Source organism: Halostella sp. PRR32, assembly GCF_034808085.1.
Classification (GTDB): Archaea; Halobacteriota; Halobacteria; order Halobacteriales; family Natronoarchaeaceae; genus Halostella; species Halostella pelagica.
The window spans coordinates 54,571-110,419 of the sequence record NZ_JAXHGL010000007.1; the positions used below are offsets into that span (position 1 = coordinate 54,571).

Below are 55,849 nucleotides of genomic sequence, written 5' to 3' on the forward strand. Positions count from 1 at the left end.
AGGAACGCACGGAGGTGGAATCCGATCAAGTCACTAAACAAGAGGAATGGGACGCAGCAGCGGTAATTGAACCCGTGGTGGATCAGGCCCACTCGCTCGGACTCAATGTGATACCAGCAGTGGATAGTGGGCACTCTCCAGGTGTTATTCGGGAATACGCTGAGGAGAATGATATCGATTTGCTTGTCCACCAGAAACCTACACAGACTAGATTAGCACGAATTCTCCGGAGAGACGTCTCCAGCCACATCATTCAAAATATCTCTCTTCCTGTCTTGACGATACCTGATATGGATCCCTCTGATCCGGTAGGAGAGTTATCTACTAGTCAGTTCACAGATATTCTCGTGCCTACGGATGGATACGACGAGGCATCTGTGGCCTTCAAACATGGGCTACAAATTGCTAAACGGTATGATGCAACCCTACATGGACTTTTTATCATTTCCGAACAGTCCTATTCGAGTCGGCCTGGATTCACGTGGGAAGAGGTCACTGACTCTTGGGAACAGCGGGGAACTCGGCTCTTGGAGGACATTACGGAGAAGGCAGCGACCTTGGACGTTCCTGTCCGAACTACGTTGAGCTTTGGTCAACCTCAGCAGGAGATTCTCAAATACACTGAGGTGACTGACATCGACCTTGTTACAATGGGGACACGAGGATTGACTGGCATTCGTCGGCTATTACAGGGAAGCGTCGCAGCTCAAGTGATCGAGGAAGCAGATTACCCCGTTCTAACGATTAACCGAAGGACAGCTGAATTGAAAAAACACCCGTACACCTTTCTTCGAAAGACAAACCAGAATCGGAAGTCAAGGCTATATTGAAATATTATTTGTAATATACTAATTTCAGTCTTAAATTCGGAAATTCTAATTGCGTATTAATCCCCGTTTCTTCTACCAAACCAAAGAGTGTTAAGTTCGTTCTGCTGAATAAAGCGCGCGTACTGACCAGAAGGAAAACCAAGAAACGACAGGGCTACTCCTAAAAATCGTGTTTGTCTTCACGTTTAGGTGCATCAGATGGACGTTAGTGCGAGCAACGCGAAAAGTTAACTGGCAAATGGCTCCACGGACTGAGTTGTTGAACTAGTCGTCCATGCCGGATGGGGTTTGGCCCGTAGTCGATCCCGACGGTGCCGACCCTGCGGCAAACTTGTAAACGGCGACGAGTCCCCAAATCACCAAGCCGAGCAGGATGATGCCCGCCCTAATGTCGATGGGGACCACTGCAGCGTGTTCGATTGCTCCCTCGCTATCGACTGGGTGCCCGGCTCCCAGTAGCATGTCGAGCAGGCCGATCACGACGACGCCCAAGACAACCAGGCCACCGCCGACGTACATGGCGATTTGGTCTGCCGTTGATAAGTCACTCATTGGTAGTCACCCGAGGAGTTTCCGTAATCGCGTGTTCTCGAACAGTTCCATCTCACGCAGGCGGTTATCGACTGCCAGGACGCCGCCCGCTCCAAGTGCCACAATGGTTCCGAAGACCATGATCCCAAGGAGTTCACCCGTGACCATACCGTTGGCCCAGCCGCCACCGTAGCCGTTGATGAAGTAGAAGAACAGCATCATGAAGGCACCAAAGAAGGCGGCGGTCCTCGTGAGGACACCGAGTATCAGCCCGAGACCGATGGCGGTTTGCCCAAGCGGTACCGCCACGTTGACGAACGCCAACAGGATGCCGTCGCTGAACGGCGTGACGAAGGGGGCGAGAATCGTGCCCTGAGCGGCTCCGCCGACGAACCAGCTGGCGTCGAAGGGCCACGCCCAGATTTTGTCAAGGCCAGCGTGGAGCATCCACCACCCGGCGGTCAGCCGGAGCAGCAGGATCCAATACGACACACAGTATCGGAAAGTAGAACGCTACCAATCGCTTGGTTTCCACCTCTATCGGCTCGAATCCATCCTCTCGTCTCTGTTCGGCACTTTTCATACTTGATCTGACGCCTGTATTCGGGACAATATGAGGGAGTCGCGTCTATGACAAAGATATGGGATTTTCAGCAAGCGAGTCACTGTCGACCACATTTCCAACACTACCCCTTTCCGACCCGGAAGAGAACGAACAGCCATGCCCAGCGATTCCGACTCGAACGGTGTCCGCGTCTGGCTCGTCGAGCGGACGTACTCCGACGACGAGCAGAATCTCATCATCCTCACCTATGCAACCCCAGACGGTGAACGATACTTCCGGAAAGAACGGGCGCTCACTTCCTTCACCGACGTCCGCGACACGACGGCCGCCGTCGACGCCGACCCGGACAATCTCGGCTCGGTCAATGACGCCGATCTGCAGGAGCAGTACGCCGCCGAGGCCCAGCGAATGCGGGAGGAACACGACCCCGACGACGTGATCTGACTCCAGTCGACACGATGGCAGCACCGAGCCCACGTGTTATATCCAGCCGCCCTCTACGCGTGGGTATGCGCGAACTCGTCTTCGCCCTCGAATACGAGCCGGGGTGTAACAGGGTGGCGGACGCCCTCGCTGACCACCCCGACGCCCGCGTCCGCTCGCTCTCGCTGCACGCCACTGCGGAGCAGCTCTGGCGAGTCGACCACGCGACCGGCATTCCGGACGCACTCGACGCCATCGAGGACGCCTTTCTCACCAGCGACTACTACGCCGACTGTCTGGCTACCGAGGACTGCGGCGCCACACAGACCACTCGCGTCCTCGACCGCACGGACGACACGCTCGTCCTGTACTCCGACTGGGAGCGCACCCCCTCCTGCGCGTCCGTCCCCCACATCGCCCGCGACCATCTCGGCAAGAGCGTGTTGTTCGAGACCCGTCACGAGGGCCGCCACTACACGTGGCGACTCATCCACTCCGGAGAGGGCGACGTGGCCGCGTTCTTCGACGCCCTCGAAGTCGCCGTCGGGGACTGCGCCCGGATGGAGATGCTCCGAACCGCGGACACGACTGCGTCGGTGGGGGGAAGCGACGAGACGCAAAGTGGTCTGTCGCCGGAGCAGGAGGCCGCACTCCGGGCAGCCGTCGAACACGGGTACTACGAGTCCCCACGCGAAGTCGACGTCGGCGAACTGGCCGAGCATCTCGACGTGCCGCGGTCGACGCTCACCTACCGACTCCGCCGGGCGGAGGAACACTTGGCGAAGCAGCACGTCGCCGACGAACGGTTGCCCGAAGATCCCCCGGCAACACGCTGAACCTCGATTTGGAATATTCCAACAAAGGCTTATCGAACTGACGCCCCTACTGTGAGGTGATGACAGAGAATCCGGACGCAGCGGGGGAGACGAGCGGGGGCGGGCAGCGACGGGAGCTGACCGCCCGCCTCGTCGTCCCCGAGATGGACTGTCCGTCCTGCGCCCAGAAAGTCGACAAGAGCCTCCAGCGCGTCGACGGCGTCGTTGACGCCACGCTCCAGCCGACCACCGGTACGGCCAACGTCACGTACGACTCAGACCGCATCAGCGAGGCCGATGTGGTCGACGCAATCGAAGGCGCCGGCTACGAGGTCGTCAGAGAGTCGGATTCCGACCACGATGAGTCAGAGGATGCGGCCGGTGGCGCCGACATCGCGCCACCGTCGGAGGTCTGGACGAGTCCTCGCGCGAAGAAGACGTGGCTCGGCGCGGCGTTCGTCACGCTCGGCCTCCTCTTCGAGTTCCTCCTCACCGGGCAGAACGTCACGGTGGCGAGCGTCCTCGAGTACCCGCTCCACATCGCCGACGTCCTGTTCCTCGGCGCTGTCGCCGCCAGCGGCATCCCCGTCGTCCGCAGCGGGTACTACTCCGCGAAGAACCGAAGCCTCGACATCGACCTCCTGATGGGGACGGCGATCATCGCGGCGACCGGTATCGGCTACTTCGTCGAGGCGGCGACGCTGGCCGTCCTGTTCAGCATCGCCGAGCTGCTCGAGGATTACGCGATGGACAGGGCGCGGGACTCCCTGCGCGAGCTGATGGAACTCTCGCCCGACGAGGCCACCGTCGTGCGCGACGGCGAGGAAGTCACGGTGCCCGCCGACGAAGTGGAGGTGGGTGAGACCGTGGTCGTTCGCCCCGGTGACAAGATTCCGTTGGACGGCACGGTCGTCGAGGGCGAGAGCGCGGTCGACCAGTCGCCGATTACCGGCGAGAGCGTCCCCGTCGACAAGACCGCCGGCGACGAGGTGTACGCGGGCGCGATCAACGAGGAGGGCTACCTCGAAGTCGAAGTCACGTCGACGGCGGGCGACTCGACGCTCTCGCGCATCATCGAGATGGTGCAGGGCGCACAGGCGAAGAAGACCGACACCGAGCAGTTCGTCGACCGCTTCTCGGGCTACTACACGCCGGTCGTGGTCGTGTTGGCAATCCTGACCGCCGCCATTCCACCGTTGGTCATCGCCGACCCCGTCTCGGTGGACGTGGCCGGGTACGGGTTCACCTTCGCCGGCGACTGGCAGACGTGGTTCATCCGCGGACTCACCCTGCTGGTGATTGCCTGCCCGTGCGCGTTCGTCATCTCGACGCCCGTCTCCGTGGTGTCGGGGATCACCAGCGCCGCGAAGAACGGCGTGCTGATCAAGGGCGGCAACTACCTCGAAGCGATGGGCGAAGTCGATGCCGTCGCGCTCGACAAGACGGGGACGCTCACGAAGGGCGAACTCGCCGTCACCGACGTCGTCCCGGTCGGCGACACCACTGAGGACGATCTGCTCCGTCGCGCCGCCGGGCTGGAGCGGCGCAGTGAGCATCCCATCGCCGCAGCGATTCTCGCCCGTGCCGACGAGGCGGGCGTGGGCAACCTGCCCGACCCGACTGGCTTCGAGAGCCTCACCGGGAAGGGCATCCGCGGGGAGATCGACGGCGAGACGTACTACGCGGGCAAGCCCGCACTCTTCGAGGAGTTGGGCTTCGACCTCGCTCGGGCACGCCGCGAGACGGACGGCGGCGTCGTGGCGGAAGAGGCGGCCGAGTCCGACGACGGGGCGTTCGCCGAGGACGCGCTCGCCGCGCTGGAGCGGGAGGGCAAGACGGTCGTTATCGTCGGAACGGAGTCGGAGTTGCTGGGTGCCATCGCCATCGCCGACGAGGTGCGCCCGGCCTCGAAGCGGGCCGTCCAGCGCCTGCAGGAGCTTGGTGTCGAGCGCGTCGTGATGCTGACGGGCGACAACGAGGGCACCGCCCGCGCCATCGCCGAGCAGGTCGGCGTCGACGAGTACCGCGCCGAACTCTTGCCGGAGGAGAAGGTCGACGCCGTCGAGGAGTTGCAGGCGGAGTACGGCGAGGTGGCGATGGTCGGCGATGGCATCAACGACGCGCCCGCGCTCGCCACCGCGGAGGTCGGTATTGCGATGGGAGCCGCCGGCACCGACACCGCGCTCGAGACCGCCGACATCGCGCTGATGGGCGACGACGTCGGGAAGCTGCCGTACCTCTACGAACTGTCGCACACGGCCAACGGCGTCATCCGGCAGAACATCTGGACGAGCCTCGGCGTGAAGGCGCTGCTTGCCGTCGGCGTGCCGATTGGGCTCGTCAGCGTCGCCGTCGCTGTCGTCGTCGGCGACATGGGGATGAGTCTCGGCGTCACCGGGAACGCGATGCGGCTGTCACGGATCGAGCCCGACCGGTTCTCCGACACCTGACGGCCTCCTTCACTCTCCAAGTCTGCTGTACTCCCGGAGCTGTTCCCGGAGGCCGTCTTCCTCGACTGGAGGATCGAACTCTCCCTCGTTCTCTCGTGCCCACTCCGTCAGCTCCCCGACGTCTTCGTCGAAGTGCCGGCGTAACGCTTTGATCGTGCGGTACCGCTCCGTGAGACCTGTGTGGTCGAGGTAGAGGCGGAGCTTTGCGCCCGCCTCGGTCAGGCGGTATGCGTGGGAGGTGCCGCGCCCCTCGATTTCTCGGCGCTCGTACAGTCCGAGTTCCTCGCCCTCCCGCAGGCGGGTCGAGACCGTCGACCGGCTGACCGTCGATTCCTCCACTAACCGTGTGAACTGGCTCCCGTTTGGTTCGATTTCACAGAGCAGTTCGACCGCGCCCTTGGCCTCGAGGTAGGCCGACAGGGGTGCGTCCGAGCCGTCTTCACCACTCATGGCACCAATAGTACAGTACATACTATACTAATACTTGGGGATTGTGCCGCCGCTGAACGGTGCAGAGCGGATAGAATACCGACACGCGTTTACGCGTCCCTCCACTTCACAGGCATCAGTCACCGACGGGGTCTGCTTCCCGGAAACACGGAAACGACACGCCCTCAGTTTAGTACAAATCATACCATTGATCGGCAAAATGATGCTCGCGAACGCGGCGGACGCGGCGACAGCCGACCCGAGGAGACACCGAGTCGTCACCGTCTCGAACCCTCCATAGATGCCGCTGGACGACTCCCTCCGAGACGCCGTGAACGACGTGCGGCTGCAGGCGGAGGAACTCTTCCCCGAACACGGCAATCTCACGTACGTCATCGGAAAGATCGTCCTCCCGACCCACCTCCTCGCGGACGGACACGACCACCAGACCAACACCCCCTTCGACTTCGAGGGGATGCTCAAACTGGCCATCTACAGGCGCGTGACCGGGATGAGTCAGGAGGCCATCTCCGACCAGCTCGAAAGCTGGCCCTACCTCCAGCAGCGGTTCGGCTTGGACGGTGCCCCGTCGCAGGAGACCATCTCCTACACGAAGCGACACCGGTTCGAGGATCTGGACACGCGCCATTTCCTGCGGGCGGTCGCCGACGAGTTTGCCGAGTTGACCGAGGAACACGACTCCACGTACAGCCCCGACCAGCCGCCAGACAGCGATCCGTCACCGGAGGAGGTCGCGGCGAGCGGCGAGCCGATTCACCACTACGTGGATCGGCACGCCAAGCACGTCATCACCGGGGCGCAAAACGAGGTCTGGCCGGTGCTTGACACCGGCCGCGCCGACAACACCAAGCACGCCGACAGGCGGGTGTGGGAACACCAGACCGCGATGAGCCTCTCGAAACGCGCGGGGACGCACAGCGTGTTCCGGACGTTCAACAAGTTCCGCCGGGACGCACTCCACCACGACACCCACCTGTACGCAGTCCAGATGCTCGGCCTCCCCGACGATCACGACTACGACCTCTCCGAGTACCCCGGAGCCCGCCTCCCCACGCCCGACTGGCGAGACGTCGCCTCCTCTGTCACGAACCAGTTCAACGCCGCCGTCGACAGGCAGATGGCCAACATCGCGCCGACCGCGCTGTTCACAGAGCCGGTGGTGGCCGCCCTCGACACGACCCACGACCCGTTCAACGTCTCCCCGTGGAAGGACGAAGAGGACATCGAGCCGGAGGACGACCGGATCGCGGTCGGCAGAGACACGGGAAGGACGAAGGTGCCAAAGGACGACTACCCCGAGATGGTGAACGGCGGCGAGGACAGCCACACCTACCAGTACGAGTACGCGACGCTCACGGTCGTCGGTCGGAACGCACCCATCGTGCTGGCGGTCGAACCCGTCCGTCACGACTCGACGTGGGAAGGGGAGGAGGGGGAGACCGTCAGCTGGGCCGAAGTGGTCGACCGCTTGCTCACACAGGCGCGGAAGCACGTCGACATCCAGCTCGTGATGGCCGACCGGGCGTTCGACGGACACGCCGTCGGCCACGTCATCGACCAGTACCACGGCGTGAACTACCTGATTCCCAAAAAGAAGAACGCGACCGTCGGGGGCGAGAACGTCGCCGACAAGTTGGGCGACGTGAAGGAAGACATGACGCTGCGGAGTCGCGTCGAACGGGACGCGTCCCTGTACCTGACCTCGGACACCCCGTACGTGGACGTGGCGGACGACCCGACCGTGGGCGAGGACGGCTACAGCCACGACGCGAGCTTTCTGTACGTGCCGGCGGAGGACGAGGACTGGGCCGTGGACGAGGACAACGAGTACGCCGTGTTCGTGACGAACGCGGACGACGTGTCGCCGATGGAGGCCATCGGGCTCTCTGACGAGTACTCCAAGCGGTGGGACATCGAAATCGAGTACAAGATGGTCAAGCCGCTGCTGCCGTCGATCCGGTCGACGGACTACCGGATGCGGTTCTTCACGTTCGCGTACAGCCTGCTGCTGTACAATCTGTGGCGGATGGTGGATCACTCGCTGAAGACGTTGGTGTCGGAGGTGTACGACGAGTACGGCCGAGGGCCGCACGAGGAGCGGTTGGATCCGTTGCTGACGCTGGCCGACCTCCACATGACCGTGGTGGCGTTGATGCTGTTGCCGGACGGGGTCGACCCGCCGTTCTGACGGGGGCAACTTTCTAGTAATTATTCTGACCGATTAGCGACTCGTAGCTCTGCCACACTCCGTTTTCGCCGGTATTTATCGGAAAGAGTATGTTTTCGTCGGTGGTGGCCGGAGCAAGTCCCGACTGACCTCCCAAATACCGATTCACCCCCGATAATCGGTTGATTCGGTTGGTAGCTACCCCTACTTTCCGAAACTATGGACAACCAGGCTCCCGAGACCGAGAACGACGTCTCGGTTCCGAGAAAATTCGTACGGATGGATTGAGTTGACATGGCATACTTCACCTCACGGCTGATTTTGTCAGATGTAGTAAAAAAGATTGATGGTGTTCGTGATTTCTAAGAGTCGGGGCTCATTTCAGGAACGCGGATATCCGAGGTGAGTTGGATGATTCTCAAGAAGGAATTCGGTCACCCTCTACGGACTGATTGTGTGCTGGGGCGTGTAAGCGGGAACACTGATGAAGCCGAGCCCACCGAATTCTGGATCTCGGAAAATTCGCTTGAGGGACTCCATTTGCTGATTTAATCCTCTGTACTTACCGATCCTCCCAGTAGCTAACAGATTCTGAGAATTTAACTCGAGCGGATGTCAATTAATCAACTCCCATTGGTTAGTCATTCCTCCATAGACACGGTTTAAAACTCGTCGTCTCGAGAAAATACGGGCAAACAAAACAGGGTGGCGGAGGAGACGCAGTAGAACTGTACTCGGAGACCGGTCAACGTCTTCAATATCGATCCCGGCAGCGGCACGAATTGCTGCTCCCAGAACCTTGGGATTACGAGTTTCAAGAAAGTATCTCACAACTGTGGCGAAAATGTACTCCGTTTTCATCCTCTGATATAAACTGTCAGGAAAATTGTGTAATTGGCCGCTGTTAGCCAACTCTGCGGCCAAGAATCCCGATTCAACGGCCTGTGAGATCCCCTTTCCGGTGAGTCGGTTTGCGATACCTGCAGCATCACCCACCCGTACGACGGAATGCTCCGGTAGATAGGTTCTGTCGGGATCAAGGCTTGGTCCCTCGGGAATGATTGCGACGTTCGTCCGTTCCTGCGACGGGACTGGCCACCCATTCCGCTTACAGGCTTCCCTCAATGCCTTCATATAATCACTAGGCCGGTCACTGACCGTCCAGCCGATACCAACGTTGGCTCGTTGCGATGTCTTCGGGAATGCCCACGAGTACCCTGTATAGTTCTCCAGAATTATCCGGCTGTTCGGGTACAACTCGGTGAAGTCCCCTTCGACATCACTGTTAAGCGCTACCATATATCCTGAATACTCGTTGGTTGTTCCGAGCGCTTTACTAGAGAGTGATGGCTGACCGGTTGCATCAACGACGAGATCATACTCATCGGTGAACTCGTGGAAATCTGTCCGTGTGATAGACTGGTTTTCGTGGATGTCAACACCCTTCTCTGAGAGTTGTTCTGCCCAGGACTGCTCAACGACATTTCGGTCCGTTATATATGTATCCGCAGCAGGAAAGGTGCCGGCTCCAGTGCGGTGGCGATCGGCGTCGATTCCGTCATACACCTCCACTTCCATCGCTGGCAGCGGATTGAGAAAGCCGTTCTCTACAGTCGGCTCGAGTGGGATCTTCGATACCGCTGTCATCGCTTCTCCGCAATTAACGCGTTTGCTATCGTAGGACTGCCGCTCATATAGTTCGACGACGAATCCAGCGTCGTCGAATCCAGCAGCTGCTGCAAGCCCGGCCATCCCTCCACCTATTACCGCAATTTTGGACGTTCGTGTCATCGGTTTTTGCCAATCTTTGAGGCCATCGTTAAGCTCCCAACAGCATCCGAAGTGACCCACGAACGCCCATCGGGAGTCCGATCGCTCCGATGAAGAACGTCATAAGCCACCACCACGTGTGATTCATCTCCTCTTTCGCATCGGCGAGATACCACACGATGCCGACAGTCACGACGAGTTTCAGCACGAACGTCGATCCGGAGAATCCAGTCGCCTGGTACACGAGATTCGTCACGACCAGCTTTGGGGAGTAGCCGAGGAACGTCACACCGATGAGATTCTGCGCAGCGTCCCACAACTGGCCGAAAACGGCCAGCAGAATTAGCGGGTGTCGAAGGTGTGTGATATTGACGAAACTCGCGCCCCAGTAGTAGAGTGCGGTTACGCCGAGCGCTATCCCCGTCGTCGCGACAGGAACCCATAGGCGGAGTGGGGTCGATGTCGAGAGGCCGTGCCAAACAGCCCACCAGACGGCCCCGACAGCCCACACCGACCCGACGAGCCCGACTGTTAGCGGGATAGATCCGATATTTTGGTCACGCAAGAGTGCACCGACACCGAGCGCGAGGATGGTGACAGCGGTGACGACGATGTAAATCGATGGCGTGATGAACCACACCGCGTAGTCCCCGAGCAGCCCGAGATCCTCGAGGGCGCGCATCGCCCCACCTGCGATGATGATCGGAGCGAACCCGTAGGCCAGTCGTGCGTCGAACGTGACGTCGAGTTGGTCGAGATACGCACGTAGTCCGGGGAGGCTGTATACGACTGCCGCGAGGTAGATTACCGTGTTCACCGCGTTGTAGCCCTGGACAGCACGAACCCCCTCGTGCGTGACTGGCTGACCGGCCGCATCGGCGACGACTGGTCCCCAGAGATACTGCCAGATGAACCGGTCGTAGACCAACGTCGGAAACACGAGGATGCCCCCACCGAGAAGGACGAGCGGGGCCAGCAGGTACAGCGCCCACCACTCGCGTGAGCCGGTCTCCGGAAGGACAGTCTCGACGCGGCGGGTGACAGTACTCACGACCCGTTCACCTCCAATCGCCACGTCGTGCTTTTCGAGCGCCCCCACTGTTCGAGTGAAACGATTGTGAGTTCGTCCTGGAGCTGGCTGAGATACTGCGCGACTGCCTTGGGAGATCCGTCGAGGTCGCTGGCAATCTCGCGAGCCCGGAGGTATGTCGGTTCGCTACTGGCTGTCTCGACGAGGTACCTTCGAACCGTGTGCCGGGAAATATTCGACATTGATCTAGAGGTGACGGTTAGCGAAGAAATCCGAAGAGCTTGTAGTCGTGATCGGGGGTGTACCGCCGGAACAGGAGACTGTTCGTCAGCACCGACACCGACGAGAACGCCATTGCTGCTGCAGCGAGCACGGGCTGGAGGAGGCCGAGCGACGCTAACGGAATCATCGCCGTGTTGTAACCGAGCGCCCACACGAGGTTCTGTTTGATCTTCTGGAGTGTCGCGTCTGAGATTCGGATCGCCTTTACCACGTCGAGCGGGTCGTCTCGCATCAGCGTGACGTCTGCAGCTTCGATGGCGACGTCGGTGCCGGAGCCGATTGCTGTCCCGACGTGTGCGACCGCGAGTGCCGGAGCGTCGTTGACGCCGTCACCGACCATCATCGCCTGCCGGCCCTCGTCTTGAATACTGTCGACCGCGTTGGACTTGTCCTCAGGAAGGACTCCTGCGCGGACGTTCTTCGGGTCGATACCCACCTGTTTAGCGACCGCACGGGCAGTTCGCTCGTTGTCGCCCGTAATCATCATCACGTCAACTCCCCGCTCTTGGAGTGCTGTGACAGCCTGCTTGGAGCTTTCCTTCACTGTGTCGGCGTCGGCGACCACACCCACGAGCTCCCCCTCGTAGGCGACCAGCATCGCCGTCTTCCCCTCGTTCTCGAGGCGTTCCATCGTCTCCTCAGCGGGAGAGGGGTCGATCCCGTTGTCCCGCAGCAGCTTGCGGTTGCCGACCAGCACCTCGCTGTCACCAATGACTGCTTTGATCCCGTGGCCCGGAACGTTCTCGAAGTCGTCAGGCTCAGTCACGTCCAGGCCGCGTTCTTCGGCCCCTTCGACGATTGCACGGGCGAGCGGGTGTTCGCTGCCGCTTTCAGCTATCGCCGCCAGTCGAAGCACATCATCCTCTGAGAGGCGCTCACGGGTGCTGAGCTGTCCACCATCTGGGGTCGGCTCGCCACCGTCAGTCACCACATTTCCATCGCTATCAAAGACGACCACGTCGGTGAGTTCCATTTCACCCTCCGTGAGGGTGCCCGTCTTGTCGAAGACGACCGTGTCGACGTCTTTTGCGCGTTCGAGGATGTCACCGCCCTTGAACAGGACGCCGTTCTGGGCACCAATCGTCGTCCCGACCATCGTCGCTGCGGGCGTCGCCAGCCCCAGCGCACAGGGACAGGCGATGAGGATCGAGGACGCGAAGACAATTATCGCGAACTCGAAGACTGAAACGGTCCCACCGACCGGGGCCGGGCCGCCAGCAACCTGACCCCACAGCGGGAGCCAGTCGACGAAGCCAGCGAGAGCCTCGGGGAACAGGAACCAGACGACACCCCAGAGAAGGGCGTTCGCGATGACCGCAGGCACGAAGTACGCGGAGATGCGGTCGGCGAGATTCTGGATGTCGGGCTGGCGCGACTGGGCCTCCTTGACTGTCTGGACGATCTGTTGGAGGGCCGTGTCTTCTCCAACCTTCGTCGCCTCCACGACAAGGACGCCGTTCTCGTTAATCGTCGAGCCGACGACCTCATCGCCCTCCTCTTTCTCGACAGGCACAGATTCGCCAGTGACCATTGACTCGTCGACGGCAGACTGACCGTCGACAACGACACCGTCTGTGGGAATCTTCTCACCTGGACGAATTTTCATCCGGTCACCAGTTGTGACCTCTTCAAGCGGAACTTCTTCTTCACTGCCGTCCTCGCGGACAATGGTCGCCGTTTCGGCTTCCATTTCGAGGAGCTTTCGGAGGGCCTCACCCGCTTGGCCCTTCGACCGAGCTTCGAGATAGTTACCCAACGTGATGAACACGAGGATGAGGGCTGCCGTGTCGAAATAAAGTCCACCTGCAATGAGTTCAGCAAGGACTGCCACAGAGTATAGATAGGCCGTTGTTGAACCGATCGCAATCAGCACGTCCATATTGGCGCGGCCGTTCTTCACGATCGCCTTGTACGAGTTCTTATAGAACGGCCAGCCGAGGATCGCCTGTACCGGCGTGGCGAGGAGGAACTCAACCCAGCCAAGTTCCACACCGAAGACGGCTTCAGGGACGATCGCGCCACCGAGCAGATAATTGTCGATGAGGAAGAAGAGCAACGGTGCCGATAACACTGCCCCAAAGAGGGTCAACCTGAGTTGCTTCCGAGTTTCGGCTTGACGGGCGGCATCTCGTGCGTCCTGGCCCGACTCTTCGTCGGCACCATCTTCGCGGACGGGCGAGTAGCCAGCCTCCTCGATAGCATCGTACAGCGCACCAATAGATACTTCCGCAGGATTGTAGGTGACCTGTGCTTCGTCGGTTGCGTAATTGACCTCCGCATTAACGACGCCCGGAATATTTTCAAGAGCGGTTTGGTTGGTCTCGGCGCAGTTGGCACAGGTCATATCGGAGATGGCAATCGTTACCGTCTCAGAGACTGCGCCGTACCCGGCCTCGTCGATCGCGTCGTAGATTTCTTTGAGCGATACCTCTTCAGGGTCGTAGGTGACGGAACCCTCGTCGGTGGCGAAGTTCGCATCCGCCTCCGATACCCCGTCGAGCGATTCGAGAGTGTCCTGGATCGTCGCCGAACAGTTGGCGCAGGACATTCCCGTGATATCAAGATGGATTGTTTGGCTTGTCATGCTTGTTCTACTATACGGGGTCTAGGTTTAGGCGATTTACTGCTTCGAGAGGCGGGGTTTCGACTGCAGGAAAATTTGGATTCCAAAGACGGCGTTACGCTCCCTCTTCGAGTCGCTGATACCGATCGTCGAACCGTGTGAGACAGGACGGACAACAGAAGTGATAGATCTCTCCGTCGATTCTCGTCGTTTCACCTTGATTATCAACGGTATTGTTACATTCAGCACAGGTGAGTGCAAATTCGACGCCATCAACGGACGGCGTCCATTCAAGCTCGTCAATTAGTGTGACGGTGTAATCTGCTACATCGATCTCGTTAAAGAGTCCATCTACCCACTGACGTACGTTCTGGGCTTCAACACGGGCATAGAACCAAAGATCTCCTTCGGAGGTCGTGAAGACGTGTTCAACGCCATCTGACTCTCGAGCCCGCTCGCGGGCGGCCTCCAACGACGCTGAGCCGATTTCGGCCTGAATAAATACCGGTACACCAGCTCGGAGATGAGCCCGGTTGACGTCAATCGTGAAGTTGTTAATGATGCCAGCTTCCTGTAATCGCTTTACCCGGTCAGAAACGGCTGGCCCCGACAAGTCGACCTCCTCGCCAATATCGCTGAACGGGCGGCGGGCGTCATCAGCGAGTAACGAGAGGATTTCTAAGTCGGTTTCATCCAAATTGCGCATACGACCGCTTCGTCTCGCAGGATACATTATTGTTGCCCACAACACACCTTCGAAATCGGTGATCTAGGGCTGCGACAACATTGGATTCTAAGCAGAAAACCACATAGAATACTCGCCCCTATCTACGAATGGATATGACTCAGACAATCACCGTCGAAGGAATGACCTGTGAACATTGCGAGCAGACCGTCGAAGAGGCACTCGAAGAAGTTGAGGGGGTTACGTCCGCTACTGCGGATCGTGACTCAGAATCCGCGACGGTCGAGGGGTCCGCTGAACGGGATGAGCTTGTGACTGTGGTCGAAGACGCTGGATACGATGCCTCTGCGTAACAAATCCCGATTCTCGTCGAATCGGATTCGGAGAGGGATTGATACGACTGCCAATCCCAGGTGTAGATACTATGACTGATACACTTCCGTTCGATGCCGTCCGCGAGCTCGACGTCGACGGGACGACGTACAAGATGGCCGATCTTCGAGCACTCGAAGAGCAGGGGCTCTGTGACCTCGACACGCTCCCTGTGAGCATCCGTATTCTGCTTGAGTCGGTGCTCCGGAACGCCGACGGCGAAACTGTTACTGCAGCGGATGTCAAGAATGCTGCTGGCTGGAAGCCAGACGTACCGGACGCAGAGGTTCCGTTCTCTCCATCACGAGTCGTCCTGCAAGATCTCACCGGTGTACCCGCAGTCGTCGACCTGGCGGCCCTTCGATCCGAGGTCGACCGCAAAGACCGAGATCCCACCCTGGTCGAACCGGAGATTCCTATTGATCTCGTGATCGACCACAGCGTCCAGGTCGACTACTTCGACTCCGAGGACGCCTACGAGAAGAACGTCGAACTGGAGTACGAGCGAAACGCCGAACGGTATCGCGCGATCAAGTGGGCGCAGAACGCCTTCGAGAACTTCAACGTCGTCCCGCCGGGGACCGGTATCGTCCACCAGGTGAATCTCGAACATCTGGGTCGGGTCGTCCACGCCCGCGAGCAAGACGGCGAGAACTGGCTCCTGCCGGACACGCTCGTCGGCACGGACAGCCACACCCCGATGATCGGTGGCATCGGTGTGGTCGGTTGGGGCGTCGGCGGCATCGAAGCGGAAGCGGCGATGCTCGGTCAACCGGTCACGATGAAACTCCCCGAGGTCGTCGGCGTCCGTCTCGAAGGCGAATTACCCGAGGGCGCGACGGCTACGGATCTCGTGCTCCACATCACCGAACGACTCCGCGAGGTCGGCGTCGTCGACCGGTTCGTGGAGTTCTTCGGTCCCGGTGTGGAGAATCTCACAGTCCCCGACCGGGCCACGATCGCCAATATGGCGCCCGAACAGGGCTCGACGATCAGTATGTTCCCGGTCGACGAGCAGACGCTCGAGTATCTCGAACTCACCGGGCGTGATCCCGACCACGTCGACCTCGTTCGCGAGTACCTCGAAGCCCAAGGGCTGTTCGGGGAACAGGAACCAGAATATACTGAGGTCGTCGAGTTCGACCTCTCGACAGTCGAACCGAGTCTGGCCGGACACAAGCGGCCACAGGACCGGATTCCGATGGGGGACGTGAAACAGAGCTTCCGGGGACTTCTCCACGGGGAGTTCGAGGACGACCTCGATGATGTCGACGAGGACGCCTTGCAGCGGTGGCTCGGTGAGGGTGGTGCAGCTGATGCGGAGACCGACGGTGGCGTTCAGGTCGAACCCGAATCGGAACTGCACCCGTTAACCAAACGTGTCGAGGTCGACCTCGACGGTGAGACGGTCGAAATCGGACACGGAGACGTCCTCGTCAGCGCCATCACGAGCTGTACGAACACGTCGAACCCGTCGGTGATGATCGCTGCTGGACTGCTCGCCCAGAACGCCGTCGAGAAAGGCCTAGACGTCCCGCCGTACGTCAAGACGAGTCTCGCACCGGGTAGCCGTGTCGTCACGCAGTATCTCGAAGAATCGGGGCTGCTTCCGTATCTCGAAGAGCTCGGGTACGCCGTCGTCGGCTACGGCTGTACCACCTGTATCGGTAACGCTGGGCCGCTTCCCGATCCCATCGAGCAGGCAATCGACGACCACGACCTCTGGACGACGAGCGTTCTCTCCGGGAACCGGAACTTCGAGGCGCGTATCCACCCGAAGATCCGCGCGAACTACCTCGCGAGCCCGCCGCTCGTCGTCGCCTACGGGCTCGCAGGGCGGATGGACATCGATCTCGAACACGAGCCGCTGGGCACTGACGATGAGGGTAACCCAGTCTATCTGGCGGACATCTGGCCGGACGCAGCGGACGTGCAGGCCGCAATCCACGAGAACGTCTCTCCGGAGATGTTCGAGGAGAAGTACGCCTCCGTGTTCGAGGGCGATGAGCGATGGGCTGCTCTCGACGCGCCCACGGGTGACGTCTACGAGTGGGATGAGGACTCGACATACATCCGTGAACCGCCGTTCTTCAAGGACTTCCCGGTAGAGAAACCCGGCGTCGCCGATATCGAGGACGCACGCTGTCTACTGACGCTCGGCGATACCGTTACGACCGACCACATCAGTCCAGCCGGCCCGTTCGGTCCCGACCTCCCCGCAGGTCAGTGGCTGCTCGATCACGGTGTCGAGCCACACGAGTTCAACACCTACGGCGCACGTCGGGGCAATCACGAGGTGATGATGCGGGGGACGTTCGCCAACGTCCGAATCGAGAACGAGATGCTCGACGACGTCGAGGGTGGCTACACGATCCACCACCCGACCGACGAACAAACCACGGTGTTCGAAGCCAGTCGCCGCTATCGGGACGAGGGGATACCGCTCGTCGTGATGGCTGGCGAGGAGTTCGGAACTGGGTCTAGCCGGGACTGGGCGGCGAAAGGAACGGACCTGCTCGGTGTCCGCGCAACCATCGCCGAGAGTTACGAGCGCATCTACCGCGACAACCTCGTCGGCATGGGTGTGCTTCCCCTGCAGTTCGATGATGGCGACTCGTGGGAATCTCTCGGTCTGGATGGGTCGGAGGTCTTCACGATCCACGGCCTCGATGACGGGCTCGACGTGATGGACGAACTGACCGTTATCGCCGAGCGTGCGGACGGGTCGACTGTCGAGTTCCCGGTCACAGCACAGGTCGGCACGCCGGCCGCCGTAACCTATATCGAACACGGCGGAATCCTCCACTACGTCCTCAGACGCCTCCTCAGACAGTAACACCAACGCGGTCAGAAACGATCGTCGTCGGACACCAGGCGGGCGCGACGGTGATCAAACTCCTCGTCGTCGATTTCGCCACGAGCGTACCGTTCTTGGAGAACAGCGAGTGCGCTGTCATCAGTATGGCCGTCCGTAGGGGACCGCGTTGTCAGCCAGTAAACGGCGTAGACTGGGAGGGCGATCAGAAGTGCCATCCACAGGAGCCCGAACAGTATCATCCCCCAGCCCCAGCCACCCCAGCCGGCCATGTGGCCGCTGTTCCACATGCCGTCGTGCCAGCTCCACATCATTGATTCTGGGACGGTCGCGTGCGTTAGCGCCATTCCGGCGACGACGGCCAGAGTCAGTGCCCCAACGACGATGAATCCCAGAGAACGAATCCCGCGTGCTTGAATTGGATTTTGCATTGTTGTACTCCCAACGGTCTCGGCGTGGTTAGCCGAGGATGTATTCGAGGGCGGGGTAGCGCTCGACGAGCGTCTCGCCGCCGACGTCGTAGTTCTCGATGTACTGGTCGAGGCCCAGGATGCGGCCCGCGGCGAACGCGGCGACCGCGAGGAACACGAGCATGTACGCGAAGTCCCCGTTGATGAACCCGTGACCCATGTCCCAGTTGCCGAAGTAGAACATGAGCATCATCAGCGCGCCGAAGAACGCCGCGAGGCGGACGAACGCGCCGACGAGGAGGCCGAGGCCGATGAACAGCTCGCCGTACGGCACGGCGACGTTCGCGAACTCGACAAACCACGGCGTCGAACCCATCCACGCGAACAGGCCCGCCAGCGGGTTGCCGTTCGTCGCCGCAACGTTCGAGAGGTAGCCGCCGGCCGCGAACTCGCCGGTGATCTTCGTGAAGCCGGAGTACGCGAACGCGTAGCCCATCATGAGACGGAGCGCCAGCACGAACCACGCGCTGAGGCTGTGGACTTTCCCGCCGACGGTCAGGCCGCCGACTCTGCTCTCAAGCTGGTTCATGCCGGAGTCGAGTGTGGACATAATTATTGCACCTTCAACTATCAGTAGGCGGGTAGAGACGATATAATAGCGAGCCGGCGTTCTGAGTCAGAAAACCGGCGGGCTATATTACCCTCCTGTAGCGAGTACGGACGTGTGACTGAGGAGGCCGACCCGTCGGACATCTTCGCCACACTCGACGACGAGTACGCCCGCAACATCCTCGTGGCGACGAAGACCGACCGACTCTCCGCGAAGGAGCTCAGCGAGGAATGCGATATGTCACGCCCGACCGTCTCGCGGCGTGTCACCCGCCTCGTCGAGCAGGGCCTCCTCGAGGAGTACACGCACGTCGACCCCGGCGGACGGCACTACAGCGAGTACGAGGCGCGACTCGAGCGTGTCGAAGTACTCCTCCAAGCAGAGGGCTTCGACGTGCAGATCGATGTTCGGCCGGACCCCGCCGACCGGATTACGTCCATCTTCGAGGAAATGCGGGGAGACTGACTCATGGAACACACGTTATTCGTCATCGGCAAGCTGTTCACGACCGCCCTGGCGCTGGTGATCGCCTACCAGGCCTATCGCGGATACCAACGGCATCACACGCAGTTACTCCTGTACGTCGCCGCCGGCTTCGCATTGGTCGGGCTTGGCGGCCTCCTTGAAGGCGTCCTCTTCGAACTCCTCCAGGTGTCGATCTTCGAAGCAGGATTCGTCGCAGCACTCGTCACCGCAGCCGGGATGCTGTCTATCCTCTACGCCCTGTATGCCCCGAATCCATAAGGATTCAGGACGCCCATTCGACAAGCGGCCTCTGCGCGTCGTGCCCGGTTCGAAGCCGCTACTGTTCGGACTCCCCTCGTTCTCGATAGTGTAGCGTCGCAGTGGGAGTTATATCCATATCGGTCGTACCATATCGTATGATTCGAACACTCGTCGGTGTCCTCGGCGCTATCTCAGCGCTGTTCCCGGACGAAATCGTCGAGCTCTTCGAGAAACTCGCGATTTCGAATCCAGACGAGGGAACAGTGAGAGGGTGGATACGTCCAGCAGTCCGGTCGGAGGGTGTTCTGATAGCTGCGCTTTCACTCTTTAACGGGCGAGCATACGCGTTGCTGATGAATCTTACCGGCGTGTTCGGCGCGATAGTCCTCTTATTTCCCGACCTGTATCAGAGATTTGCCACCGCGTTCCTGTACGAGCGTCCAGAGTCGATAGAATGGAACGAGCGATTCCGCTTGGGCATTCGGGCTATCGGCGCACTCTATGTCTTTTTAGCGGCGAAGACGTACAGGGAGCGTCACAACGATACTTGAGCCTTCTCGCTATTGACACCTGGCGCATCCGATGTCTAGTTCGTTACGGCCGCAGGTATCGCTTTGAATCTAAAGTTTGAGCCCCACGATATCAGTATGATCGAAGGGGAAATCCGCTAAAGAGAGGAGGCCGTGTGTATCCCTGTATGACGACGACGATCATCGTGGAAGGCATGACGTGCGGTCACTGTGAGCAGACGGTCGAAGAGGCCCTCGAAGAGGTATCCGGCGTGACTGACGTGACCGTCGACAGGGAGAGCGAACAGGCGAGCGTCGATGGCGAGGTAGAGGTCACGACCCTCGTGGAGGCCGTCGAAGACGCCGGATACACCGCTCACGCCTGAAAGTAGTTCTCCCCCTCGCCAGGAACCCCAGTTTACTCCCCCATCAAGGAGATGATTGACGCCGTCCAGCCCTAAATTGCGGATTTACTTGCGACGTTAACGGACAAGATAGTCCGGATATTCGAAGCCAAGTACTGAGATATTTCACAGGCAAACTGCAAATCCGTAATGCTTTAGGGTTGTTTTCGGTGGTCTCGTCGCTCCCAAAAACGAGCGAGAGGACCATGGGAAATCGAGCCTTCGATATACTGTCTTCCCAGCTCTGTAATCCGGTATTTTCCGCGCTCAACCTTTATGACAAACCCGCGGTTTTCAAGTTCACTAAGCCGGCGGTTTACTTCCTCACGACTGTAATCAATATTGTACGCTATAATTGTAGGAGTTAGAATCAGCTCCTTTGAGTGGAAGAGGCCGAGAATAGCATCGTCAATCGGCATCATCCATTCATCCTGCTGTCGAACCTGAATCGGTTCTTGGAGAAAAACATCTGCCCACGCGTCTCGGCGCAGGTCGTTTTCAAGTGGATTATAGAGACCAAAAATGACCAAGAGGGCTGCAACTCCGTGTACCCAATGAACCAGTGACGGGAATAATAGCTCAGTGATTGGCCCACCAATCAGGAATAGTATCAGTCCAGCGACAGTGAGTAAGAGGAACCGATGGTAATCTACGACAGTGGGCTTGAAGAACAGAAAATAGAAGACCCCGAAACCTGTTATAAGGCCAACTGCGAGGTTATAATAGGTGAACAGAGAGTTTTCGAGCACCGCTAATCACCCTTCTACCGCGCTATTCTTGATTTGCTGATGGGTTGCGATAACTAACCAAAGAAAGATAGCCACGATAGTATAGAGGGCGCTTCGAATAGTGGCAAATAGTACGGTATCTGGTTCAAGGATGAACAGGATAACGTGATACACGATCGTCGCGGTCATCGTTACTGAGAGAAGCGCAATGACCGTACCAAAAGGGGATTCACGGAGAATGCGCCAGAAAAAGAGCGCTAAGAGCCCGGCTCCTGTTCCACTCATGATCGCAAAAATCGCGCTGAGTGTGTGAATCGTAGAATCGACCATAGTCGGGCTACGGTCCCAACAACCTTTAGTCCAGTTGCAAAATCCGTAGGCTGCCGATCACTTTTCCCTTGGAACGTCAAAGAGACGTCTCTAACACGGTATTAATAGGAAAATCGGATCTGCAGGACCTGCTTCTCTAGATATCACTCCCGACGATGCAGGGGAAATACGATATTACTCTCCGTCTCACCTATTGTGTAAATCAGGGTTACGCAGCAATAGGCCGTCTCACTAGTTCTCGTTAGGGCTCGGGGTGCTGATAACAAAGTGTGGTCGCGTTAGATGAGATAGTGAAATGGCTCTGACCCAGATCGACCACGTAGGCGAGAACGAACAAATGGCTGAATGTATCGATAACTGTCTCGCAGCGGCCCAAGCATGCGAGTGGTGCGCTGATGAGTGTCTCGGTGACGAGGAGATGGAAGAGTGTGCCCGTCTCTGTCGAGACGTCGCTGATCTCACTACGCTGCACGCGCGCTTCATGGCACGGGACTCGAACTACAGTCCGCAGCTCGCCCAGGCCTGTGCCGGGGCCTGTGAAGAATGTGCTGAGGAATGTGAGCGTCACGATGCAGAACACTGTCAGGTCTGTGCTGAGGTACTCCGCGACTGTGCGGAGACCTGCCGCGAGATGGCTTCATAAACGTAGAGTTCCATAACTGTCCATATTTGTTGGACCCGTTTTCATGGATACACCAACGAAGTCTATTACAGTCTTCACCGGGGCCCTCGGGATCTGGCTCATGGCTTTCCCGTTCATAGTGGGCTCACCGTCTCCTGCCAAGTGGAACGACGTAGTTGTAGGTGGAATGATCGCCACATTAGCAGGGTATAATTACTCACGTGAGCGAATACAGGGTGGACCCAGCAAGGGAATTTCTGGGATACTCGTGCTGCTTGGCGGGTGGCTTCTGTTTGCCCCGTTTGTCACCGGAGTCACTGGAGGTCTTCTTTGGAATGACGTGGCTGTCGGCGTTCTAGTGACCGCGTTTGCAGGATACAACGTGTACGTAGCCCCGTCTGAAGAACAGACGGTTACTCATACGCCAACCAATGATACCTGAATTCCCAGCTACAACTGACCGTGTAGATGCCTTTCAGACAATGAGCGCCCACACGGGCAACGTTCGAAAACAGCGCGGGGTGAGCTAGTAAATGGATATCTGGAAATTGGTAGCGATGGGTGTCGCTGCCATTGTCGCGATTCTCGTCGCTACACAACCGGTCTTCGTCGTCGGGCTGACGTTGTTCGACTACGGGCAGGCACCGAGTGAATCGTACACCACGATGCAGACTAAGGACGTGAGCAGATTCCCTGTCAATGATCCACAGCGCCAGAGTGAACTCACTGCCCGGGCTGCACGGCCACCTGACTCAGGTCTCAATTATTCAACTGTGGTTCGTGTTCCCGAGAACGACTGGCAGACGGCTATGGCGGCATCTCGACTACGGGCGAGCGAAGACGCTCTTCTCCTCTTCGGGAACGCCACTCCCCCCAGTAGCGCAAATGGAACGAACACGTCCAGCGTCTCTACTGTTGACATCTCTGGTGGAAACCCCGCTGAGACAGCCGCTTCTATCGCCACCCGTGGGAACGGATCTGACGACATCAGTCAGAACAACGTCATCATTGTGAACTCTGACGAGCCACAGTGGGCACTGCCCGCTGCCGCCTGGAGCGCCTACTCTGGTGACCCAATTCTATACGCGAACGAAGACGGAGTCCCAGATGCCACCCAAGAGGCAATTGAGGAACTGAACGCCTCACACGCCTATGTCCTCGCACCGCCCGGCCTCGTGAGTGACGAAGCGCTCTCTGACCTCAACGTCGAGTGGACACGAGTTTCAGGGGACACCCCACAGGACCACGCCATCGAGGTGGCAGAGTTCCGTGATGAGTCGCGAGACTTTGGCTGGGGAATCCATGAACGTGATAAAGTCGGTTACTACAACTTTATGCTCGTCAATCCCAGTGAGCCCGAGCACGCAGTCTCGTCGACAAATCTTCAGTGGGGGAAAGCTGGCCCAATCCTACTCGTCAACGATGACGGGAGCCTGCCAGCGGTAACTGAAAACTACGCGTGGCAGTCACAGCCGGCCTGGTTCTCGACCCCCGCAGAAGGGCCGTTTAACCACCTCTTCGCAATGGGGTCGACGGATCAGGTTTCCTGGGTGTCCCAGGGCCGGCTCGATTACGCGGTTGAGATCACGCAGTACCGCCATCAGGGGGCCGGCCTCAGTCCGCTAGAATCGCTCGCTGCGATCTGGGCCGGGTTCAGTATCCTCGGGGCGTCGTTTGTGTTCGCCCATGCACGTCACCGGCTACCTGAGATGAACGACTGGACGACGATGGTCTGGCCGCTGCTAACCCTTGTCCTTGGCCCATTTGGGCTGGCCCTCTACTGGCTCTCCTACAGGGGAAGACAGATCGTTACAACTGATCAGGGACCACGCGTCCTCCGCCCGTACTGGCTTCGAGCAGCCACAGCGACTGCAATGGGCGTTGGCTTTGCTGCAAGTACGATGATCGCGACGGGGTTCCTCCTCAACTACTTCGGCATACCGATGATCGTCCTCGACGGGCCACTATTCTGGCTCGGGAACGCGATGACGATCCTCATCGTGCTCGTGTACGTCATTGCGTTCCTCGTATCGTGGCTCGTCTTCCACATCCCGATGCTAAAGGACTCACAAGGGCTCGATACCGGATCGGCAGCGAGGAAAGGTGCGAAGATCGTCGCCGTGAGCATGACGAGTGTCTCTGTCGGAATGATGGGCGGAATGTGGGTACTCATGATGCTCAACCTACCAATGATGCCAGGAGACGACAACATCCTCTGGTTCGGCGTGATGGTGTTCGCTACGCTGGTCGGGTTCCTCATTGCTTGGCCAGTGAACGGACTGCTCGTTCGGAAAAACCTCAAACCGGGTGGTGCACTGTGAGCGACCGTAGTCGCCGGACGTTCCTGCGCGATCTCGCCGCGCTACCAGTTGGAGCAACTCTTGGGGGTGCCGCACTCACGTATCGGGAAGTCCGGTCCTCAGGCGAGCGTAGCCAGGGCGGACCCGCGTCGGCTGACTTCGACGAGGAGACCGTCACGAGCATGACGACCCGTCTCGCCGGGAGTAACGACTACGAGACGGCGACAGCGTTCACACAGAACGTCTATCCCGCCATTAACGATCACACCCGACCGGGGGCAGCGATTCTCATCAGCGACAGCGATCTCGCTGCAGCACTTCCCGGCGTGGCGTTCATCCATCACCCTATCGACGGTGCGGTCCTCCTGACGGAGCCGGACTCCTTGCCGGAGGTAACGCGCGAGGAGATCGAGCGCCTCCACCCGGAAGGCGTTCACGTCGACGGAAACATGCAGGTGTACATCGTCGGGGGCGAGCGCTACATCAGCAGTGACGTTCAGCGGACCGTCGAACAGATGGGGCTGAAGACCAGACGTATTGAGGGAGACACACCGATCGAAGTCGCGGCCAATGCAGATCAGTACCTCAGTACGATTCACGCCAACCACCGGGACACCACGTTTATCGCCGATCTCGACGATCTCCAGACCGCCATCCCGGCGCAGTCCTGGAACGCTCACGGCGGTGACGGCTTCCTCTACATTGACGGGAACCGCATCCCCGAGGCAACCCAGGAACAGCTTGAAGCCCGCTTCGACGAGGCATACATGTACCTCCTCGGCGACGAGAGCAAGATCAGCGAACAGGTCGCTCGCGACCTCGCACGTTTCGGCCACGTACAGCGAATCCCGAGGGGATCTGATCCGTACGAACTAAGCGTCGGCTTCGCCGGGTACAAGGACATCGGACGGAATCAGGGGTGGATCTTCGGCGAGTGGCCCCGTAACATTGGTTGGGGGATCGCTGAAAGCGGTCACAACTTTATCTTTGCGAACCCTGACAACTGGCAGACGGCACTCCCGGCGTGCGTCGAAAGTCATCGCGGGAAACACGGACCAATGCTCCACGTCGAGCAGGATACAGTACCAGACGCCGTTGAGAACTATCTCACAAACCTCACTCGGCCACACGAGTCCGCGCCGTATGACAGGAAGTACAATCACGGATGGATCGTTGGGGACACAGATCAGATTAGTCAACGAGTCCAAGCCCAGCTCCATGCAATGCTCCAAGAACCACGAGGTGACCAATGAGACGAATCGTCGCCACATTCGATGATTCCGAGGAAACAACAGAGGCCAAGCAAGCACTCCGTGAAGCAGGCTTAGAACCCGATGAGCCGGATATCGATAATCCCTTCTTCGATCCAGCCACAAAGATGCCAGAAAGACGGGGACTTCTTTGGGGTGGACTACTTGGTGGACTCATCGGTGCTGTACTGCTATTTATGATGGATCAGAACATGTTCTGGATTCCCCGTATCAGCCCAATTATGACCGCTGGCCAGTACATGCTTATCCTCCTCGGGTTCGGGCTCGGTGCCGCAATCGGTGGATTTCTTGGGGGTGTAGTAGGCACGTCTCGCCAGGTTACTGCACTGGATCAACCGAGAGTCGCTGTCATGGTCCCGGATAATCGCGTGGGTGAAACGGAGGATCTCCTCCGGGATCAGGGTGCGACAGCAGTCGACGGTACCGTCACCCACCACGAGCATCCCCAGCAAACACAGGCAAAATCAAGTACCTCTACTGACTGAGCTTCTCCCTACGTTCGTTCTGTGACTTTCGTTCCCGCTACGTCCTCGGTAGTTACGACCGTTCATAGTGAAAGAGGTAGGTTTGGGCATAACCAGCATACTCGCCGAACCGATCCCGAAACGCAGTAGCTGTGGCGTCATATGAGTCCGCCACATCACCGGGGTAGTAGCGCTCGATAAGTCGCCGTGTCCACGTATCGATTGGAACTGCTTCGAGGTGTCCAAAGGCAAACAGCGAAACACAGTCTGCTATTTTGGGACCAACGCCCGGGAAGGACTGAAGATCTTCATGGACCTCTGCGTACGATCTGTCGCGTAGGAACGCCTCCGTAATATCCCCGTCTGCAACCATCTGAGTCGTCCGTTCAACGTATGGTGCACGGAATCCCAGACCGAGATTTCGGAGGTCGCTTTCCGATGCGGCCATCAACTGGTCAGGGCGGGGAAAGGCATAGTACGTGGACCCATCAACGTGGACGGGACTACCAAACTCCTGTGCGAGGCTACTCTGGAGGGCGTGAATCCGTTTGACGGGCATCCGTGCTGAACAAACAAACGAGATCAGACAGGGGAAGAACGGATCACGAACGACTCGGAGGCCAGGATACTGGCGTTTGGCCTTTTCGAGCGTAGGTTCCTCGGGGAAGCTGGTAAAGATTTCGTCGAGATCGTCGTCGAGTCTGAGTTGGCGACGTAGAATGCCAGCTGCATCCGTTGTTGCTTGCCAGTCTAACCGACCTGATTGCTGCCGTGCGAAGACAAGGTCATCCTCAACGACCGTGTAGTACCAGTGACCGCCACCAGACACAGCTGTTTCCTCGTACATCCCTCCATCAACACGTTGCCAGAGAAATGATTGGGCGCTCTCAAGTGTCGCCTGTAAATCAAGTCGGCCAACACTACCCGGAATTGAAAGTGAGCCCGAATACATCGCCTTCTGGTGAAGTTGATATGGTCAGAACTCACTCGTCGACCAATCGTGGTCTTGAGCTACTACCTAGCTGATCTCCTCAATACTGGTCGTTTCCATCGACCCGTCCTGTTCTTCTCGCTGGACACGGAGTCGTATTCCTTCCTCCGTGTCGCTTCCCTCCACGGTATTCACTATTTTCGGAGTCGCTTCCGAGTCTAGAACAGTCAACCGATCGTCTTCGGTTACGATACCATAGCCACTTTCGACACAGTGACCCATCAGCGCACACTCCCGCGAATGCGTACGAGCCTTTTCGAGGAGCTCATCGCGAGCGTTTTTCCGGATACATCCAACGTCGATAACGTACCCGTCGAGGGTCTCAGAAGCCATGGTGTCCCTAGTGTCCTGCCGCCTTTGGATGTTTGGGCTACTCATCAAGTTCACGTTCTGAGAGGGGGCTATTTGCAGGCCCATTGAGGACTGAGCCATCACAGGCAAATCGAGAGCCGTGACAGGGACAATCCCAAGACTGCTCACCGTCGTTCCAGTAGACGAGGCAGCCCATATGCGAGCAGATCGCTGACACTGAATGAGTGTCGCCATCCTCGTCACGGTGTACTGCGGTCAGTCCGTCATCAAGCTCGAGAACAGCCCCATCCCCTTGCTGGACCGACTCAACGTCGCCGGACTGCGGATGCTCCGTGTAGTCTTCGAGGTAGTGTTTCACGTCGTGTTGATTGTGGTGAAGGAAGGGGTCTGCTGACGCGTTTTCATTGAACCGCATCGGCTGATAGACGTCTTCCCATTCGCTCTGTCCATCGACGATAAGATCTGAAAGCAACATCCCTGCGACGATCCCGTTCGTCATCCCCCAGCCGCCAAATCCCGTAGCCGTGTACACGTTCTCCGACTGGGGTCCGAGAAGGCCGATGAACGGGACTCGATCAATGGAGACGAAGTCCTGTGTCGACCAGCGATACGCAATCTCGTCGACGTTCAGGCGGTCGAATGCTTCCTGTTCGAGTTTCCGGTAGCGATCAACTGTACTATCACTATGGCCAGTTCGATGATTTTGTCCTCCGACGAGGACCATCGATTCCTCGCCAGCAGGGTGCGGCCGAACCGAGAAGTACGGATCTTCCGGTTTGTAGTGCATTCCTGCCGGCGCGTCACCCTGCAAGCGTACCGCCAGCACGTAGGAGCGCTTGGGATACAATCGCTCATAGTACCGTGCACGGTCGAACACCGGGAAGTGCGTCGCGACGACCACCGCATCTGCGGTGATCGACCCGCAATCGGTCGATACCTGACAGGGACTACCATCCTCGACGTCCATCGCTGTCGTGTTCTCGAAGATGTAACTGCTCTCTCCTGGGATTTCTTCGGCCAGTGCGAGAAGGTACTTTCGAGGATGGAATTGTGCCTGATCGTCGAGGCGGATTGCTGCTTCAATGTCAAAAGGCAGGTCCGTAGACTCTTGGAATGAAGCAGCGAGACTCAGTTGCTGAGCGGCATCGACTTCGGCCTGAATTTGGTGGCGGTTGTCGGAGGATTCAGTAAAGGTGTATGCGGCTGTCCTTTTAAAGTCGCAGTCGAGGCCCCGGTCCTCTACCGTGGCCTCGACGTGGTCGATGGCGGCTAGGTTCGCCTCAGCGTACTGTCGGGCCCGTTGCTCGTCGAAATATTCGATGAGATGGTCGTAGATGAGGCCATGGAGAGCCGTCAGCTTCGCTGTAGTATGGCCAGCCACTCCTTCGAGAATGTGGTCACGTTCGACAATTGCGACTGATTTTCCCGCTTCTTGTAATTCAGCGGCGGTAGTGATACCTGCGATGCCACCGCCGATGATGGCGACGTCGACCTCAATTTCTCCGTCGAGGGTGTCGTACTCTGTTTTAGGTGTCGTCTCTATCCACAACGATTCATGTGCGCCCTGGAGTGGGGGTTGGGAAGTACCATCGTTTGAGTCCATCTTGAGAACCTCCGATAAGCCACGACGTATGGCATCCTATAGCACGACCGCGGCGTCAATAAACCTGAGGACCGTCTCTCCTGTATGGGGCGAGCAACTGTTGAAATGAAGGACGAGGCGTTCGATCCAGTTCGGAAGTTGGTAGCACCGGGGACGACGGTCATCTGGAGAAACACTGGGTCAGCCGACCACGTCGTTGATAGTGTACAGTTTCACGATACCGCAGACCAGTGGCAGTTCCGCACGCAAACCCTTCGATCCGGGGATAGCGTCGTCTACGCATTTGATCAAGAAGGGATCTACGAGTACTACTGCGGCCTCCAGGGAGAGGAGATGTGCGGGGTGATTCTCGTCGGCGATGTCTCACTCTCCAATTCACTTCCCTGTGAATGACGAAGAGAGTGGTACGCAGTTTGCTACCCTAAGTCCCCTTATAGATGAACCCTGGGCAAAGGAAGTTTCCCGCGAGCAACCGTACCTAGAGATATGACGACGACCGAAGAGCTTGCCAAGTTTGTTCAAGAGGTCTCCGCTGAGGGACTCTCCGAGGACACACGGGAGGAACTGAAAAAGCGCGTACTCGACTCGGTCGGGATCGGGATTAATGCACTTGGGGCAGATCCGGTGGAGGTCGTCCACCAGACGGTCCAGCGAGCTAATGCTGGCGACGACTGTACGCTCTGGGGACGTGACGAGACCGCATCGGCGGTTGGAGCCGCGATGCACAATACTGCGCTGACGCGCTATCTCGACTTCATGGACTCCTTTCTCGCGCCCGGCGAGACGCCCCACCCGAGCGACAACATCGGCGCGGTCGTCGCTGCTGCTGAGGCCGTCGATGCCTCTGGCGAGGAACTTCTAGAAGGAATCGGTGTCGCGTACGAGGTCCAAGGCGAACTCGCCTGGAATGCCCCAGTCCGTGACAAAGGTTGGGACCACGTGACCCACACGGTCATCTCGGCGACCTGCGGCGTCGCGAAGGTACTTGATCTCGACGTCGAGACTACCAGAGACGCCATCGGCATCGCCGGAACCGCCCATAACGCCCTCCGCGTAACCCGCACCGGCGGCATCAACGAGTGGAAGGGCATCGCCTCGTCCAATGCCGCCCGGAACGCCGTCTACGCGGCCCTATTGGCCAGTGACGGGATGGAGGGGCCCAAGAACCTCTTTGAAGGGCAGAAGGGCTGGAAGCAGACTATCAGCGGTGAGTTCGAGGTCGACCTCGATCCAGGCTGCACGCGCGTTCACGACGTCATGACGAAGCGATACGTCGCTGAAACGTACGCCCAGTCTGCCGTTGAAGGCGTTATCGAACTGGCGGAGCAAGAGAATCTCGATGGGAGTGACGTGGAACTCATTGATTTAGAAACGTTCGCCGGCGCGAAGCTCATAATCGGTGGCGGCGAGGGTGATCGCCACACCGTCGAGACGAAGGCCCAGGCCGATCACTCACTCCCGTATATGCTGGCAGCAGCACTCCTCGACCGGGAGATGGGGAACGCCCAGTACGAGCCAGAACGTATTACTCGAGATGATGTCCAGTACCTTCTCCGGCACGTCACCGTCGAGGAGGACGAGGCATTTACCGAGCGGTTTGAATCCGGGGAGATGCCCGCTCGCGTAACCGTCGAACTTGAGGATGGCACTACTCACGTGGTCGAGAAGGACGCCTTCCAAGGCCATCCAACGAAGTCGATGAGCTGGGATCAGGTCGAAACGAAATTCCACGATACGGCCGGCACTCGACTCGACGAGGATCGCCGAGACAAGATCATTGCAACAATTAAAGACTTAGAGTCGACAACCGTCTCCAATCTCGTCACCCTGCTGGCATAGGGTGCGTGGCATTACTCACTAATATAGCATGATTAGTTTTCCTTGGTCTACGGCAGATCCCGCCCCTCAAGCATAGATCGAACTGGTTGCTGCCCCACTCACTAAGGACTCAGAGACCGAAGCCACAATCGAATTATGGTAGACCGTACGTTCGAGTTCCTACACCACAACGAGCGCGAGGAGAAGCCCAGAGAGAAGGGAATCACGGAGATCCGTGGGCCATATTATGACCCAATGGGCCCGCGCGAGCTGCGCGACCTCTTAGAGACGATGGGGCAGTACGTCGACATCTACAAGTTCAGCGGTGGATCGTTCGCGCTGATGCCCGAGGAGGCGGTGACGGAGCTGATCGACGTTTGCCACGAGTTCGACGTCAAGGTGTCCACGGGCGGTTACGTCGAGAACGTCCTGATCCGGGACAACGACAAGGTCGAGCGGTACTTCGAGGAGGCCGAACGGCTCGGCTTCGACATCGTCGAGCTCTCTAGTGGTTTCCTGGCTATCGGGACCGACGATATGGTGCGGATGACGGAGATCGTCGCGGAGGACTACGAGATCGACCCGAAGCCCGAGATCAACGTCCAGTTCGGCGCTGGCGGCGCGACGGACCCGGATGTCCTCGAGGAACAGGGCCAGCAGGACCCCGAGCAGGCCATCGAGGAGGGCAAGCGCCACCTCGAAGCGGGCGCTGACCTCCTAATGGTTGAAGCGGAAGGCATCACCGAGGAGGTTAACGAGTGGCGGACTGACGTGGCCTACCAGATCGCCAACGGGCTCGGCATCGAAAACCTCGTCTTCGAGGCGCCCGGTCCGGAGATGTTTGAGTGGTACATCAAGAACTTCGGCCCAGAGATTAACCTGTTCGTCGATAACTCCCAGATTGTTGAATTGGAATGTATGCGCTCTGGCCTTTGGGGCAAGGCGACGACGTGGGGCCGGACTGTCACCTGGAAGGGTGATGAAGAGTAACTAGACTAAGAATCGTATTACCGGTTCTTAGGGAACTTTCCCGCTGGGAAATGTATGAGATAACGTAACTAATTCCGTTGAGGCCCAGATACGATGAGTGATACACCTATGACAGAGACTGTGGAAGCACTGTTCTCCCAATGAGGAGACTACCATTGATGAACAACCAACTAATCACAGACCAAGGTGATTCAGGGATAGTCTCTCAGATAAGACCATTCCAGAAGCAAGACATCCCCCGATTCTACCCAATGGGTGGATAGGGATGGAACCAATACTTCTCATAGTCGGTATAATCCTGCTTGCCAGTGTTATCGTTGATCTCCTCTGGACGACACTCTGGGTTGAGGGAGGCGCCGGCCCGCTGACCTCCCTGTTGATGGCAAGGACATGGCAAGTGTTACGACGGGTTGGGGAGCGAAATTCACGAGTTCTCACTCTCTCGGGACCGATAATCCTCACTCTTGGCCTAGCGACGTGGATTACACTGCTCTGGGGTGGATGGGCGTTCATCTTTGCGAGTGGTGAGAGCTCAATTATCGATACCGTGAACCGAACCCCTGTTTCCTGGTCAGATTGGATCTATTTCTCTGGATACACAATCTTCACATTAGGAAACGGGGATTTCGCCCCACAGGAGGGTGTCTGGCAGATTATGACGACTCTCGCGACGGCGAGCGGGATGCTTTTTATCACACTCAGTGTTACGTATATTCTCAATGTTCTGAGTGCAGTCACGCAGAAACGATCTTTCGCCAATGGCGTAAGCGGACTTGGTGAACACAGTACCGAGATTCTACTTACGAGCTGGAACGGCGAGGAGTTTGAGGGACTCGAATTACCTCTTAATACTTTTACTTCCCAACTGAACACACTTACGTCGAATCACAAGGCGTACCCGATACTCCATTACTTCCACAGCAGACAAACCGGCCAATCACCGATTGTGAGTGTTGCCATCCTCGACGAGGCATTGTCAATGCTCCAGTTTGGGCTTTCCAAGCGGTCTCATCCAAGCGACACAATTCTCAAAAACGCCCGATCGAGTGTCGAGAGCTATCTAGAAACGCTCCGAGAAGCATACATCGAGCCTGCTGATCGTTCCCCACCGTCACCAAACCTTGATACACTCCGAGAAAAAGACCTTCCGACTGTCTCTGACGAGGAGTTTACTGCAGCACTTGCAGATACAGATAAGCGGCGACGAACCCTGCTCCGTCTCGTAGAATCTGACGAACGTGAATGGCCCTCCCAGGGAAATAAGTGATGGAGTGCTGTCGGTTTTGTATATTGACATAGCATAAAGAGGTAGTCTACCCAATGAGATCCGAATTGCCCACACACCCAACTCCCTGCAGGTTAAACTAGTACCTAAGAAGCCAATCTATGGACGACCACGATCACTCAAAGGACTCTGAGAAGTCGTCGGATCAACCACCTGCTGGCGGTAACCACCACGACCATAATCCTGAAAGTGATGCCGGCTCGGATGAGGAGGTCTCTCGGACCGAGCAGTCACTGCTTGAGGAGGAAGCCGAGGACGCAGATGAGGCCGAACAGGAACTACATGAACGTACCGAGCACCAAGTGGATCACGGAGATGAGGGACACGACCACGGCGACCACGGTGGAATGCACGAAGGGCACGAGCAGATGTTCCGTCGGCGCTTCTTCGTCTCGACACTCCTGTCGATTCCAGTCCTCTTGTACAGCGAAATGCTGCAAGAGTGGCTCGGGTTCTCTGTCCCAACGTTCCCAGGTAGCGAATGGATCAACCCCGTCTTCGCGGTCATCGTCTTCGCGTACGGTGGGATGCCGTTCCTCCAGATGGCGGTACCGGAGCTGAAAGATCGGTCGCCGGGGATGATGACGCTCATCTCGATGGCGATCACCGTCGCGTTCGTCTACAGCCTCGCGAGCGTGGTCTTCCCGACGCAGTCGGCGTTCTTCTGGGAACTCGTCACCCTGATCGACATTATGCTGCTGGGGCACTGGATCGAGATGCGGTCGGTGCGACGGGCCTCGAGTGCGGTCGACGAACTGGCGAAGCTGATGCCGGACACCGCCGAGCGGATTACCGACGGCGGCGACACTGAGGAGGTCCCGGTGAGTGAACTCTCCGAGGGCGACCTCGTACTCATCCGGCCGGGTGCGAGTGTCCCTGCTGACGGCGTCGTCGAAGAGGGAGACTCCGACGTCAACGAGTCCATGATCACGGGCGAATCGAAACCGGTCTCGAAAGACCCCGGCGACGAGGTCATCGGTGGGACGATCAACGGCGACGGCAGCCTCCGCGTGCGCGTCGGTGCGACGGGCGAGGAGACGACGCTCGCGGGAATCATGCGCCTCGTCGAGGAAGCCCAGCAGAGCAAATCCAAGACACAGGTACTGGCCGACAGAGCGGCAGGCTGGCTGTTCTACGTCGCCCTCGCGGCGGCAGTCGTGACAGCAATCGCGTGGACGCTCGCGGTCTCATTCGACGCAACGGTCATCGAGCGCGTCGTCACAGTGCTCGTCATCGCCTGCCCGCACGCACTCGGGCTCGCCATCCCCCTAGTGGTCGCAATCAACACGTCATTGGCGGCTCGCAACGGGATGCTGGTCCGGGACCGTATCGCGATGGAGGAGGCGCGGAACCTGGACGCCATCATCTTCGACAAGACGGGGACGCTCACCGAAGGCGAACACGGCGTCGTCGACATGGCGACCGTCGAGGGCGTGGAAGAAGACGACGCTCTCGCGCTGGCAGCAGCCGTCGAAAGCGACTCCGAACACATGATCGCGCGAGCCATACGCGAGGCCGCCGACGAGCAGGACCTCACCGCACCTGACGCGACCGACTTCGAGGCGATCAAAGGCCGAGGCGTCCGTGCGAACGTCGACGGAAATGAGGTGTACGTCGGCGGGCCAAACCTGTTAACCCAACTCGATAGCGAGATACCCGACCATCTCCGCCGCTTCGCTGACGAGGCGGGACAGAACGCTCAGACGGTGGTATACCTTGTTCGTGAAGGCGAGCTGATTGCCGCGTTCGCGATGGCTGACGTAATCCGTGAGGAGAGTTTCCGTGTCGTCGATACCCTCCACGATCTGGGCATCGAGGTGGCGATGTTGACTGGGGACTCCCAGGATGTCGCCAAAGCTGTCGCCGACGAACTGGGCATCGACACGGTGTTCGCGGAGGTCCTCCCCGAAGACAAGGACAAGAAAGTCCAGGAACTCCAGGACCAGGGGAAGCTCGTGGGGATGGTCGGCGACGGTGTGAACGACGCGCCGGCACTGACGCGGGCCGATGTCGGCATCGCGATCGGGAGCGGCACCGACGTCGCCGTCCAGTCGGCCGACGTCATCCTCGTTCAGAACAACCCGATGGACGTCGTTCGGCTCGTGAAACTCAGTAAGGCGAGCTACCGGAAGATGCAAGAGAACATCGTCTGGGCGGCCGGCTACAACGTGTTCGCGATTCCGCTCGCAGCAGGCGTCTTGGCACCGATCGGGATTCTGCTCTCCCCCGCTGTGGGTGCGCTCCTGATGTCGTTGAGTACGGTCATCGTCGCCATCAACGCTCAGCTGCTCCGCCGCGTGGACCTGTCCATCCCCGAGCTTCCAAGCGGGACACCAGCGACTGACGCACAACCTGCAGACTGAACCGCTCCCGATCGCTTCGGAGCTTCTTTCAATTGAGTTCGGTTGATGGACAGCAAATGGCGACACTGCGTAATTTCGGTGGGTATCGCTATGCGGTCACCGATTCCACAGTTTTCCCGAGGGGTACGTAGTTTGGTATACACAGACGCTTTCTCTGATGGGCTATATTGTTGCGCCAGCACTAGGTTTATACCGTTAGACGGACTTCTTTCCAATATGAGCCTCGAAGAGACGGTTGACTACCTCGCCGAGGAACTCGACCTCGAGCGAAGTGAACACGTCCGTGAGGTTGGTCAGTCGGTCGCCGAGCTTCGCGACTGATCAAAACATTTCTCTGAAGTCTCGTTCGACCAGTCCGTTCTCCAGATACGTGATGAACTCTTGTTTCGTTGGTCCTTGACGGTCAAGTAGATCGTCCCGTCCTGCTCGTTCGAGAACTGCCTGCGCGAAGTCCGTACAGTGAGATTCGTGCTGCCCAGCATACTCTGTGAGGGCTTCTCGCCAGTGCATATCCAGCTCGAACTCGGCTAATCGGATTTGGATCCCATCTTTCCGTTCGACGAGGTCGACGTCCAGCTCTTCGAGTTGCTTGAAACGGAGGTTGTTTCGGCGGACAGTAATGAGCCGCTTGGAATCGACGATGTAGGGATCGACCCACTCTCGCCAGGTATCGTCGTCGACGTGTGTTCGTGGCATCTCAAAATCCGGGTCCACACTCTCAATACAGAACTGCAGCATCGCGATGCCAGTTCGATGATTCGCATTCGGGAGGGAATGTCGGAGAATCAAATTCGACATCACCTCTCCAGCGACGGTCGGAAGTGGTGCTCCCCAGGAGACGTGATCGAGTGCCTGCTGGATCTTTTGCGGTTCGAACTCCTTGTAGAGCCGGAACTCATCCTCATCTCGAACATCGACCGCGGCTTCGAGCAACTCTACTAATCGGAATGCGACAACCTGCCCAGCACGGGGGAGGTCACGAATACGATCGCTCAGCCATTCCTGATCAAAGTCGATATCTTGCGCTGATTCGATCTCTGAATCGCCTTCATAGAGCACATAGACCGGAGCTTCGAAGGGGTACCCGATGAGCTTTGTCGACTCGTCGGATTGCTCTTGCTGAGACCGGATCTCTGCTACCGATGCCGAGCTATATTTGAGTGAGAAATTCTCGGCCTGTGGGTGATGATAGAAGACGAGCCGAGCCATCTCAATGCGTATTCGTGGGAAGTGGGTAAAGCAGTCCCGCTTTGATATTGAGTTCTACTCGCCTGGTTCTACGACGTAGTGGGTGCGTTCACGTCCTCTAAATACTGGCTTTCCCACTCACGTCGCGCCTCGATCTCCCGCACTCCGCGTTGTGTGACCGTGTACACGTTCGTCCGTTTGTCGAGTTCACCTTTCTCCAGGAGGCCTTTGCCGACGAGGTCGTCGAGGTTTGGATAGAGCCGCCCATGATTGATCTCTTGTTCGTAGTAGTCGTCGAGTTCGGCCTTTACTGCGAGCCCGTGTGGTTCCTCGAGCCCGGCGATAACGTACAAGACGTCCCGCTGGAACCCGGTTAGATCGTGCATCCGTCTGCTCCCTATTTTTGAGGGATGGCATATGTTCTCTCTGGTACTCAGAAGCAGAGCTTCGGATCGAGGATATCTACCAGTACACTCGTCTCCAAACAGCGCTTAATACCCATGCCTCTGTATCACCGGTAATGGCGCTTCGGCCGAGGTCGCCGTTGAGGTTCCATGGCTGTGCTCGGTCAGCTGTCAGCCGGTGGTAATCAATTGTGTCTTCATCTCAATCCTCATCTTCCACGTGCGCGCTTTGTGGTAGGGCTGTCCCTGACGATAGAGTCGTGGGTGAGAACGACACCGTCTTCTGCTGTGATGGATGTCGAAACGTCCATCGAGTACTCGGTGGCGATGGAGTCCACAGTCGGATGGACCCGACAGACGACCCCATGCGCGAGTCCGGTGCTGGGGCGGGCGAACGCGATGCGGATACCCCTCGATTAGGGTCTGAGGAACGAGCTTTCTTTCAGGTCGACGGGATGCACTGTGCGACGTGTGAAGCATTTCTTGAATCAGTCGCCGAGGACTGCGAGGGTGTTGTAGACGTGGCAGCAAGCTACGTCACCGAGACGGTTCGTATCACATACGACCCTGATCGCGTCTCGAAGGAAACTCTCTGTGATACCCTGAGTACACTCGGCTATTCGGCAACCCTCCGTGCTGGAGGGAGCGATGACACACCGACTATAATCGGACAGTCGCGCCGGTCGGACGAGCCGAATGAACGAGGGATTGACGAGGTGCTGGGATTCCGTTACGCTGCTGGCGTCATTTTCGGGACGTTCATGCTCCTCCCATATGCGGTCCTCCTCTATCCGGCGCAGCTCTCGTCGTTCTTTGGTGAGGGGACGCTCGATATGTACGCGAGTACGTCCGGGATCGGCGGTGGAGATGGCCTGTTGATCCTCCCGCTCTTTCTCGTTCTGACGGGTGTCGTCCTCGTGTTTACCGGCCTGCCGCTGTTACAGGGTGCGTATGTCAGTCTGAAGATGCGACAGCCGAATACGGACTTTCTCGTCGCGATCACCGTGGTGAGCGCCTACGTGTACAGCACGATTGCCTTTCTCCTCGGTCGACTCGACGTTTTCTACGACCTCACGATCGTGGTTGCCGCGAGTGTGGTGGCCGCCATCTTCTACGAATCACTGAGCAAGCAGCGAGCGATGGATCGCCTGACGAATCTCACTATCTCCCACGTCACCGAAGCCAGGCGGTATGGCGCCGATGGGACGACGATGGTCGACGTACACAGTCTGGAACCCGGGGAACGGGTTCTCGTCCGTGAGGGCGAACGCATCCCAGTCGATGGTGTTCTCGCTGAGAGTGAGTGCACGGTCGATGAAGCGATCGTGACGGGCGAGTCGCTCCCGGTATCGAAACAAGCTGGGGACGAGGTCGTCGGCGGGGCGGTCGTCACAAATGGGGCTGCTGTCCTCACGGTGAGCGATGGGACAACCAGTAGTATCGATCGCCTCGTCACCTCTGTCTGGAATCTCCAGAGTGGGGATCACGGTGTCCAGCGGCAGGCCGATAAGCTCGCGTCAGTCATCATCCCGGTCGTCGTCGGTGGGGCGGTACTCGCTGGATTGGGGTCGCTTCTGGTGGGGACTGGTATTCCCGTCGCCGTCCTGACGGCGCTGGTAGTTCTCTTAGTGGGATGTCCGTGGGCACTTGGCCTGGCAACCCCGCTCTCGGTGGCAACCAGTATCGAACAAGCGGTAGAGCGGGGCATCGTCATCTTCGACGAGACAGTCTTCGAGCGCCTTCGGAACGTCGACGTCGTCGTCTTCGACAAAACAGGGACTCTCACGACCGGCCAGATGGATGTCCTCGAGGTGGATGCACCGTCGGATCTCCTTGAAACCGTCGCGGCCCTCGAACAGCGAGCATCCCACCCAGCGGCCGACGCAATCGTGAATACGTTTGCACAAAGGAATCAGGAGGGCGATCGCTCAAGAGCCGATGGGGGGGTTGCCGATGGCAGTGACCACGAGTACGCAGCGGACATCACCGAATTCACGAGCCACGCGACCGGCGTCGAAGGAGTCGTCGAGGACACGCGCGTTCTCGTCGGGAATCTCGATCTCTTCGCGGAACTTGGGTGGTCGGTGAGCGAGCAGATCGAGACGCGTGCCGCAGAGGCACGAACGGCCGGTCACCTTCCGGTCGTCGTCGGTCGTGACGGTCATGCAGAGGGCGTCGTCGTCGTGGGGGACGAACCACGGGCAGGTTGGGATGACACACTCACGCAGCTGAATGACCGTGATATCGAGATCGTTGTTCTGACCGGTGATGACGAGGCTGCTACTGACTTTCTCGACAGTCATCCTGCCGTCGATCACGTGTTTGCGGGGGTCCCGCCGGCAGGCAAGACCGCGACGATCCGGCGGTTACAGTCCCGGGGACAGGTTACAATGGTTGGTGATGGAACGAACGATGCACCGGCTCTTGCGACCGCAGACCTGGGAATCTCGCTCGGTGGTGGAACGGCACTCGCGTCCGATGCCGCGGATATTTCTATCGTCGATGATGACCTCGCGGCGGTGGAGACGACGTTCGATCTCGCAGATGCAGCTCGTCGGCGTGTCAAACAGAACAACGGGCTAGCGCTGCTCTATAATGGGGTCACGATGCCACTCGCAGCGACGGGGTTGCTGAATCCGGTGTTCGCGATGGGTGCGGTCGTGGCGACCGGCGGTCTCCTCGCAGCGAATTCGTTTCGAGACCTGCTTCACGAGTAGCGGCACCAACCCAGCGAAGCGGCAGATACCTGCTGTAACCGGGTGAAGACGATTCCTATCGCTTCATTCGAGCAATTCAAAGGCACCGAGCCCCGCGTACCCGACCGCAAAGCCCGCAACGATGATGCCTCCGGAGAGGACTTGGTAGAACGGCGTCGACGGGAGGAAGCCGGTTGCGAAGGTGCCGACAACGATCAGTACCGCTGCCAGTTCCAAAAACACGTACTGACGACGTTTTCCCCTCATATATTGAGGCATTTGTCCCCCTAGGTACCGTGAGATCACAGTAGATACCTTACCTCAGTCCGCCGGGATGATGGCAGCCGATTGATCGGGCTGTCGGGCTGCTTGGACCGAGTAGATTAGGCTCCCCGTGAAGAGGACGAAGCTTCCAACGATGAATACTGCACTGAGCGGCGAGGCCGAATCGACGAACACCCAGTAGAGAGGGGCGGCAATCGATGGCCCGGCAGCAAGTACCGCGATCTTCGCGACGAGTGGCCCACAGCATCCACAGGTACACGTCCCGACGATTGCAGCGCTTCCGGCGGTCCCTTCGGTCATGCCGGCTCGTTCCTCGACGCGCCAGTGACGGGCGATGAGAGCGGCGTTTAACCCGATGAGTGCGCTTAGCATCCCGACGACGATGACCTGGCCGGGTGACAGGGCTAGGAAGAACGGGATATGTATGAACGGGAGATGCGGAATCGCGATTTCGAGCGTCGGCCACGATACTAGCTGATAGATTGCGGGTAGAACGACGACCGTCACCTCTTCGGGGAAGCCCTCCTCGGGGAAAAACGAGAGGTATCCTGTTATAGAGACGAAAAAGAGTGCTAACACGACACCGACGCCGATGCCGAAGCGACGCGCAACCGGATCACGCATGACTGCGCGAATGACACTCCCTGCGTCCTTCCAGACAACGTAGCCGACTAGAATTGGTGTTCCGAGGACGATTGCGTACCCAAGTGGGTGTGTATCACTTGCCAGTCCAGGAATGAGGTAGGGGTACGAGATCCACAATCCCATGAGGATGCCGAGGAACGTGTATCGTGGGCGGGATGGCCAGCGGAGCCACCCAACGATGAAGCTCGCGACCATGATGCCCAAGCCACTCAGTAGGGCCAACGGCTGATACCACGACCGGGGGAACGGCATCGAACTCGCAGTATATGTCGGATCTGGGGAGAGCCCTTCGAAGAGAATTGCTCCGAGTGCCGTGATGGAGATCCCGACAAATACGCCGTAAAGGGCGGTTGTTGAGGTGATGCGATCGGTCCGTTTGAGAAGGATGAAGCCGCCGAGAATAACGGCACCAACGAAAGCAAGAAGTACACCGTGTCCTTGCGAGAGTCCACCGCTTCCGGTTGTACCGTGGGCGGACGCGACGGGAACCTGAGTGAGCGTAACAATTGCGGCAAGAAGTACAGAGAGTGGCCGAACAGACCCGATTCGAGTGGTCTGTCCACGGGAGGGATCTCCACGTGGGTGACGCTCTTCCGGTGACATTATTCTGTCTTGGACAGAGAGGCACTTCTACCTGACTGATTTACCTCTGATATCCTGGGCTTGACTGTCGTTAGATCCTGCTGGCTGTGGAAATATCCCCCTCCGAAAGTACGATCGGCACGGTGAATTCACTCGCCGTCCAGAAATACGAGGAACTGTATATGCTTGAAGAACCAGACCGGAAGAACGGCTCCAACCCCTGCAGCGAGTAGGAGACTATTCGATGCTGTCCACACGATCTGTCCAAGTACGGTGCCAATAATCAAGACGCCGTTGTATGCAATCGCATTCACCGCTAAATCGCCTCTTGACTCAGCCCGGGGCCATTTGATGAGACTGGGCCTGATTGCTGACGTCCGGCCGGATACTACTGCGATGAGAAGTCCGAGTAGGCCGGATACAAACCAGCCGAGTACAGCCGGTGGCCAGTTGTATACAACCGTTGCGGTGGCAAGAACAATCAGACACGGACTGGTGATTGTACCGATCTCTACGGAGGCATAGCGGGTCAAAATGTGTTCCTCAGTCCCTTGTTGTGCGGTAGCCATCTGTGAGGGTTATGGGTAGGGCAGTGGATCAGATCGGGGATGCTCCGTCGAGGATTTGAACCTCGGTCCTCGACGTGAGATGCCGAGATGGTTGGCCGAGCTACACCAACGGAGCAGCTTCAACTTGGAGCTTCAGTACTTCAGGTCTGGTCGGTGTCCTATTCAGTGGGAATCCGCCGTTTCCCCTTATGTTGGGGTCTTTGATAATGTGGTATGGAGCGTCGACAGGTTCTCAAGACAGCCGGAATTCTCGCAACAGGTGGCGTAACTGGTCTCGCTGGATGCAGTAGTTCGGGGAACGGAGACGGTGGCGGTGAGCCGACCACGACTGAAACGCAGGAGACAGCTGGTGGGTCTGGAGACTCGAATACTGTTATGATGGTCACTGACGGGAGCGAGTATTATTTCGATCCCATTGGTCTGTTCATCGAATCCGGGGAAACTGTGACATTCGAAATCCAGAGCGGCAGTCACTCGGCAACCGCCTACAAAGAGGGAACGAGCTCAGCATCAGTTACCCGGATTCCCGAAAGCGCAGAAACGTTCAATAGCGAAACGCTGAGTGAACAGGGCGCAACGTTCGAGCACACGTTCGAGACCACGGGGACGTACGATTACTTCTGTATCCCGCACAAGACTCTGGGGATGGTCGGTCGGATCGTCGTTGGCGAACCCGGCGGTCCCGCGGAGGGGAGTATGCCGCCGGACGGAGACGTCCCCGAAAGCCAGACCATCGTTGATCAAGGCAGCGTCTCGTACAGCTCGTTCTCCGGGTAGGCGGCCGCGTATACTGCGAGCTGTGCGCTCCGGAATCGCTTGTACACCATATGGCCGACATTGACTGTGCTTCGGACCGACAGTATGGAGACATACGCTGTCGATGACACTCGCACAAGGCCCGTGGCCGACATACACGGATGCTGCCCTCGATAGTGTTCTACGAGAACGACGTGAGGTTGAGCGCGAATGTCAAGCCTTCCAACGGTTTCGCCAGCGTATCCAGACCGTCGACACACAGACTCCTCGGTTCGAACGGTCCGTTGTTGGAGTGGATCAGAACCTTACATCCGAAGAGAAGTCGGTCCGTAATACCATCGAGCCGTGGTATCATGATACTGTGATGGCGGTCGACCACTACGGCGACGTGTACGGTGATTCGTTCGAGGCGAGCCTCAGTGCCGAATTCGGGGCCGATGTGTTGCTCCTGATCTCAGAAGCGACTACGTTCTCACCGCTCATCAAACAACGGCTCCTCGAGGCCGCACAGCAGTGTATTGACAACCGCCGAGTCTTTCTGGAGAGCCTCCAGGATGAATTCACTACCCTCAAAGACGTGCAATCTACAGTTCAAGAGATTCGAGAGGCGATAGCAGAACTTGATTCTACGAAATTACAGGGGAACTCAGATATTGAACTAACCGACCGATACGAGACGCTTCATACGTTGAATGATGAATGTAAGAGTTGGATCCAGCAACGGCAGGAGGAAATCCACGCTCATCGAATCGATCGGTCGGCAGACGTGGATGCCTACACTGACCTCTGTTCATATCTCTATGAGGGTCTGGAGGTTGATTATCCGGTATTGGCGACGTTTGTCGATATCTTGGAGATCATCTCCCAATATGAGTAGTCCTCTCTTTTACCTCCTACTCTGTCTTGACGTCGTCCTATGGCTGAACAGTAGTTGCTGATTTGGCTGCGATTAGTGCTGGCAAACTCAGCGATGGAATCGAGGAACTCCGTGCACCGGGTGCACGGCTTTCAGAATCGGCGTGAGTGGGCGTCGAACATGTTAGATAATCGACTCCGGCAATGACTGTGAAAGGGTGGGCTTCCGCTCGCACCGTGTCAATACCGGCTTCCAGCAAATCTACTTTGTTAACGGTTTTGTCTATCCGGTCACAACTGTACATATGGAATTCGACTTTGTGCGCTCGGTGGCCCCCCTTGTCGTAATTGTCGCCGTCGCGGCGATTGCGCTCACGACCGTGATGACCTCCTCGACGGTCTTTATGATGGTTCTGCCCTCGATGATTATCTTCTCGGTCATCGCGTTCTTCCTGGGAATGAAACATGGCGAGTTCCGCGCCAGTGCATAATAGGCCGACCCAGTAGCCGGAATCCGCTGTGTTGCGGTCCATGCTAGCCCCCAGCTGTGTTGATTCAGATTATTTCGATGACCGGTTCGCAGTCCTAGCGACGGCTGTTTTAGCGGGGTGATGTCGAACCAACAGGAGTCCACCTGGGTTGGGTAACCCCTATCGTTCAGTTAGATCCTGTCCTGGTCGTGGTGTAGAGGGTCTCTACGTGGAGTAGCCAGCGTACTCCATAAGTTGGTTGAAAATGTCAGTATCCATGACGGACCGATAGACCACGCCGGTGAGCATCCCGCCGGGATAGAACGTGCCGTTCATCACGTGGTTGACCTTGTGGCAGTGCATCAGGTAGATGCCGGGGTCTGCATCGGCAGTAAATTCGATCGTGTGTCGTTCAGCGGGGGCGACGTTCGTGACGTCCATGTCGTGGCGGGCAGCCTCTGGAATCGTCCCGCCGTCCTTTTCGACACGCTGGAAGCGGTGGTTATGGATATGCATCGGGTGCGACATGTATCCACCGTTGACGAGGTGGATGCGAACTGAGTCGCCCTCGTCGACGATGATCGGTGAGCCTTCTTCGGGGTGCAGCGTTCGGGGTGCGCTCTTCCCGTTGACGGTGAACACGTCCGGATTGCGACTGGCCGAATTGTATGTGAAGTCCGCCTCACCGGCCCACTTCCGCGGAACCCGCGAATCCCAGTCCTTGATCGTCATGAAGTATTCGCGGTCCGCCGGTTCGTAGCCTTCGGGATCAACTCGGTAGATCCCGTACATGCCCATGTCGATATGCCGGTGGGTCTGGAAGTGGCAATGGTAGAAATGCGTTCCAGGGACGTTAGCGGGAATCTCGTAGGTGTGTGTCTCCCCTGGCGGGACCTGAATCCCGGTCGTCGTCGGGACGCCGTCGTTCTCCCACGTCTTGCGAATTCCGTGGAAGTGAATCGTGTGGGGACGTCGGCCATCGGTGTTGTCGAGTGTCACCTCCATCGCGTTACCCTCGGTCGTTCTGAGAATTGGGCCTGGGACGCTGGGGTCGTTGTCGTCGGCCTGGAACGCCCAGACGCGTGGGAATTCGACGGGCCCACCCATTGTATCGAGCGGGTGGACGGCGTGGCGGGCCTGTTGAGTCCGCATCGTCACTCCACCACCCTGCTCGTCGACGTTGACGACTGTTGGAGGGCTGGTGTAGGGGAGATTAGGCGAGTCAGTTTGTGTCTGCGTGGCCGTATCGCTCGTTGCTGCTGGCTCGTTAGCTCCGCCCGCCGAACAGCCTGCTAACGAAGCGATACCCGTCGCGCCAGTTGCCGCGAGAAACTCACGCCGGGACAGTCCGGTTCCGGGTGCGCCGAAACGTGTGGTCATGATACACTCGGCATTTTGGTTGGCCTAAACATAGGGCGACTGCGGTGTCCCAATTCACGGGACAGTGCGTGGATATGTTCGGCAAAAGGCGAATGGAGATGGCGGCTTTTTATTTATACTTGTTCGCCGTTAGGAGTCTGAAATTGAGACGACAAAGTGGTCAGATTTTTAGAGTCCGCCCGTCGCCGTCAGATAGGCCCCTGCAAACTGCACCGCGTTATACGTCCCGTGAATCACAGCCGGCACTGTGAGGTTGTCCGTATACTCGTACGCTGCTCCCAGTACTAAGGCCAGGACGAATGCGATACCGATGTACACCAGTTTGCCTTCCCCTGACAACGAGAAGAGATGGATCGATGCGAACAGAGCGCTTGCGAGGATGATTGCACGAGCCGGATGGAGACTTTCACGGAGGGTGCCCTGTACGAGGCCCCGGAACAACAGCTCTTCTCCCGGGCCGACTAACAGGAATTGAAGGGGGATCAGAAGAAGGAATACACTCGGATTTTGTCGCCCGACCTCGACGATCTGATTCTGAGCCGAGTTCAGACCGAGGGCTGTGATTACTGAGGACGCCACAAAGAGCAACCCCAGGATCGCTATACTCCCGCCAACAATCACTGCTCCATCACGCTTGTCAGGTGAACGAACTGGAACGAATCCCAATCCGAGATCACGGCCTTTGAGATAAAGGATGGCGATGCCCCCAAACGTCACTCCTTGGAGGAAGAACGTGCTCACAACCAGTCTGAGGGCTGGGCGCGACGCGAGGTCGACTCCGAACAACCCGACTACCGTCGCGACGGCAAGGATTACGATAGCCCCCGCGACGTATGATCCATACGTGAGACCAATCGCCGAGGCGACAGACCGGAAACGAGATATCGACGACATTAATCAGATGTGAGCGTAGGGCTCCACCCTACAAGCTGGCTTCGATAGGTCGATTCCGGCGCTATTCATTCCAAGACATCCCGCGGTAGTGATTTTGTTCATAGCTGACGTTCAGGTTCGACGAGGTTGGATCCAGCGAGGACTGTAATTATCACGAGCACGAACGCGATGAGTGAGAGATTCGGAATTGTAAGTCCGAGCACCGGAGCCTGCCACTGGACAACTGCACAGGGGCCAGCAAAGGTGCATGAGGCCGTCGTTGCTTGGAGTACGGAGTGATATCCCGCGATTGAAGCTCCCACCACGGATAGTGGCACGACTGTTCGCCAGATTGTGTTGTGGCTCTCGAGGGCGGCAACGCCGAGAACGACGACAAGCGGATACATGAGGATACGTTGGTACCAGCAGAGGGTACACGGAACGAGACCGAGGCCGAGACTGAACCAGAGGCTTCCCAGGGTTGCAATCGCCGCGACGCCTGCCCCGCCTGCAAGCCAGAATCGTCCGTCGGACATCCATGACTCAGTTTGATCCAGCTGCATCTTCGATCAGCTGTCTTACTCGCTCTTCGTTTCCGAGTGGATTGACCGTCATGCCATCGATGAGGAGCGTGGGTGTGGCATCGACACCGACATCGCTCGCAGCCCTGTCAGTCGCCCGCAGCGCGTCGTCATACTGATTTTCTTGGATGGCCGTGCGGACCGACGCTGTCTCGGAGACGCCTGCGGCCTGAGCAAACTCGACCAATCTCTCGGCGGTCGCCCACTGGTCGCTCTCGGGTGGTTGATTCCCGAACACGTATTCGTGAAACGCCCAGTATGAGGCTGGGTCGGTGTTCCAGACGGCTAATCCGGCCTGACCGGCTGCCGGTGCATCGGGGCCCAAAAATGGGTCGCCACCGATATATGCCAGATTGCGGAACTCGAGCGCAATTGTTCCTGGTTCCACGTAGTCCGTCACGAGTTGTGAAAGCATCTCCGTACTGAACTGGGCGCAGTACGGACACTTCCAGCTCCCGAAGTATGTGACCATGACATCGGCATCAGCAGACCCCATCGTCGCATAGCGGAAGTCTCCAGGCGAGTCGGGAATCGGGGCAGTGGTAACGGCACCCGTATCACCTCCAGCAGTCGCGCCGTCATCCGGCTCAGTGCTCGTATTGTTAGAGAGAGCGGTGGCGCCGATCACGAGACCGGCAGTGGCGGCACCACCACCGCCGAGGAGAAGCTGTCGGCGGGTTAGTCCTCCGACAGCAGCTCCAACACCTCCCTCGGAGAGCCGCTCTGAGAACGTGAGTGAATCAACGGCTGTCTCAGCCCGTTTGTAATCCACACCTGAGAGGTCGTCGGGGTGCGCGACGAGCCAGTGTCTGTAGAGCTGCTCGTCAGTCTCGTCACCGAGTTGTTCGCCACAATAATGGCAGGCGCTGTGAACGTTCCATGTGTGGTCACGCGCTGCTCCAGCTGTTTCGAATTGATCTGTACAGATCGGGCAGGTATGGGCAGTCATTCGTGATCACTACTCCAAGTGTAGATTTCATAGGCTCCGTGTTCTGCTCTCATAGTGAGCTGAATCGTCGGTATCTGTGGCATTGTGTTATACGCAAGGGGTCATCAGCGGCGGAGATATGCGACGAGGCAGGTCGTCAGGAGACAGAGGAGAATGAGAATTGCCACGCCCAGATGCGTCGTCACGATGGTCGGTTGGAGATCTTCCGTGACGGTCAATCCTCCGAGGATAACCTGTAACGGAAGGAGGACGAGAGCGGCCGTGGCCGACCATTTGACAATCGGGGTATTACGGTGTGTCACCCACGCTCCAAGGGTCGTGCCGACGATCAGAACCCCGGCCGTCATCGCCAGTCCACGGTGAGCCCACTCAGCGAAGATTTGGAGTGCAGAGTATGGCGAGTTAGCAATGATCTCGGGTTGAAGGAAGGGGACCCACGTCCCGTAGCAGGTCGGCCAATCGGGACAGGAAAGTCCAGCACCGATTGCACTGGTGTAGGCTCCAAGAAGCATCACAATATACGTCACTAGTAGCGTCAAACTGGCGATATGCCTGTACTCGACCGGAATCCTTGAAATCGCGGTTCGTATATCGTGCCTGCGGAGTCGGGCTTGAGACATAATATTGGGTAGGGACGTTGACTTGCGGTGTGACGAGTTGATGTCTTGGAGACAAAGTGTTAAGCCGGATTCCCAGCGAGTGGGACACCGCCTGCTATTCATTGAGGAGCCGTCTCATGATACTGTTAAGAAGACACACGGTTTGTAGGGAAAACCCCTATATGCCAATAGTATGATGGCTCAAGAACATACCCAGGAACGGTCAATAGATGAACGCGACCGCGAGGTGAAGTCTGCCAACGACAACATCTGTCCCGAGTGTCAGGGTCATATTACACGGACTAGCGACAGCGGTGAGGCGACCTGCGAAAGCTGTGGGTTGGTTTTTGAAGATAATCCAATCGACCACGGTCCTGAGTGGCGTGCGTTCACTTCAGAGGAACGCGATGAAAAGAGTCGGGTCGGGGCTCCGACGACGCAGCTGATGCACGATAAGGGTCTGAGTACGACTATCGGCTGGCAGGACAAGGATGCCTACGGACAGGCTGTCTCTGGTCGCAAACGTGCTCAATTACAGCGCCTCCGGACGTGGGACGAGCGGTTCCGTACGAAGGATGCTCACGAGCGGAATCTCAAGCAAGCGCTCGGGGAGATCAGCCGCATGGCGTCCGCTCTGGGACTTCCTGAATCGGTTCGGGAAACTGCAGGCGTCCTGTACCGGCGTGCTGTGGAGCAGAACCTGCTCCCCGGTCGCTCGATCGAGGGTATGTCGACGGCGTCGTTGTATGCGGCTGCTCGACAGCACGGAATGCCACGGCCGCTGACGGAGTTCGCCGATGTCAGCCGTGTCGAGAAAATCCGGATCCAGCGAGCGTACCGATATCTGTCCCGAGAACTTGGGCTGGAGATCGAGCCGGAGGATCCCATGCAATATATTCCACAATTCGCGTCATCGCTCGACGTGAGCGACGAAGCAGAACGGCGCTCTCGAGAACTGCTTGAGGTAGCTACAGATAATGCCGTCCACAGTGGAAAGAGTCCAGCCGGGTTGGCGGCTGCCGCTCTGTATGCTGCGACCCACCTCACGAACGAACAGCTCACACAGGAGACGGTGAGTGAGGTCGCCCACGTCAGTCGAGTCACGATCCGAAATCGATACCAAGAGCTTCTCGAGGTGTACGCGCAGTATGACTGACCGGATAGCCCCTGCCGGGCGAAATCCAGCTACTGAGTGGGTCATGATACGATATTTACCATGAGCGAGTTCTCAATACAGACCGAGGTCGAGATATTGGAGCTGCTCGTTGATGAGTCACCGTGCCATGTGATGGAGATCACTAACGCCGTCGATGGACACCCGATCACCATTGACCAAACGTGTGCTCACCTCCATAGTGAGGGCTGTATTGTTCCACTGGGGAGGGGTCTCTACGAGATCACAGACGCAGGCGAACAACGACTCGAAATTCAGCACGATTCATAATTGTGTCACCATGTCTCCCCTCTTTCGATGGATCGACCGTCATGACTCTGGAACCACGATCCCGACTGAGTTCGTGGGACCAATGGGATGCCTCTCCAGCAATCGGACACCATATCCCGAGGACCACGTATTATCGAATAATGGGAGATGATTCAGTGTCGTCCGAGGACACTCCGGAGGTACAGGATGTCCTTGATGCGCTGGATGATCCCGCGTGTCGGGCTATTCTCCAGGAAACTATCGAACCAATGACTGCGAACGAACTCCTCGACGCATGTGACATCCCCAAGTCGACGCTGTATCGAAAATTAGAACTCCTCAGTTCCGCTTCCCTCGTTCGAGAACAGGAGACGATCAACCCCGGAGGTGGACGGGTTACCTACTACGAGCGGTCGTTCGAGGACGTCACGATCTCTATGGACGACACAGGTACGTTTTCGGTGAGCGTCGATCGGCCGCCGAAATCTACAGACGAACGGCTTGCAGATATCTGGTCGATGATGGGGGACGAAGTATGAACGGCGTCATCACGGCGATTGCAGTCGTCAAGTTCGTAATCCTGCTTCTCGGTGGCGGGATTACCTATATTGCATTTAAAGCCTATCGACGTACGGGTGCGGATTCGCTACGTGTCCTTGGTGTCGGGTTCGGTATCATCACACTCGGGGCAATTCTAACTGGCGTGGCCAACCAGTTCTTTTCTGTCGGATTGGCCCTCGGCGTGCTCATCAACAGCCTGTTCGTCGCCCTTGGCCTCGCGGTCATCATGTACTCGCTGTATATCCAGAAATGAACCCCGTTCCGAATGTTGCCGTTCCTGATCTCCGTCGGGGTAGCTACCTAATCCTTTTCGGCGTTGTTCTGTTCGTTCTCACGCTTGTTAGCAGTGCAATGCTCGCCCCTGCGATTGGGACGGCTTCGGAGACAGACCAGACGTCCCGAACCTTGGTCGGGTCTCAGGGGGGTGGCCCAGGCTGGCACGAATACGGCAGCGTCTATCTTCTCAACGGGACGAACACTACCTGGCGTGAATCGAGTGCTGATAGCTATTTTGACGTCACACAAACGGAGAACGGAACAGTGTTAGCCGGGTTCATGGACAGCGGGTACGCTTCGTGCGGACCGTACGAGTCTCCCTGTACCCGAACGGGATTCCGAGTCATTGACCCCGGGAAAGACCTGCAGGTGGTTTCGGAGTATAGCTTCCCGGTGCGAACGAACAAGAACAGCGAAGTCCACGATGTCGAACGACTCGAATCGGGAGAATACTTGGTCACCGATATGGAGTACGAGCGTATCTTTACTGTCAAGAACGGCGAAGTCACGTGGCAGTGGAATGCGAGTTCGTTCTACGACGCCCCACAAGATCCGACGACGACCGACTGGCTGCACATCAACGACGTGGACGTCATCGGCTCTGGGCGCTATCTCGTCTCAGTACGGAATGCCAACCAGCTACTCGTTATCGAGCGCGGCGAGGGCGTCGTTGAGGTTATCAATGAGGATACGACCGATTCGAACGATGCCAATTGCCGGAAATCCGGCCAGTTGAACGACTATGACAATGATGGCGATATTCGATGCGGTGACCCCGACGTGCTCAACCACCAGCACAACCCCCAGTGGCTCGGGGATGGTGCCGTCCTCGTTGCCGACAGCGAGAACGACCGAGTCGTGGAACTGCATCGAACGGAGGGCGGTAAATGGGAGCCAGCGTGGGCTCTTGATCGGGCAGCGGGTGTCGAGCTCGATTGGCCCCGGGATGCGGATCGCCTCCCGAACGGAAACACGCTTATCACCGACACGCTCAACCGGCGACTCGTAGAGGTCGACGAATCCGGGACTGTCGTCTGGAGCGTTCGAACAGAGCGTATCCCATACGAAGCCGACCGACTGCCCTACGGTGAGTCTGTCGGAGCCCCGAAGTACACGACTAACGGAAGCAGCGTCGACAGCCCTGACGCCGGCGTGCCGGTTCTCTCACTACTGCTGGTCGGGCTTCGGGCAGTCGTTCCGTCAACGCCATTCTGGTTCCGGGAACCACAACTTGGACTGACGCTTGTCTCTACACTCCTCATTGTCGTCGGCGGAGTTGATCGTATTCGTAACTAAATTTCCTCTCGAAGCCAGTCGAGAGCTCGCTCGCGTTTCTTGATGTCGAAATATCGCATTTCGTTGGGGGCGACTGGCCAGATCGGTCGGATTGCATACCACCAGTCGAACAGGAGTTTTGCCCATCGTGTATCGCCGACTGCGGCGTACCGGTCGATATCGAACTCAGGGCCGTACCGGAGATCGGGAACCACCCCGTGGAGGTGTGTGAGAAACGCCCTGAACGTCCAGTTCGGAACTTCCTCGTACACGTGGATGTACCCGTGCTTATCGCTCTTTTCGACGAGGAGTGAGTACAGCTCTTGATAGCCTGTTCGCGTGCCCTTCCCGACGCGAATCGCAATGAGGTTCTCGTTCGTCTCGTCCAACACCTCGAACATTTGATCGGGTGCTGTGTGGGACATCGTTAGTGGGAGTGATTCGTCGTACCGACAGGGTCAGTATCGGGATCGGTACGCCCGACGAGCTCCACGGTTGCGTGGTCGATTCCTCGATTCGTGAGATAGTCGTGAACCCGTGACTGGATTCTCCGTTGCTCCTCGAGTGTGGTCGACGTATCTGTCAGTCGGACGGTTGCGACGGTGAGTTGACTACAGACTTGCCAGACGTGGAGATCCTCAATCTGGTCGACGCCATCGAGTGTCGTCAATTCATCCCGGAGTTCTTCGGACGACACCGGGCTCCGTTCCAACAGGATCGAGGTGCTTTCCCGGAGGACGTTCCCGGCCGACGCGAGCACCAGCAGCCCAATGAGTACGGCCGCCACAGGGTCTGCGATGGGGAGATCGAACACTGCGACGGCGGCGGTCGAGACGATTACCGCAACAGAGCCACCGGCGTCACCGAGCAGGTGGTAGAACGCCCCGCGCTCGTTGAGACTCATCTCACCACCCTGCAACACGTACACGGAGCCGATGTTTACCAGCAGGCCACCCGTAGCGATGATCAGCGTCAACTCGGGATTGATCGCCACTGGCTCAAGGAACCGCTGGTAGGACTCCCAGACGATGTATCCGACCATTGGAAGGAGCAAGACGCCGTTCAGGAAGGCCGCAACCGGCTCCAGTCGGTGGAGACCGTACGACCACGCCTCGCCACCCTCGAACCGTTCGGCGGTGTAGCTCGCGCCGAACGCCATCGCGTACGCCAGCATATCGAACAGCATGTGGAGTGCGTCGCTGATAAGCGCGACCGACCCGAACAGGAGTCCACCAGCCAGTTCGATGACGAATCCAAAGAAATTGACGACCGCGACGAGCGCAAGCCGACGCGTACTGCCACTTGATTTAGACGGGAGGTTGTGCTCTGCGGTCTCCTCATCAGTATGCTCGTGAAGGGTCATAAGTTCACATTAGAGGGGGTTCTATTTCGAATCTGAGGATTCCGGTTGTTCCTGGGTAGATTCCTGGGCCCCGTCTTCACTCGTCACCATCGAATCCTGCGCCGTTGATTCAGTGCTATCCGAAGAGGTAATCTCCTCATCGGCTCCCTCCGGTTCTGGTTTGGACCGCTCCGATTCTTCGGAGAGTGATGTATCTTGGGCGGAGGAGCCCGCGAAATCGAGCGGACGAAGCCAGATGAACCAAACCACAAATACGGTTGTGCCATAGCCGACGATCCACACGAGGTCAGCAACTGCAGAGAGGTTCGCCTGTTCGAAGGTGTATACCAACAAACCGGGCCCGATGAGCCCAATGAGCACAACGAGGACGGCAAACTGCGGAGACGAGAGTCCGAACGGGTATCGTTGCTGATCTGCCTCCGTATGGGATGTTGCGTTTCCCTCATTCTCTGCACCCATCTTACCCCTCCGAAGCGCTGGTTTCGGTGTCTGTCTCCGGCGTGATTCGAGAGAGTCGCATCGCGTTCCCGGTGACGGCCGTCGTCATTCCGGCATCGCCAGCGAGGACGGCGAGCCAGATCGGGACGTATCCGAACGGGACTGCGACTGCCAGCCCGGCTTTGACAGCGAGACTCGACCAGATGTTCTGTCGGATGACCCCGTTCGCATCGTGTGCGAGTTCGTAGAGGTACGGGAGCTTTGCGAGGTCATCACCCATCAAGGCGATGTCGGCGGTCTCCAATGCGGTATCAGTCCCGGCAGCCCCCATCGCCACGCCGACTGTGGCGGTGGCGAGCGCCGGTGCGTCGTTGATGCCGTCACCGACCATCGCAACGCCGTCGTACTCCTCGACGAGCTCCTCGATCGCCGTCACCTTGTCCTCGGGGAGTAATTCGGCCTGGTACTCGTCGACGCCGACCTGTTCGGCGATCGCGCGGGCAGTCCGCTCATTGTCACCCGTCAGCATCACCGTTCGGGAGACGCCGAGTTGCTTGAGTCGCGTCACTGTTCGCTTCGCTTCGGGTCGGATCTCGTCGGCGACTGCGATGACGCCTTCGAGTTCGTCTTCGGTTCCAACGAGGACAACGGTCTTCCCTTCTGCTTGGAGTTCGGGAACGGTCTCGTCGAGAAGGTCGAGGCAGTTGTTCCGGTCGCATATCTGCCGAGCTGTCTGGGTGACGACACCGCCGTCAGTGGTCGCGTGGACGTGTGATAGGTCGAATCCCAGCTCCTCGAACAGCCCCGGCTTGCCAGCGAAGTGGGGCGTCCCGTCGAGGTCGGCCCGGACGCCCTTGCCGGTGATGCTCTCGAAATCATCGATCTCGCGCTCGGCGACTCCCATGCTGCCGGCCTCAGCGACGATCGCCTCGCCGATGGGATGTTCGCTCCGTTGTTCGAGCCCGCGGGCACACCGGAGGACGTCTTCCTCCGAATTTTCGTTTAATGGAACGACGTCAGTGACGGTGAGCTCACCTTTCGTGAGCGTCCCCGTTTTGTCGAAGGCGACGACGTCGACGGCCCCCATCGCTTCGAGGTGGTTGCCGCCCTTGATCAGGACGCCGTTCTTCGCGGCGCTCGTAATTCCCGACACGACGGACACGGGTGTCGAGATGACGAACGCACACGGGCAGGCCAGTACCAGTAACGTCAACCCGTAGACGACGGCCGTGGGCCAGGTCGTGCCGAGAACGTACGGGCTTCCCACCGTCGTCAAAATGGCGAAGGCAACGACGACTGGCGTGTAGTACGTTGAGAAGCGTTCGACGAATTGCTCGCGCTCGGTCTTGTTCGACTGGGCATCCTCGACCATCTCCACGATTCGCGAGAGCGTGTTATCACCGGCTTCAGAGGTAACCTCTACCTCAAGATAGCCCTCTTCGTTGATCGTGCCGGCGTATACCTCATCTCCCATCGTCTTGTCGACGGGTACGCTTTCGCCTGTGATGGGTGCCTGATTGACGGCGCTTTCACCGTCGACGACGGTTCCGTCCATCGGGATCTTCTCCCCCGGTTTGACGACGACCACGTCGCCGACAGCGACCTCGTCGACAGGAACTGTCTCCGTGGTATCGTCCCGTTTGACGGTTGCCTCATCCGGTGAGAGGTCCATCAACTCCCGGAGCGAGTTCCGAGCGCGATCCATCGAGTACCGCTCCAGCAGCTCGGCGATACTGAACAGGAACGCGAGGGTGGCCGCCTCGAAGTAGAGCGCCTCACCGAAGGCGAGGCTCGCAACGAGTGCTCCGAGGATAGCCACCGACATCAGGAAGTCGATATCGAGGTTCAGATTCCGAGCGGAGTAGTAGCCGTTGCGGAAGATCTCCTGACCACCGGACGCGACGGCAACGAGGAACAGTACGTCGGCGACGAGCAGCTCCGTTCCGAGAAGGCTTGCAAGCTGTACATTCTGCCCGGTCAGGAAGAACTCGAAGAGCAAGCCGAGAGCGACGAATCCACCGCTGATCCACGTCTTGAGTGCTCGTGGACTCGTCCAGATGCTCTCGCGTTCCTCAGTCGGGTCCTGCCGTCCTGATTCGTCGCTCGACGTGTCTGTAACCTTGTACCCGGCACGTTCGATAGCGCCGATGATATCGGCTTCTCCAGTCCTCGAAGAATCGTACGTGACGACGACGGT

At 58.2% G+C, this 55,849-nt stretch carries 59 protein-coding genes and 1 tRNA gene (2 of these 60 running past the window's edge); 30 read left to right on the forward strand and 30 right to left on the reverse strand.

All coding sequences use genetic code 11. From position 1 onward, the window contains the following. A protein-coding gene (locus SM753_RS18005; protein ID WP_004594604.1) for a universal stress protein crosses the window boundary here: on the forward strand, window positions 1–830 show its 3' portion. 169 nt of this gene lie to the left of the window's left edge; the window shows 830 of its 999 coding nt (coding positions 170–999); the start codon falls outside the window, past its left edge; its stop codon occupies window positions 828–830. 264 nt (window positions 831–1,094) lie between these two features. On the opposite strand, the gene SM753_RS18010 is transcribed toward SM753_RS18005, so the two are convergent. After that, on the reverse strand, window positions 1,095–1,382 hold the full coding sequence (locus tag SM753_RS18010) for a hypothetical protein (protein WP_004594603.1): 288 nt from the start codon (window positions 1,380–1,382) through the stop codon (window positions 1,095–1,097). 6 nt (window positions 1,383–1,388) lie between these two features. Next, complete coding sequence (locus SM753_RS18015; RefSeq protein WP_225935281.1) at window positions 1,389–1,853, reverse strand: DoxX family protein; 465 nt, start codon at window positions 1,851–1,853, stop codon at window positions 1,389–1,391. A gap of 229 nt (window positions 1,854–2,082) precedes the next feature. Between SM753_RS18015 and SM753_RS18020 the strand changes: the two genes are divergently transcribed. From SM753_RS18020 to SM753_RS18030, 3 genes are all read left to right on the forward strand, one after another. Beyond that, a complete protein-coding gene (locus SM753_RS18020) occupies window positions 2,083–2,370 on the forward strand; it encodes a hypothetical protein (RefSeq protein WP_092817284.1) in 288 nt (95 codons plus the stop codon). A gap of 65 nt (window positions 2,371–2,435) precedes the next feature. Next, a complete protein-coding gene (locus SM753_RS18025) occupies window positions 2,436–3,185 on the forward strand; it encodes a helix-turn-helix domain-containing protein (protein ID WP_092817285.1) in 750 nt (249 codons plus the stop codon). A 59-nt stretch (window positions 3,186–3,244) separates the two neighbouring features. Next, entirely contained in the window at window positions 3,245–5,614 is a 2,370-nt protein-coding gene (locus SM753_RS18030) for a cation-translocating P-type ATPase (protein WP_177167484.1), read from the forward strand. Window positions 5,615–5,623: 9 nt separating this feature from the next. Here SM753_RS18030 and SM753_RS18035 read toward each other — a convergent pair whose 3' ends face one another. After that, on the reverse strand, window positions 5,624–6,064 hold the full coding sequence (locus SM753_RS18035) for a winged helix-turn-helix transcriptional regulator (RefSeq protein WP_162498094.1): 441 nt from the start codon (window positions 6,062–6,064) through the stop codon (window positions 5,624–5,626). Between the two features lie 280 nt (window positions 6,065–6,344). Between SM753_RS18035 and SM753_RS18040 the strand changes: the two genes are divergently transcribed. After that, window positions 6,345–8,252 carry a hypothetical protein gene (locus tag SM753_RS18040; RefSeq protein ID WP_092817287.1) on the forward strand — a complete coding sequence of 636 codons (1,908 nt, stop codon included), beginning with the start codon at window positions 6,345–6,347 and terminating at the stop codon, window positions 8,250–8,252. 594 nt (window positions 8,253–8,846) lie between these two features. Here SM753_RS18040 and SM753_RS18045 read toward each other — a convergent pair. The 5 genes from SM753_RS18045 to SM753_RS18065 form a co-directional block, all read right to left on the reverse strand. Then, window positions 8,847–10,022 carry an NAD(P)/FAD-dependent oxidoreductase gene (locus tag SM753_RS18045; protein WP_011222414.1) on the reverse strand — a complete coding sequence of 392 codons (1,176 nt, stop codon included), beginning with the start codon at window positions 10,020–10,022 and terminating at the stop codon, window positions 8,847–8,849. Between the two features lie 28 nt (window positions 10,023–10,050). Further along, complete coding sequence (locus tag SM753_RS18050; RefSeq protein ID WP_004594600.1) at window positions 10,051–11,052, reverse strand: DUF63 family protein; 1,002 nt, start codon at window positions 11,050–11,052, stop codon at window positions 10,051–10,053. Continuing rightward, on the reverse strand, window positions 11,049–11,273 hold the full coding sequence (locus tag SM753_RS18055) for a hypothetical protein (RefSeq protein WP_004594599.1): 225 nt from the start codon (window positions 11,271–11,273) through the stop codon (window positions 11,049–11,051). The genes SM753_RS18050 and SM753_RS18055 overlap by 4 nt, the downstream gene beginning before the upstream one ends. A 17-nt stretch (window positions 11,274–11,290) precedes the next feature. Further along, window positions 11,291–13,897 (reverse strand): heavy metal translocating P-type ATPase, encoded by a 2,607-nt coding sequence (locus tag SM753_RS18060; protein WP_004594598.1) that lies wholly within the window; start codon window positions 13,895–13,897, stop codon window positions 11,291–11,293. Window positions 13,898–13,991: 94 nt separating this feature from the next. After that, the gene (locus SM753_RS18065; RefSeq protein WP_049986206.1) at window positions 13,992–14,582 is read right to left on the reverse strand and encodes an AsnC family transcriptional regulator; all 591 of its coding nucleotides are present in this window, start codon (window positions 14,580–14,582) and stop codon (window positions 13,992–13,994) included. A gap of 134 nt (window positions 14,583–14,716) precedes the next feature. Here SM753_RS18065 and SM753_RS18070 point away from each other — a divergent pair, with 134 nt between their 5' ends. Together SM753_RS18070 and acnA are read left to right on the forward strand one after the other, a co-directional pair. Continuing rightward, window positions 14,717–14,914, forward strand: a complete 198-nt coding sequence (locus tag SM753_RS18070; protein WP_049938510.1) for a heavy-metal-associated domain-containing protein — start codon at window positions 14,717–14,719, stop codon at window positions 14,912–14,914. A gap of 71 nt (window positions 14,915–14,985) precedes the next feature. Continuing rightward, entirely contained in the window at window positions 14,986–17,769 is a 2,784-nt protein-coding gene (gene acnA / locus SM753_RS18075; RefSeq protein WP_011222418.1) for an aconitate hydratase AcnA, read from the forward strand. Between the two features lie 11 nt (window positions 17,770–17,780). Here acnA and SM753_RS18080 read toward each other — a convergent pair whose 3' ends face one another. Further along, window positions 17,781–18,179, reverse strand: coding sequence for an SHOCT domain-containing protein (locus SM753_RS18080; RefSeq protein ID WP_089649904.1), 399 nt, complete (start codon window positions 18,177–18,179; stop codon window positions 17,781–17,783). A gap of 28 nt (window positions 18,180–18,207) precedes the next feature. Next, on the reverse strand, window positions 18,208–18,768 hold the full coding sequence (locus SM753_RS18085) for a DoxX family protein (RefSeq protein WP_011222420.1): 561 nt from the start codon (window positions 18,766–18,768) through the stop codon (window positions 18,208–18,210). A 114-nt stretch (window positions 18,769–18,882) separates the two neighbouring features. Between SM753_RS18085 and SM753_RS18090 the strand changes: the two genes are divergently transcribed. From SM753_RS18090 to SM753_RS18105, 4 genes are all read left to right on the forward strand, one after another. Continuing rightward, window positions 18,883–19,233, forward strand: coding sequence for a winged helix-turn-helix domain-containing protein (locus tag SM753_RS18090; protein WP_049938495.1), 351 nt, complete (start codon window positions 18,883–18,885; stop codon window positions 19,231–19,233). 3 nt (window positions 19,234–19,236) lie between these two features. Further along, window positions 19,237–19,512, forward strand: a complete 276-nt coding sequence (locus SM753_RS18095) for a hypothetical protein (protein WP_004515576.1) — start codon at window positions 19,237–19,239, stop codon at window positions 19,510–19,512. A gap of 137 nt (window positions 19,513–19,649) precedes the next feature. After that, window positions 19,650–20,045, forward strand: a complete 396-nt coding sequence (locus tag SM753_RS18100; protein WP_004594583.1) for a hypothetical protein — start codon at window positions 19,650–19,652, stop codon at window positions 20,043–20,045. A gap of 146 nt (window positions 20,046–20,191) precedes the next feature. After that, entirely contained in the window at window positions 20,192–20,389 is a 198-nt protein-coding gene (locus SM753_RS18105; RefSeq protein ID WP_134671634.1) for a heavy-metal-associated domain-containing protein, read from the forward strand. Window positions 20,390–20,562: 173 nt separating this feature from the next. Here SM753_RS18105 and SM753_RS18110 read toward each other — a convergent pair whose 3' ends face one another. Both SM753_RS18110 and SM753_RS18115 read right to left on the reverse strand, forming a co-directional pair. Further along, on the reverse strand, window positions 20,563–21,156 hold the full coding sequence (locus SM753_RS18110; protein WP_167599472.1) for an ArsR family transcriptional regulator: 594 nt from the start codon (window positions 21,154–21,156) through the stop codon (window positions 20,563–20,565). Between the two features lie 6 nt (window positions 21,157–21,162). Next, entirely contained in the window at window positions 21,163–21,465 is a 303-nt protein-coding gene (locus SM753_RS18115; protein ID WP_134671635.1) for a hypothetical protein, read from the reverse strand. A gap of 295 nt (window positions 21,466–21,760) precedes the next feature. On the opposite strand from SM753_RS18115, the gene SM753_RS18120 reads away from it, so the two are divergent. The 5 genes from SM753_RS18120 (at window position 21,761) to SM753_RS18140 (ending at window position 26,143) form a co-directional block, all read left to right on the forward strand. After that, window positions 21,761–22,108, forward strand: a complete 348-nt coding sequence (locus SM753_RS18120) for a four-helix bundle copper-binding protein (protein WP_134671636.1) — start codon at window positions 21,761–21,763, stop codon at window positions 22,106–22,108. 43 nt (window positions 22,109–22,151) lie between these two features. Further along, window positions 22,152–22,529 carry an SPW repeat protein gene (locus tag SM753_RS18125; protein WP_134671637.1) on the forward strand — a complete coding sequence of 126 codons (378 nt, stop codon included), beginning with the start codon at window positions 22,152–22,154 and terminating at the stop codon, window positions 22,527–22,529. 91 nt (window positions 22,530–22,620) lie between these two features. Next, entirely contained in the window at window positions 22,621–24,408 is a 1,788-nt protein-coding gene (locus tag SM753_RS18130; RefSeq protein WP_134671638.1) for a DUF4396 domain-containing protein, read from the forward strand. Further along, entirely contained in the window at window positions 24,405–25,640 is a 1,236-nt protein-coding gene (locus tag SM753_RS18135; RefSeq protein WP_134671639.1) for a cell wall-binding repeat-containing protein, read from the forward strand. The genes SM753_RS18130 and SM753_RS18135 overlap by 4 nt, the downstream gene beginning before the upstream one ends. After that, entirely contained in the window at window positions 25,637–26,143 is a 507-nt protein-coding gene (locus SM753_RS18140) for a hypothetical protein (protein ID WP_134671640.1), read from the forward strand. Before SM753_RS18135 ends, SM753_RS18140 begins: the two co-directional genes overlap by 4 nt. Window positions 26,144–26,195: 52 nt before the next feature. Here the strand turns inward: SM753_RS18140 and SM753_RS18145 are convergent, their stop codons facing one another. The 3 genes from SM753_RS18145 to SM753_RS18155 form a co-directional block, all read right to left on the reverse strand. After that, window positions 26,196–27,074: a DNA-3-methyladenine glycosylase gene (locus tag SM753_RS18145; RefSeq protein WP_134671641.1), complete on the reverse strand. Its 879-nt coding sequence runs from the start codon at window positions 27,072–27,074 to the stop codon at window positions 26,196–26,198. Between the two features lie 66 nt (window positions 27,075–27,140). After that, on the reverse strand, window positions 27,141–27,446 hold the full coding sequence (locus SM753_RS18150) for a hypothetical protein (protein WP_134671642.1): 306 nt from the start codon (window positions 27,444–27,446) through the stop codon (window positions 27,141–27,143). Window positions 27,447–27,483: 37 nt separating this feature from the next. Next, the gene (locus SM753_RS18155; RefSeq protein WP_323192655.1) at window positions 27,484–29,028 is read right to left on the reverse strand and encodes an FAD-dependent oxidoreductase; all 1,545 of its coding nucleotides are present in this window, start codon (window positions 29,026–29,028) and stop codon (window positions 27,484–27,486) included. A gap of 105 nt (window positions 29,029–29,133) precedes the next feature. Between SM753_RS18155 and SM753_RS18160 the strand changes: the two genes are divergently transcribed. The 5 genes from SM753_RS18160 (at window position 29,134) to SM753_RS18180 (ending at window position 35,484) form a co-directional block, all read left to right on the forward strand. Then, entirely contained in the window at window positions 29,134–29,421 is a 288-nt protein-coding gene (locus SM753_RS18160; RefSeq protein WP_134671644.1) for a hypothetical protein, read from the forward strand. Window positions 29,422–29,514: 93 nt separating this feature from the next. Beyond that, the gene (locus SM753_RS18165) at window positions 29,515–30,867 is read left to right on the forward strand and encodes an MmgE/PrpD family protein (RefSeq protein WP_134671645.1); all 1,353 of its coding nucleotides are present in this window, start codon (window positions 29,515–29,517) and stop codon (window positions 30,865–30,867) included. Window positions 30,868–31,002: 135 nt separating this feature from the next. Continuing rightward, window positions 31,003–31,836 carry a phosphosulfolactate synthase gene (locus tag SM753_RS18170; protein ID WP_134671646.1) on the forward strand — a complete coding sequence of 278 codons (834 nt, stop codon included), beginning with the start codon at window positions 31,003–31,005 and terminating at the stop codon, window positions 31,834–31,836. A 265-nt stretch (window positions 31,837–32,101) separates the two neighbouring features. Next, on the forward strand, window positions 32,102–33,103 hold the full coding sequence (locus SM753_RS18175; protein ID WP_134671647.1) for a potassium channel family protein: 1,002 nt from the start codon (window positions 32,102–32,104) through the stop codon (window positions 33,101–33,103). Between the two features lie 365 nt (window positions 33,104–33,468). Further along, complete coding sequence (locus SM753_RS18180; RefSeq protein ID WP_134671677.1) at window positions 33,469–35,484, forward strand: copper-translocating P-type ATPase; 2,016 nt, start codon at window positions 33,469–33,471, stop codon at window positions 35,482–35,484. A 321-nt stretch (window positions 35,485–35,805) separates the two neighbouring features. Here the strand turns inward: SM753_RS18180 and SM753_RS18185 are convergent, their stop codons facing one another. Together SM753_RS18185 and SM753_RS18190 are read right to left on the reverse strand one after the other, a co-directional pair. Continuing rightward, on the reverse strand, window positions 35,806–36,693 hold the full coding sequence (locus SM753_RS18185) for a hypothetical protein (RefSeq protein WP_134671648.1): 888 nt from the start codon (window positions 36,691–36,693) through the stop codon (window positions 35,806–35,808). A 68-nt stretch (window positions 36,694–36,761) separates the two neighbouring features. Next, window positions 36,762–37,058, reverse strand: a complete 297-nt coding sequence (locus SM753_RS18190) for a PadR family transcriptional regulator (protein ID WP_004594579.1) — start codon at window positions 37,056–37,058, stop codon at window positions 36,762–36,764. 362 nt (window positions 37,059–37,420) lie between these two features. On the opposite strand from SM753_RS18190, the gene SM753_RS18195 reads away from it, so the two are divergent. After that, on the forward strand, window positions 37,421–39,793 hold the full coding sequence (locus tag SM753_RS18195; RefSeq protein WP_004594578.1) for a cation-translocating P-type ATPase: 2,373 nt from the start codon (window positions 37,421–37,423) through the stop codon (window positions 39,791–39,793). Between the two features lie 63 nt (window positions 39,794–39,856). Here SM753_RS18195 and SM753_RS18200 read toward each other — a convergent pair whose 3' ends face one another. From SM753_RS18200 to SM753_RS18215, 4 genes are all read right to left on the reverse strand, one after another. Next, a complete protein-coding gene (locus tag SM753_RS18200) occupies window positions 39,857–40,039 on the reverse strand; it encodes a hypothetical protein (protein ID WP_225935282.1) in 183 nt (60 codons plus the stop codon). A 54-nt stretch (window positions 40,040–40,093) separates the two neighbouring features. Next, on the reverse strand, window positions 40,094–41,305 hold the full coding sequence (locus SM753_RS18205) for a hypothetical protein (protein WP_011222425.1): 1,212 nt from the start codon (window positions 41,303–41,305) through the stop codon (window positions 40,094–40,096). Between the two features lie 128 nt (window positions 41,306–41,433). Next, window positions 41,434–41,853, reverse strand: coding sequence for a hypothetical protein (locus SM753_RS18210; RefSeq protein ID WP_011222426.1), 420 nt, complete (start codon window positions 41,851–41,853; stop codon window positions 41,434–41,436). Window positions 41,854–41,893: 40 nt separating this feature from the next. Then, window positions 41,894–41,968 (reverse strand) — tRNA-Glu (locus tag SM753_RS18215). A gap of 260 nt (window positions 41,969–42,228) precedes the next feature. Between SM753_RS18215 and SM753_RS18220 the strand changes: the two genes are divergently transcribed. The 3 genes from SM753_RS18220 (at window position 42,229) to SM753_RS18230 (ending at window position 43,955) form a co-directional block, all read left to right on the forward strand. After that, on the forward strand, window positions 42,229–42,630 hold the full coding sequence (locus tag SM753_RS18220; RefSeq protein ID WP_004594574.1) for a plastocyanin/azurin family copper-binding protein: 402 nt from the start codon (window positions 42,229–42,231) through the stop codon (window positions 42,628–42,630). A gap of 343 nt (window positions 42,631–42,973) precedes the next feature. Then, window positions 42,974–43,486, forward strand: a complete 513-nt coding sequence (locus SM753_RS18225; RefSeq protein WP_004594573.1) for a hypothetical protein — start codon at window positions 42,974–42,976, stop codon at window positions 43,484–43,486. A 283-nt stretch (window positions 43,487–43,769) separates the two neighbouring features. Continuing rightward, window positions 43,770–43,955, forward strand: coding sequence for a hypothetical protein (locus SM753_RS18230; RefSeq protein ID WP_011222429.1), 186 nt, complete (start codon window positions 43,770–43,772; stop codon window positions 43,953–43,955). A gap of 204 nt (window positions 43,956–44,159) precedes the next feature. On the opposite strand, the gene SM753_RS18235 is transcribed toward SM753_RS18230, so the two are convergent. The 5 genes from SM753_RS18235 to SM753_RS18255 form a co-directional block, all read right to left on the reverse strand. Then, on the reverse strand, window positions 44,160–45,314 hold the full coding sequence (locus tag SM753_RS18235; protein WP_004594571.1) for a multicopper oxidase domain-containing protein: 1,155 nt from the start codon (window positions 45,312–45,314) through the stop codon (window positions 44,160–44,162). A 168-nt stretch (window positions 45,315–45,482) separates the two neighbouring features. Next, complete coding sequence (locus SM753_RS18240; protein ID WP_004594570.1) at window positions 45,483–46,208, reverse strand: CPBP family intramembrane glutamic endopeptidase; 726 nt, start codon at window positions 46,206–46,208, stop codon at window positions 45,483–45,485. 98 nt (window positions 46,209–46,306) lie between these two features. Next, entirely contained in the window at window positions 46,307–46,723 is a 417-nt protein-coding gene (locus SM753_RS18245) for a disulfide bond formation protein B (RefSeq protein WP_049909643.1), read from the reverse strand. 7 nt (window positions 46,724–46,730) lie between these two features. Then, on the reverse strand, window positions 46,731–47,717 hold the full coding sequence (locus SM753_RS18250; RefSeq protein WP_004594568.1) for a thioredoxin domain-containing protein: 987 nt from the start codon (window positions 47,715–47,717) through the stop codon (window positions 46,731–46,733). Between the two features lie 104 nt (window positions 47,718–47,821). Beyond that, window positions 47,822–48,439: a heme A synthase gene (locus tag SM753_RS18255; protein ID WP_011222430.1), complete on the reverse strand. Its 618-nt coding sequence runs from the start codon at window positions 48,437–48,439 to the stop codon at window positions 47,822–47,824. A 70-nt stretch (window positions 48,440–48,509) separates the two neighbouring features. On the opposite strand from SM753_RS18255, the gene SM753_RS18260 reads away from it, so the two are divergent. The 5 genes from SM753_RS18260 (at window position 48,510) to SM753_RS18280 (ending at window position 51,872) form a co-directional block, all read left to right on the forward strand. Beyond that, window positions 48,510–49,472: a transcription initiation factor IIB family protein gene (locus SM753_RS18260; RefSeq protein ID WP_004594566.1), complete on the forward strand. Its 963-nt coding sequence runs from the start codon at window positions 48,510–48,512 to the stop codon at window positions 49,470–49,472. Between the two features lie 60 nt (window positions 49,473–49,532). Continuing rightward, window positions 49,533–49,760: a hypothetical protein gene (locus SM753_RS18265; protein WP_004594565.1), complete on the forward strand. Its 228-nt coding sequence runs from the start codon at window positions 49,533–49,535 to the stop codon at window positions 49,758–49,760. 140 nt (window positions 49,761–49,900) lie between these two features. Next, window positions 49,901–50,278: a helix-turn-helix domain-containing protein gene (locus tag SM753_RS18270; RefSeq protein WP_004594564.1), complete on the forward strand. Its 378-nt coding sequence runs from the start codon at window positions 49,901–49,903 to the stop codon at window positions 50,276–50,278. After that, entirely contained in the window at window positions 50,275–50,553 is a 279-nt protein-coding gene (locus tag SM753_RS18275; protein ID WP_004594563.1) for a hypothetical protein, read from the forward strand. Before SM753_RS18270 ends, SM753_RS18275 begins: the two co-directional genes overlap by 4 nt. Further along, on the forward strand, window positions 50,550–51,872 hold the full coding sequence (locus tag SM753_RS18280) for an arylsulfotransferase family protein (RefSeq protein WP_004594562.1): 1,323 nt from the start codon (window positions 50,550–50,552) through the stop codon (window positions 51,870–51,872). The genes SM753_RS18275 and SM753_RS18280 overlap by 4 nt, the downstream gene beginning before the upstream one ends. Here the strand turns inward: SM753_RS18280 and SM753_RS18285 are convergent. The 4 genes in view from SM753_RS18285 to SM753_RS18300 are tightly spaced (at most 21 nt apart) and all read right to left on the reverse strand, a layout consistent with a single transcriptional unit that may run on beyond the window. After that, window positions 51,869–52,276 carry an STAS/SEC14 domain-containing protein gene (locus tag SM753_RS18285; RefSeq protein WP_011222432.1) on the reverse strand — a complete coding sequence of 136 codons (408 nt, stop codon included), beginning with the start codon at window positions 52,274–52,276 and terminating at the stop codon, window positions 51,869–51,871. The two genes, SM753_RS18280 and SM753_RS18285, sit on opposite strands and share 4 nt — an antisense overlap. Window positions 52,277–52,278: 2 nt before the next feature. Continuing rightward, window positions 52,279–53,214, reverse strand: a complete 936-nt coding sequence (locus tag SM753_RS18290; RefSeq protein ID WP_004594560.1) for a cation diffusion facilitator family transporter — start codon at window positions 53,212–53,214, stop codon at window positions 52,279–52,281. A gap of 21 nt (window positions 53,215–53,235) precedes the next feature. Further along, entirely contained in the window at window positions 53,236–53,673 is a 438-nt protein-coding gene (locus tag SM753_RS18295; RefSeq protein WP_004594559.1) for a hypothetical protein, read from the reverse strand. A gap of 1 nt (window position 53,674) precedes the next feature. Continuing rightward, window positions 53,675–55,849: the 3' portion of a heavy metal translocating P-type ATPase gene (locus SM753_RS18300; RefSeq protein ID WP_004594558.1), read on the reverse strand. 510 nt of this gene lie beyond the right edge of the window; only the last 2,175 of its 2,685 coding nucleotides appear in the window; its start codon lies off the right edge, out of view; the stop codon is at window positions 53,675–53,677.

What these genes read in the sequence shown, in the direction of transcription:
- SM753_RS18245 (WP_049909643.1), bottom strand. Translation starts at nt 46,723, where the DNA reads ATGTCCGACGGACGATTCTGGCTTGCAGGCGGGGCAGGCGTCGCGGCG.
- SM753_RS18130 (WP_134671638.1), top strand. Translation starts at nt 22,621, where the DNA reads ATGGATATCTGGAAATTGGTAGCGATGGGTGTCGCTGCCATTGTCGCG.
- SM753_RS18040 (WP_092817287.1), top strand. Translation starts at nt 6,345, where the DNA reads ATGCCGCTGGACGACTCCCTCCGAGACGCCGTGAACGACGTGCGGCTG.
- SM753_RS18270 (WP_004594564.1), top strand. Translation starts at nt 49,901, where the DNA reads ATGGGAGATGATTCAGTGTCGTCCGAGGACACTCCGGAGGTACAGGAT.
- SM753_RS18115 (WP_134671635.1), bottom strand. Translation starts at nt 21,465, where the DNA reads ATGGTCGATTCTACGATTCACACACTCAGCGCGATTTTTGCGATCATG.
- SM753_RS18235 (WP_004594571.1), bottom strand. Translation starts at nt 45,314, where the DNA reads ATGACCACACGTTTCGGCGCACCCGGAACCGGACTGTCCCGGCGTGAG.
- SM753_RS18220 (WP_004594574.1), top strand. Translation starts at nt 42,229, where the DNA reads ATGATGGTCACTGACGGGAGCGAGTATTATTTCGATCCCATTGGTCTG.
- SM753_RS18085 (WP_011222420.1), bottom strand. Translation starts at nt 18,768, where the DNA reads ATGTCCACACTCGACTCCGGCATGAACCAGCTTGAGAGCAGAGTCGGC.
- SM753_RS18150 (WP_134671642.1), bottom strand. Translation starts at nt 27,446, where the DNA reads ATGGCTTCTGAGACCCTCGACGGGTACGTTATCGACGTTGGATGTATC.
- SM753_RS18275 (WP_004594563.1), top strand. Translation starts at nt 50,275, where the DNA reads ATGAACGGCGTCATCACGGCGATTGCAGTCGTCAAGTTCGTAATCCTG.
- SM753_RS18105 (WP_134671634.1), top strand. Translation starts at nt 20,192, where the DNA reads ATGACGACGACGATCATCGTGGAAGGCATGACGTGCGGTCACTGTGAG.
- SM753_RS18225 (WP_004594573.1), top strand. Translation starts at nt 42,974, where the DNA reads ATGGCGGTCGACCACTACGGCGACGTGTACGGTGATTCGTTCGAGGCG.
- SM753_RS18055 (WP_004594599.1), bottom strand. Translation starts at nt 11,273, where the DNA reads ATGTCGAATATTTCCCGGCACACGGTTCGAAGGTACCTCGTCGAGACA.
- SM753_RS18145 (WP_134671641.1), bottom strand. Translation starts at nt 27,074, where the DNA reads ATGTATTCGGGCTCACTTTCAATTCCGGGTAGTGTTGGCCGACTTGAT.
- SM753_RS18290 (WP_004594560.1), bottom strand. Translation starts at nt 53,214, where the DNA reads ATGACCCTTCACGAGCATACTGATGAGGAGACCGCAGAGCACAACCTC.
- SM753_RS18255 (WP_011222430.1), bottom strand. Translation starts at nt 48,439, where the DNA reads ATGAATAGCAGGCGGTGTCCCACTCGCTGGGAATCCGGCTTAACACTT.
- SM753_RS18210 (WP_011222426.1), bottom strand. Translation starts at nt 41,853, where the DNA reads ATGGCTACCGCACAACAAGGGACTGAGGAACACATTTTGACCCGCTAT.
- SM753_RS18190 (WP_004594579.1), bottom strand. Translation starts at nt 37,058, where the DNA reads ATGCACGATCTAACCGGGTTCCAGCGGGACGTCTTGTACGTTATCGCC.
- SM753_RS18140 (WP_134671640.1), top strand. Translation starts at nt 25,637, where the DNA reads ATGAGACGAATCGTCGCCACATTCGATGATTCCGAGGAAACAACAGAG.
- SM753_RS18020 (WP_092817284.1), top strand. Translation starts at nt 2,083, where the DNA reads ATGCCCAGCGATTCCGACTCGAACGGTGTCCGCGTCTGGCTCGTCGAG.
- SM753_RS18280 (WP_004594562.1), top strand. Translation starts at nt 50,550, where the DNA reads ATGAACCCCGTTCCGAATGTTGCCGTTCCTGATCTCCGTCGGGGTAGC.
- SM753_RS18240 (WP_004594570.1), bottom strand. Translation starts at nt 46,208, where the DNA reads ATGTCGTCGATATCTCGTTTCCGGTCTGTCGCCTCGGCGATTGGTCTC.
- SM753_RS18195 (WP_004594578.1), top strand. Translation starts at nt 37,421, where the DNA reads ATGGACCCGACAGACGACCCCATGCGCGAGTCCGGTGCTGGGGCGGGC.
- acnA (WP_011222418.1), top strand. Translation starts at nt 14,986, where the DNA reads ATGACTGATACACTTCCGTTCGATGCCGTCCGCGAGCTCGACGTCGAC.
- SM753_RS18185 (WP_134671648.1), bottom strand. Translation starts at nt 36,693, where the DNA reads ATGGCTCGGCTCGTCTTCTATCATCACCCACAGGCCGAGAATTTCTCA.
- SM753_RS18100 (WP_004594583.1), top strand. Translation starts at nt 19,650, where the DNA reads ATGATTCGAACACTCGTCGGTGTCCTCGGCGCTATCTCAGCGCTGTTC.
- SM753_RS18155 (WP_323192655.1), bottom strand. Translation starts at nt 29,028, where the DNA reads ATGGACTCAAACGATGGTACTTCCCAACCCCCACTCCAGGGCGCACAT.
- SM753_RS18080 (WP_089649904.1), bottom strand. Translation starts at nt 18,179, where the DNA reads ATGCAAAATCCAATTCAAGCACGCGGGATTCGTTCTCTGGGATTCATC.
- SM753_RS18295 (WP_004594559.1), bottom strand. Translation starts at nt 53,673, where the DNA reads ATGGGTGCAGAGAATGAGGGAAACGCAACATCCCATACGGAGGCAGAT.
- SM753_RS18125 (WP_134671637.1), top strand. Translation starts at nt 22,152, where the DNA reads ATGGATACACCAACGAAGTCTATTACAGTCTTCACCGGGGCCCTCGGG.
- SM753_RS18065 (WP_049986206.1), bottom strand. Translation starts at nt 14,582, where the DNA reads ATGCGCAATTTGGATGAAACCGACTTAGAAATCCTCTCGTTACTCGCT.
- SM753_RS18265 (WP_004594565.1), top strand. Translation starts at nt 49,533, where the DNA reads ATGAGCGAGTTCTCAATACAGACCGAGGTCGAGATATTGGAGCTGCTC.
- SM753_RS18120 (WP_134671636.1), top strand. Translation starts at nt 21,761, where the DNA reads ATGGCTCTGACCCAGATCGACCACGTAGGCGAGAACGAACAAATGGCT.
- SM753_RS18035 (WP_162498094.1), bottom strand. Translation starts at nt 6,064, where the DNA reads ATGAGTGGTGAAGACGGCTCGGACGCACCCCTGTCGGCCTACCTCGAG.
- SM753_RS18160 (WP_134671644.1), top strand. Translation starts at nt 29,134, where the DNA reads ATGAAGGACGAGGCGTTCGATCCAGTTCGGAAGTTGGTAGCACCGGGG.
- SM753_RS18250 (WP_004594568.1), bottom strand. Translation starts at nt 47,717, where the DNA reads ATGACTGCCCATACCTGCCCGATCTGTACAGATCAATTCGAAACAGCT.
- SM753_RS18230 (WP_011222429.1), top strand. Translation starts at nt 43,770, where the DNA reads ATGGAATTCGACTTTGTGCGCTCGGTGGCCCCCCTTGTCGTAATTGTC.
- SM753_RS18010 (WP_004594603.1), bottom strand. Translation starts at nt 1,382, where the DNA reads ATGAGTGACTTATCAACGGCAGACCAAATCGCCATGTACGTCGGCGGT.
- SM753_RS18260 (WP_004594566.1), top strand. Translation starts at nt 48,510, where the DNA reads ATGATGGCTCAAGAACATACCCAGGAACGGTCAATAGATGAACGCGAC.
- SM753_RS18170 (WP_134671646.1), top strand. Translation starts at nt 31,003, where the DNA reads ATGGTAGACCGTACGTTCGAGTTCCTACACCACAACGAGCGCGAGGAG.
- SM753_RS18285 (WP_011222432.1), bottom strand. Translation starts at nt 52,276, where the DNA reads ATGTCCCACACAGCACCCGATCAAATGTTCGAGGTGTTGGACGAGACG.
- SM753_RS18095 (WP_004515576.1), top strand. Translation starts at nt 19,237, where the DNA reads ATGGAACACACGTTATTCGTCATCGGCAAGCTGTTCACGACCGCCCTG.
- SM753_RS18070 (WP_049938510.1), top strand. Translation starts at nt 14,717, where the DNA reads ATGACTCAGACAATCACCGTCGAAGGAATGACCTGTGAACATTGCGAG.
- SM753_RS18175 (WP_134671647.1), top strand. Translation starts at nt 32,102, where the DNA reads ATGGAACCAATACTTCTCATAGTCGGTATAATCCTGCTTGCCAGTGTT.
- SM753_RS18165 (WP_134671645.1), top strand. Translation starts at nt 29,515, where the DNA reads ATGACGACGACCGAAGAGCTTGCCAAGTTTGTTCAAGAGGTCTCCGCT.
- SM753_RS18205 (WP_011222425.1), bottom strand. Translation starts at nt 41,305, where the DNA reads ATGTCACCGGAAGAGCGTCACCCACGTGGAGATCCCTCCCGTGGACAG.
- SM753_RS18025 (WP_092817285.1), top strand. Translation starts at nt 2,436, where the DNA reads ATGCGCGAACTCGTCTTCGCCCTCGAATACGAGCCGGGGTGTAACAGG.
- SM753_RS18030 (WP_177167484.1), top strand. Translation starts at nt 3,245, where the DNA reads ATGACAGAGAATCCGGACGCAGCGGGGGAGACGAGCGGGGGCGGGCAG.
- SM753_RS18045 (WP_011222414.1), bottom strand. Translation starts at nt 10,022, where the DNA reads ATGACACGAACGTCCAAAATTGCGGTAATAGGTGGAGGGATGGCCGGG.
- SM753_RS18200 (WP_225935282.1), bottom strand. Translation starts at nt 40,039, where the DNA reads ATGAGGGGAAAACGTCGTCAGTACGTGTTTTTGGAACTGGCAGCGGTA.
- SM753_RS18180 (WP_134671677.1), top strand. Translation starts at nt 33,469, where the DNA reads ATGCACGAAGGGCACGAGCAGATGTTCCGTCGGCGCTTCTTCGTCTCG.
- SM753_RS18060 (WP_004594598.1), bottom strand. Translation starts at nt 13,897, where the DNA reads ATGACAAGCCAAACAATCCATCTTGATATCACGGGAATGTCCTGCGCC.